The sequence below is a fragment of the Microbacterium sp. ABR10 genome (genome assembly GCF_057812175.1).
The window spans coordinates 2,041,884-2,099,554 of record NZ_CM173821.1; the positions used below are offsets into that span (position 1 = coordinate 2,041,884).

Sequence of the window (57,671 nt, forward strand, 5' to 3'; positions counted from 1 at the left end):
TCGTGATTGAACAGGATGCCGTTGACGGCGAACATGTCGTACGCCTCACGGTAGTTCTTTGTGATCCAGTAGCTGTACAGCTTCGCTGCCGCGTACGGGGAACGCGGGTAGAACGGGGTCTCTTCGTTCTGCGGGGGCGGCGTCGCGCCATAAAGCTCCGATGTGGACGCCTGGTAGAACTTTGTCTGGATGCCGGCGAGGCGCACCGCCTCCAACAGGCGAATGGTCCCCGTGCCCGTCGTGTCGGCGGTGTGCTCCGGTTCGTCGAAGGAGACGCGCACGTGGGACTGGGCGGCGAGGTTGTACACCTCGTCGGGGTCGATCTGGCTCAGCAAGGTGACCATGCGCGCACCGTCGGACAGGTCACCGTAGTGCAGGAACAGCTTGGCTTCCGGGTCGTGCGGGTCGACGTACAGGTGGTCGATGCGACTGGTGTTGAAGGTCGACGCACGACGGATCAGACCATGCACCTCATAGCCCTTCGACAGCAGGAGTTCCGCCAGGTAGGAACCGTCCTGGCCGGTGATGCCGGTGATGAATGCACGCTTCGTCAAAGTACTAGTGCCGATCTCTTGGGGGTCAGATCAATGAACGCGCTCAGCGCCTACAGGGGCGGTCAGATTGTCGAGAAGACTACAGAACCGGTCGATCGCATTTGTTTCCTCGAGAACCGTCTCTTTGTAACGTTTTCCGCTCGCACCGAATCGACGGCATTCGTCACGGTCGGATGCGAGGAGCTTCGCTCCGTCGAGAATCGCCTCCGGGCTTCCCGCCGCAACGACCAGGCCCGCGCCTGCCGCGGTCACTTCTTGAGCGGTGATGCCCGTCGCGTCGGTCGCGGCGAGCACGGGCCGGCCCGAGGCGAAATACGACGTAAGTTTGCTGGGGACGGCCATTTCTGCCACGCCGGGGAGCTCATTGACGAGCAGGATGTCGGCCGACTGCAAGGTCTCGGCGAATGCCTTGTCGTCCAACGGCGGCAGGATCTGCGTCGTCGTGGGGTGCTCTTCGATACGCTGCTGGAGCTCATCGCGTTGGGCGCCATTGCCCACCAACACGAAACGTACCCGCTCGCCCCTTTCGTGAGCCAATCGGCCCGCATCGACGACGTGCTGTAGCCCCTGCTTGACCCCCATGTTGCCGGTGTGAACGACGACGACATCGTCATCGGACCACCCGTGCGCCCGGCGCACATCGGCCACGTCGACGGGCGGCATCGGCGGGAGATGAGTCCAGTTGCGGACGACGGCGATGCGCTCGCGCGGGATCCCGAAGTCGTGATGGACGCGGTCCGCGAAGCGGTCGTGGATCACGACGACGGTCGACGCCGAGCGCAGCAGCCAGGCTTCCAGGGCTCGAAGTGCGCGCGCGGCGAGCCCTCCGCCCTGCCCCGTCTCGACGACGCCTAGACCGTACAGGTCCTGCACCCACACCACGAAGGGCGTCTCGCGATGGGTCGCGAGTGCGCGCAGGCGGACGATAGCCGACGACAGAAGGGCCGGAGATGCCGCGACGATAGCCGACGGCTGACCCCATCGAACGAACGCCTGGCGCACTCCGAAGCTCACCTCCGCGAGCGCGCGGGGCACCAGTGTGGGCCGGCGGGGCACGAAATGCAGGACGCGGTCGACGATGACGCCGTCCATTCTTTCGCGCTTCGACCACTGCCCGTAACCCGGCGCGATCTTCCACTCCGGATAATGAGGGTGCGCGACGACGGCACGAACTTGGCGCCCGCGCCGCGCGAGCCCGGCAGCCATTGCACCGGTGTACGGGGAGATTCCCGTAGTCTCCGGAGGGTAGTTCAATCCGAAGACGAGAGTTTGCGAAGATTGGCCCACAATGGCCCATCATACGGCTAGACAAACGCATTGCACCGACCAAGAAAGGGGCGGCATGAACAGCAGCCCGGTGATCGATCTTTCGAAAGCCCCTGGGGAACGTGCTGCGTGGGACCAGCCCACCTGGAAGGTGTATCTTTGGGCGATCTGCGAGTTGCTTTTCGTCACTAATCCATGGCAGATCAGCTCAGCCGTCCGCATTTCCGTCCTGCGCGCTTTCGGTGCTCGCATTGGCCAGGGCGTCATTTTCCGGCCCCGCACCCGTGTCAAATTCCCGTGGAATCTGCACGTCGGCGATCGCTCCTGGATCGGCGAGGGGGTCTGGTTCCACAACCAGGACGACATCCACATCGGGCACGACGTCGTGGTCTCGCAGGAGACGTTCGTCACCGCCGGCAGCCACGCCCACCGGCGCGACATGGCCCTCATCACCCGGCCGGTGCACATCGAGGACGGCGCGTGGGTGACCTCGCGCTGCGTGATCCTCGGCGGGGCGCGGATCGGCCGCAACTGCGTGATCACCCCTCTCAGCGTCGTCGACGGCCGCCCCGTGCCGGCCGGTGAGATCTGGGGCGGCAATCCCCTGGCCTACGTGGCGGATCGCGTCCTCGAGGGTGGTCGACGCTCGTGAAGATCGCCCACGTCGTCACCTTCACCTCCGCCGACGGCGCGTTCGGCGGCCCGACCCGCGTCGCCCTGGGACAGGCGAAGGCCCTCGTCGAGCTCGGCCACGAGGTCACCGTGTTCGCCGGCACACCGGCCGGGGAAGAGACGGACACGCGTCAGGACGGCTATCGCCTGCGGACCTTCCCCGTGCGAAAGCTGGCCCCTTTCGGTGGCTTCGCGACACTCTGGCCCCGCGGTCTGCGGGCGGCGTTGAAGTCACAGGCCCACGAGTTCGACATCGCGCACATCCACCTGGCCCGCGATCTGGCGACGCTCCCCGCAGCCTTGCTGTTCGCGCATCTGGGGATCCCGTACGTCACGCAGTCCCACGGCATGATCGACCGGTCCGATAAAGTGCTCGCCACGGTCCTCGACCGGCTTGCCACGCGCCGAGCGCTCGCGGGGTCGCGCAGCTGGCTCCTCCTCACGGCCGCTGAAGAGAAGGACCTCGCCGCGATCTCCGAGCCGCAGAGATTGACCTCCATCCGCAACGGAATCGAATCGCGGGACGTGACATCGTTGGACGAGCGCACCGACACCGTGCTCTTCCTCGCCCGACTGCATAAGCGCAAGCGTCCCGTCGCCTTCGTGCAGATGGCACAGCTCCTCGCCACGCGGCTCCCCCACACCTCTTTCGTTCTCGTGGGACCCGACGAGGGTGAGGCCGAAACGGTGACCCGGGCTATCGCGGAGGCAGGACTGGGAGATCGTATCCGCTGGATCGGTGCGCTCCCGCCCACGCAGACCTTCGCCGCCATGTCGGACGCCCGTGTGTACGTCCTGCCGGCCGTCGACGAGGTCTTCCCCATGTCGATCCTCGAATCGTTCTCGGCGGGGACGCCCGTCGTCACAACGTCTTCGCTCGGCATCGCCGCGGACTGCGAACGCCACGGCGCCGCCTTGATCACCGACGGCAGCCCCGACGAACTCGCCGAGGCGACCTACCTTGCGCACCAGAACCGTGAGACAGCGGATGCGCTGCGCGGCGGCGGGCTGGCGTACATCCGTTCCGAGCTCGACGTGCAGGACGTCGCTCGTGAACTCGTCTCGGAGTATCGCGCCGCGGCGGGGATGGTCGCGTGACCACCGGGGCGGTCCGCAGACGTTTTGTTCTGCAGCGCACCGCGGTCGCCCGAATTGGCTCGGTCGGTGCGACGCAATCACGTGTTCTCCTGCTCTCTCCCTGGGGCGCCGCGGGTGGGTACAGCGGGCCACTGACGTTCATGAACCGCATGTGGTCCGAGATCTCAGCGCGGCATCCAGATATTCGCGTCACACTGGTTCACCGCGACAGAGGGGTGGACCGCACCCCCGATTGGGCGCATCATGCTATCCCCGCCATGCGATCGCATGAGTTCGGCCGAGTGGCACAAATACGGTGGATGCTGAGCGCGGCCTTCTGGGTCATTCGCTACCGCAGGTCGGTGGATGTCGTCCACCTGCAGGGCACCTACCTGACCAACCTCTTTCCCTCACTGTTCGCTCGGCGGGGCACCGTCGTGATGCTGCCCGTTCTGGAGGACGGCGACCTGGGCGGGCTACAGCACTCCTCTGCCAAGCGATGGATCGCGCGACGCGTCGCCACGCGAGCCCGTTCTGGGTTCGCCCTGTCGAGCGGCATCGCGCGAGAGCTCGCGCGGGCGGGCCTGGAGGAGCATCGGATCGCCCGACTCTCCAACCCCGTGGATCCTCGGATGATTGCCGATGGCCCGAGCTCACCCGACCCACGTGGCCCGGTGCGGCTGGGATTCGTGGGGAAGCTTGGCCCGTTGAAGAACCCTCACCTGCTCGTCGAGGCAGCCGCCGCCCTTCGCGACATGGGCCGAGCGAGCGAGGTTCACTTCTTCGGACCGTTCGCTTCGCTCGCAATGGAACACCGACTCCGTGGCCTCGCCGCGGACCTGCAGGTAGAAGATCAGGTTCATTTTCACGGGTTCCAGAACGAGATCCTGCCCGCGTTCGAGCGCTTCGATATCCTCGTGCTGCCATCCGAGCGGGAGGGCCTGCCTGGTTCGCTGATGGAGGCGTTCGCGATGGGCAAGCCCGTCATCGTCACCGACGTCGGGTCGATGGCTGAATACGTCCACAGAGCCGGTGCCGGTCGAGTCGTTCGGGCGCGGACCGACGACATCGTCGACGCGGTTCTGGACTTCGACCACGCTGGTGCGTGGACGACCGCTTCTCAGAGCGCACGCGCGTTCGCATCGGAACATCTCGACCCCAGGGTTGTCGCCGATCAGTACGTCCACCAGATTGAGAGAACGACCCGATGACCACCACGCCACCCACCCAGGACAACGCCTCGTTCCCGACACTCCATGCCCTGACCGCCCGTCTGAGGAAGTGGGAGGGATCGCGCGCCGTTGTCATCTCCACAGCAGACTCGGCGGGCCGGCCCCTCGGCAACAACGGCGACGATCTCATGCACGCGGTCTTCTACCGGATTCTCAACCAGCTGGGCATCGAAGTCGTCGATTCCGCCCCGGACGTCGTCATCGTCCCCCCGTCGGGGGCACTGCTGGAGGTCTATGCCTTCCCGAAATTCCTCGCAGAGCGGCTGAAGGGGTACGAGGACGTTCCTCTGGTCATCTTCCCGTCCTCCGTGTACTTCCCCCGCACGGATCCCAGCTTCATGTTCGAAGGGCGTGTGGCACCGACGCTGCTGTTCCTCCGGGAAGACGAATCCCGCGCGCATCTGGATGAGAATTGGGCAGCACCGCTCCTGAACCGGGGCGTGGAGGTCGTGCTCGACCACGATGTCGTCGCGTCCGGCCACACGTTCGTTCCAGCCATCCTCGGGTCGACCACCAAACGCCCGATATCGCGTCTCGTTGCCGCGCGCATCGACCGGGAGGCATCATCCATGCACGAGTCCGTCGGGCGCGAGGGCACGAGTTCTGCACATCCGGTGTTGCACGCGATCGCCGCGAAGATCCCGTACGGTCCCCTCTACACGGCGGCCTCGCGGTACGCGCGACGCTCGCGAAACCGAGCAGCGGCCGAACGTCTGGCCTCGCGTGCCGGCTCCACGCTCGAGGACGCAGCGTGCATCGATATTAGCGCGAGGCAGTTCTCGACCTTCGATGAGTACCGGAGCATGCTCCTTCGCGCCGAGTCTGTCATCACCGACCGTCTGCATGTGGCACTACCCGCGGCGATCATGGGCAAGAACGTCACGATGGTCGAAGCGGGCTACTTCAAGCTTGGCGGCGTCTACCGACGCTCGCTCACCGGGGTCGCCAACGTGCGCCTGGTGAGCACGGCGGGACACTGACTTGCTCGGAGGGATCCTCAAACTCTCTGTCGGCACGGCTGTCGCCCGCGCTCTCGCCGCCGTCGGTCAGCTCCTCTTGGCCGTCTGGCTGACACCGACCGACTTTGGGTACTGGGCCGCGGCCACGTCGGTGATCTCGGTTCTGACGGGACTCGCGAACTTTGGGGAGGTCAACGGCTACCTGAGCGGACAAGGCGGGACTTTCACGCAGGCGCGAAGAGCGACTTTGCGGGTGAATTCAGTGCTGGCGGGCAGCGGCGCGATCATTGCGGCGTTGTACTGGATCGACGGCAACACGATGGTCGCCGCTCTTGCCGCGGTTTCGGCCCTCAGCATTCCTCTCATTGGCGACGCCGAATTGATGTATTCAACCGGCGTCAAGTACAAGGTGTACGCCAACGTCGTCACCGCCCAGATCATCGCGGCCGGTGCGAAGATCCTTGTGGGTGTCGTCATCGCGGCCCTCTTCGCCTCTCCGCTGGCGTTCGCCGTGTCGACCGTCGTCTTCTATGTTCTGATGGATGTTCTCATCCTCCGTCGGCTGCCGGCGCTCACTGCGGCGGAGTCAGAGTCGGCCCGGAGCGTCGCTCGAAGCACCCGATTCATGTGGGGTGTGAACTCCCTTTTCGTCACTCTGCCGATCCAGGTGGGCTTCATCGTCGCCCAGTTCGGCGCGAGCGCGGAAGTGCTCGGACTCTACTTCCTGGCGTACCAGGTGAGCCTGGGCCTGAGCGGGCTCGTGTCGGTCCCACTGGCGCGCGTCGCGTTGAGCTCCCTCTCTCGCGAGGCGCCGGAGCGTCGTGTCCCCCTCAGCATGGAATTATGCCGGCTGTTCGTTTTCGCCGTGTCCGGTCTCGCCGCGCTGGTCTCACTCCTCACTCCTCTGATGGGCTCGGTTCTGGGCGAGGATTGGGCGGCCGCCGCTCCTGCCGTCGTCGTTCTTCTGGCGAGCCTGGCGGTGCGGATGATGAGTCCGATCCTGGACGGGCTTCAGCAGGCGAACAACCGTTGGTGGCAGGGGACAGCCTTCAACGCCGTCGACACCGTAGGCACCGCGGTCGCAGCCCTAGTCTCCTTCACGGGCGACCTGCTTCTCCTCGTTAGCGCTGTGGCGCTCTGGAAGGTGCTGTTCGGACTCGTCAGAGCCGCCTGGCTGCTGAGATCGGCGCGTCCTCTCTCTCTTCTGGGGACTCTGCTACCCGCGCTGGTCATGAGCCTGCTCATCGGCTGGGCGTCTTTCCTCCCCCAGCCCGGTTGGACCATCGTCCTCGTGTCCGCCTTGGCCGTCTCTTCGGCGGGAGCCCTGATCGCGGCGCGCGCACGTCGGAAACGCGCGTGAGGCACCGCAGTCCTCACGCGCGCGCGGCGCGCCAAACGGCCGACAGCGTCGTCTTCCGATGCGCGGGCGGTGGACAGTTGCGTGACGCAGCGGGCGAGTGCGCGACATCGGTCCGTGGGTACGCCGCACAGATCGGGCGTGCGAGGAAGGTCCCGTTCGCCGAATCAGCGCAGAAGGCTTCCGACGACGCTCAGCGTGAGGAAGGTGACGTTGTAGATGACGTGTGCAATCACGGCGCCCCAAATTCTTCCGGTGAGGAGTACGACCGCCGCGCACAGCGAGCCGACGAGAAAGAGTTGGACGGCCGAGGACACGGAAAGGAGCGCGAACGTCTCATGGAGCAGCACGAAGGCACCCGCCGAGCACAGGAGCGCGGCCGCTCCCGCGGCCACCGCGCCGATCTCGCGCCGCAGCAATCGGTAGATCGTCACGAGGACGACCGCACGGAAGAAGAACTCCTCCACCACGGGTGCGACGACGCCCGAAGCGACGACCTGCTCGAGCCACCATCCGATCGAGAACGGCCCGCCGACGGTCTGCACGATCGGGAACGGCTGCAGGTCGGCGCGCTCCAGCACGCCCTGCACCAATCGCAGGGCCAGACCGAGCCCGACGCCCCAGACGAGGTCCGTCGCGCGGAACCGCAACAGGCCCTTCGGACGGGCGCGCGAGAGAAACAGCGCCGCGGGCGCGGCCAGCCCGAGCCACAGCGGCAGGAGGGATGCCACCGACGCCCAGGGCGAACCCGTGGAGGGCAGCACCTTGGACAGAAGGACTCCGGTGACGGCGGCGATGAGCGCGAGAAGAAGGAGCTGACCGTCGCCCGTCCGGGCGCTTCGAGGCCGCGACCTCCAGTCGCTCAGGCCACGTGCCGAACCCCGCGCGTCGATCGCCCGCTCCGAGGGTGGGAGAACGCCCGGCTCGGCGCTCCACAAGGGACGAGGAATCGACCGAGTCGAACGACGACGCTGATCTGTCACCCCCTCACGGTATCGACCATTCACCGATCCGAGGGGGAAACGTGCTGAATGTCCTCACCGTGTGCACCGGCAACATCTGCCGATCGCCGCTTGCCGCTCTGACCCTCGGAGCTCGAACGGGCGACGTGGAGGTACGGTTCGCGAGCGCCGGCACGCGCGCCCGCGACGGTGCCCTCATGACGGAAGAGGCCATCGACCTCGCCGTGGAGCGCGGTGTCCCCGCAGCCGTCGCGCATGGTCACCGCGCCCGGTTCCTGACGCCGACCCACCTGCAGCACGTCGACTTGATCATCGCGATGACACGCGAGCACCGTCGCGCCGTAGTCGAGATGGATCCTTCACGCCTGCGGATGACGTTCACCGCCCGAGAGCTCGTCCGGGCGATCGAGGGCATCGACGATCACGAGCTCGCGGCGATCGCCGCGGCCGGCGACGACGATGCCACGGACCCGCAGCGGGCGAGGTTCGCCGCCATGATGGCGGGGCTCCGGGCTCGACGCGGGCTCGTCGCCTCTCCCGCCGCCCCGGAGGACGACGACGTCATCGACCCCTACGGTCGCTCGCTGGCGACGTATCGCGCGTCGGCCGTTCAGCTCGACCCCGGGCTCGAGGTCGTGGAGCGGCTCGTGCGCCTCGCCGTCGGGGAAGCTCCGGGGGACGTCGACCGGAGTCGTGTCGAAGGTCGCCCCTGCCCGGGGATGGACGCCGGCGCCGTCGATTCCCGCAGTGCGGCGACGCCCCCGACGAGACGGGATCTCCGCGGGAGATGAAGCGACGCGGAATGCGTCCATCCGTAACATTCGATATGTCACACTGGTGTTCATTGCGCAGGTGATTTCCTGGGCCGAAACGCGTCGTCGAAAGGCATGATGGAGCTCAGCGATTACATCCGGATCCTTCGCAAGAATTGGATCGCCATCGTCGCGCTGACGCTCATCGGGCTGAGCGCGACAACGGTATTCACCCTCACGCGGACTCCGATCTACGAGTCATCCAGCACGATCTTCGTCTCCACTCAAGCCGGCGGCACGGCAGCCGAACTGCAACAGGGGTCGAGCTTCACGCAGGCCCGCATCAACACCTACGTGGGACTCGTCCGCACGCCCATCGTGCTCGACCCCGTGATCGAGCAACTCGACGTCTCGACGACCCCGGCGGCGCTCGCGGGACGCGTCACCGCCACCGCGGCCCTCAACTCCACCCTGATCACCATCACGGTGGCAGACCCCGACGCAACGCGCGCGGCGTCCCTCGCCAACGCGATCGCGTCGAGCTTGTCGTCGGTCGTCCCCCAGCTCGAGCCCGAATCCAACGACGGCTCCAGCCCCGTCCGCCTGAGCCGGGTGAGCGAGGCGCAGCCGGCCCTCTCGCCGTCGAGTCCGAATACGCCGCTCAACCTGGCGATCGGTCTGATCGCGGGACTCGTCCTCGGCCTGGGGGTGGCGGCGCTTCGCACCAGTCTCGACAACAAGGTACGAACCCTGCGCGAAGCGGAGACCATCACCAAGGCACCCGCGATCGGCGCCATCGCCTACGACGTGAAAGCCCGGGAGCGCCCGCTCATCGTTCACGCCGATCCCCTCAGCCCGCGCGCCGAATCGTTCCGAGCGCTGCGCACGAACCTGCAGTTCCTCGACATGGGCGGTCGCTCGAGCTTCGTCGTCACGAGCTCGATCGCGAGCGAAGGAAAGTCGACGACCACGATCAACCTCGCCATTGCCCTCGCGGACGCCGGAAAGCGGGTCGCGCTGATCGACGCCGACCTGCGCAAGCCCACCGTGGCCGACTATCTGGGTATCGAGGGCGGCGTGGGTCTCACCGACGTGCTCATCGGCCGCGCAGCGGTCGACGACGTGATGCTCCCCTGGGGCGGCCGCAGCCTGTTCGTGCTCCCGGCCGGCAAGATCCCGCCGAACCCGAGCGAGCTGCTCGGCTCACACAAGATGGGGTCGTTCCTCTCGGCGCTCGAGGAGGACTTCGACGTCGTCCTCTGCGACGCTCCCCCTCTGCTGCCGGTGACGGATGCCGCCATCCTGGCGCGGTTGACCAGTGGAGCCATCATGGTCGTCTCGGCCGGTCGTGCCACGAAGCACCAGCTCGCCGGCTCCACGGAAGCACTCAACACGGTCGGTGCGAAGCTCGCGGGCTTCGTCATGTCGATGGTTCCCACCCGCGGGCCCGACTCGTACTACTCCGCCTACGGGTACGGCTACGGCGGGTACGGAAACGGCTACCGCTTGGACACCCCCGCCAAGAAGAAGTGGCCCCGACGGACAGCGGCCGCGGCCCCCGGCATCTCGGAACGACGCGACGAGGCGGAGCGCGCCCAGGACGAAGCGGGTGGGTTCTCGCGGCGAGCGACTCGCGAAGCGCAGCGAACCGAGTGACGTCAGCGACGTCGATGCGCCGCCCGGGCGCACGCATGCGAGGAACGGACGCGAAGGGCGCGGGCGGCGCGCGGGGTAGAACCTCGCGACCGCTGTCAGGGCGAGCGGGCCGCATCGCGGGCTGGGTGGTCGGGGGACTGCTCCTGCTCGCCGTGGCGATCGCCGCGTGGGTGGGCGTGCGCGGCGCCCTGGCGTACCAGCACCTCTCGGCGATCCGCTCCCTCGCGCCGACGGCCGCGGCATCCGTCGCCTCCGATCCGGCCCAGGCGACCCCAGCCCTCGAGCAGCTGGCCACGGAGGCGAGCGCGGCGCATGACCTGACATCCGACCCCGTCTGGGCGGTCGCGGAGATCACCCCGTGGATCGGCCCGCAGTTGGCGGCTTTCGCGACCATCGCGTCCGCGTCGGACCGGCTGTTCGCTGACAGCCTCCTGCCGCTCGCAATCGCCGCGCGGGACGTCTCGCTCGATGATCTCCGTCCGCACGACGGCCGACTCGACACCACGGCGCTGAGCACCCTGACCGTCCCCGCACGGTCGGCCGCCGACGCGGCGACCGGCGCCGCAGCGGACATCGACGCCATCGACCCGACGCCACTCGTCGGAGCGGTCGCGACCGCCGTCGACCAGGCTCGATCGACCTTCGACACGGCGTCCAGCGCTGTCGACGCCCTCCGGCGGGCGACCGAGCTGCTTCCCTCGATGCTGGGCCAGGACGGCCCCCGCACCTATTTGCTGCTCGTGCAGAACAACGCCGAGTGGCGCTCGCTCGGCGGCGTCTCCGGCACCGCGATCGAGCTCAGCGCTGATCGCGGCGCCCTCTCGCTGGTCGAGACGCATTCGGCGACATCGCTGTCGCGGGGGATCTCGGGGCCCGTGGTCGAGCTTCCGTCCGATATCCAGAAGATCTACGAGACACGACCCGCGCGGTACTTCCACAACCTCACGCAGATCCCGGACTTCCCGACGGACGGTCCGCTGGCTCGGGAGATGTACCGCCAGCAGACCGGGCGTGAGGTCGACGGGGTGATGGCCGTGGACCCGGTGGTGCTGTCGTATCTGCTCGAGGCCACCGGCCCGGTCGCGCTGCCCGACGGTGAATCGCTCACGGGCGACAATGCCGTTTCGCTCCTGCTGGACGACACGTACCGGCGCTACGCCGATCCGGCCGCGCAGGACGCGTTCTTCGCGGGCGCCACGGGGGCTGTCTTCGAGGCCCTCCGGGAGGGGCAGGGCTCCACGCCGGGGTTGATCGCCGCCCTCGCCCGAGGAGTCGAGGAACGCCGGGTGCTGGTGTGGGCGGCGGAAGCGACGGAGCAATCCGTGATCGAGGGGACGACGCTCGCCGGGCAGCTGCCGGCGAGTGACGGGCGAACCGCACGATTCGGCGTCTACCTCAACGACGGCACCGGATCGAAGATGAGCTATCACATCGCGCCGAAGGCCGACCTTCGCTGGGGATCCTGCCGGACCTCGGGGGACGCCTCCGCGCGCGAGGTGACGCTGACCCTCACCCTCTCGAATACGGCTCCGGCGGACGCATCGACCTCGCTGCCCGCCTACGTGACGGGCAACGGCGTGTACGGAACCGCGCCCGGTGTCGCCACCGTGGTCACCGACGTCTATCTCCCCGAGGGGTGGACCCCGGTCGCGACGACGACCTCGTCCGGCACCGAGTTCACGCGTTCGACCCTCGATGGGCGCGAGGTTCTCACCATCGGCGCAACCGTGGCGCCTCAGGCGACGGCTCAGATCGAGATCACCGCGTCGGCCGTCTCGACGGCGACCGAAGCCGAAGCCCTCCTGACTCCCACGGCGGATTCGACCCTGAGCCCCACCGTTCGCGCCGAGTGCACGGGCGCGGCGGGCGCCGTCCTGCAGTGACGCCGGTGGGCGTTCAGTGCCGTCCGCGGAAGCGATCCCGAAAATTAATGTCTCGGAAATGCTTTCAGCTTGCGTCCATGAAGCGCCTAAGCAATACTCAGGATGGTCTTTCAGTCAGTACATTCCCGCATCATTGTTGTCCTCCCCTTGCGTCGTTACGGGATAGCACGAACGCGGACCACCTATCCCTGGTTGCCCGAATTCGAAAGCAGACATTCATGAAACTCACCCTCGCAAAAGCCGGCGCTTCGCTCGCCCTCGCCGGCGCACTGCTCGTCGCGACCCCCGTGGTCGCCCAGGCTTACGTCCCCACCGCCCCCGGTTCGCAGACCATCACGGTCACGGAGGACGGCTCGTACGGCTTCGCCGGATACGAAGCCGGATCCCAGGTCACCTTCACCCTCGTGGGCGTGGGCGTGACCGGCGCCAACATCGCCACCGCGGGTCAGCAGGTGACCGCCGCCTCGGTCACCAAGGTCGCCGACGCGTCCGGCTCCGCCGCGGCCGACGTCACCCTTCCCGACCCGCAGGTGGGCTCCTACAGCCTCACCGCCTCCGGTCCTCTCGCGTCCGGCGGCGGCGCGTCCGGCGGCGGCGCATCGGTCGGTGGCGGCACGAGCGTCGGCGGCACGACGAACGCCGGCGGTAGCACCGGCGGAAGCGGCTCGTTGGCTGTGACGGGTATGGACGCGAACTCGCTCCTCGGCTTCTGGGTCGGCGGTGGCGCCCTCGTCCTCGCCGGCGCGACTGTCGCGGTCGCCGCGACGGCACGCCGCAACCGCCGCAGCAAGGCCTGACGCCTCACGCGTTCCTCGAGGGCGTCGCCGACGGAAGTCGGCGACGCCCTTCGGCGTTGTTCCGGGCGGCCCGTCCGTCAACCCTCCGTCCGTGGGCCGTTTCGCAGATTGACTCGTCACATGGACACGACCACCACCGCACCTCTCGACGACGACGGCCGCGACGCCGATACTCCGCCGACGCTGCCCTTCGTGCACATGTGGACCGGGCTCGACGGGAGGAGCCGACTCGACGAGTCGATCATGCGCGGCTTCGGACTGCAGAGCGTCGGAGGCGGGGCCGACCCGCAGTGGATGCGTCCTTTCCCGGGCGAGGTGGCCGCGGTGCTCTTCGCGGTGCTCCCCGTCGGCTGGGTCGGGGACTGGCATCCATCTCCTCATCCTCAGTGGGTCATTCCGCTGCGCGGGCGCTGGTTCCTCGCGACGCAAGATGGCGCGCGGGTCGAGATGGGTCCCGGAGACATCCATTTCGGACAGGACGTCGACACCGCGGAGATCGACGGCGACCGCGGGCATCTCTCGGGCACCGTGGGCGACGAACCCTGCTGGCAGATGCTCGTGCAGTTCACCTCTTCCCCCGGCGCCCCGACACCGCACCCGTTCGGCTGAACACGTCAACCCGCTCTCCGCTCCCATGCCGACCGGATTGACTGGGCGGATGCCCCTCCCCCTCGACGGTCAGATCCTGCAGCACCCGCGGTCCCCCGAGCAGGTCGAGATCGCCCGGCCCCGCGTCTGGGACGAGCGTCTCGCGGCCGTCCTGCCGCCGTCATCGCGCCTGTTGTCGCTCTACGCCGACGCCACATGGGCCGAAGGCCCCGTGTGGTGGCCGGAGGAGCGTTCCCTCGTCTTCAGCGATGTGATCGGCCGTCGCACGCTCGCCTGGCGCGAAGACGGCAGCATCGTCACGGTGCGCGACCGGTCGAATTTCGCCAACGGCAACACCATGGATGCCGAGGGCCGCCTCGTCCAGGCCGAGCACGGTCGCCGCGGAATCAGCCGTACAGACGCGACCGGCACCGTGCTGCTCGTCGACGCCTTCGAGGGCGAGCCGCTCAACTCGCCCAACGACCTCGTGGTGGCATCCGACGGGGCGATCTGGTTCACCGACCCCACCTACGGCATCTCCGACCCGCGCGAAGGGTATCCCGCCGACCCCGCCCTCCCGCACCAGAGCGTCTACCGCTGGCGCGAGGGCGAGAGCCTGCAGCGCATGATCGATCTCGACCAACCCAACGGTCTGGCCTTCAGCCGCGATGAGCGCACGCTCTACGTCGCCGAGTCCAACGCGGCGGGACTCCCCCGCGTCGTCGCCTGCAGCTGGGACGGCGTGACGCTCGGCACCCCGCGCACCTTCGCGACAGTGGATGCCGGAATCCCGGACGGCTTCGTCGTCGACAGCCGCGACTGGCTCTGGATCTCGAGCGAGGCGGGGGTCGTCATCGTTGACGAGACGGGACGACGCCTGGGCGTCATACCCACCCCGCACGTCGTGAGCAACTGCACCTTCGACACCGACGAGAAGCGCTTGTTCGTCACCGGCGACAGCGATTTGTGGATGGTGCAGCTGACGTGAGCCCCCGGGCTGGCAATATGACTCGACGTGGGTGAGATCCACAGGCCGAGTGTCTGAAGAGGCTCATTGACGATGACCTCTGATTGCGCAGCTTGACGCAATTGCGGTCGAAAGTATCGACATCCGACACGCGGGGGAAACGCGACCGTGGGAGGATTGACTACGTGGCAAGAATGAGACCGCTCAACGCCGGTGAAACGCTGCCCGCACCATTCCTCGCTACGGTAATTGCGCTTGTGCTGTGTGCGATCGTGCCGCTCGTCGTGGTCGGAACGACAAGTGCGTCGACTGACTCGTCGGTGTGGATGCCCGCATTGATCTCTACGGTGATCGCTGGGGCTCGATTCGTGTGGATTGTCGGGTCTCGCACACGCCACCCGTTCGAGATGACGGCGTGGATGTTCTTCTACGTCTTCGGCGGGCTGGCACCGCTCGTGCAGCGAATGACCAACGTCGACCCCTCCACGACTCCCAACGTGGATCACTCCTTCGACAGCACCGCCTTCGGGATCATCATTGCCACAGAATTAGCGCTCATCCTCGGCAGCACGATGGGGAAGCCCCATGCGGACCTCCTCGAACAGGTTCCGCGCCGTGTCGTCGATCCGCGTCGCACGGGAGCAGTCAGCGTCGTTCTGGTAGTGCTCGCTCTCAGCTACATCGCCGCAATTGGTTTCAGCACCTTGTTCACCAACCGCACTGATCGCGGCGCGGCGCTCTCCGGTGCTTTGTCAGATGAGGCTTCCCGCACAATCCTCTCGGCCCTGGTCACGTTGGGGCTCCTGGTCACCGTTGTCGCTCAGTTGCAGATACGTCGTGAACAGAAGGCGCGCCGAGACAAGAGGCCGTTTATCCTGCTCTCGATCTCGATGGTTCTCCTGCTCGTCATCGTCAACCCGATCGGCTCGCCACGATTCCTCTTCATGACGGTGGCGTTGTCGCTGATCGCGACGCTCGGGGCGTTCAGCAGGATGCGCGTCTACCGCGTGATCTCGGTGGCGGGGATCGCGGCGCTCGTCGTTTTACTACCCATCCTCGACTCGTTCCGTCGAAGCACCACCACGATCCGGTCGGCCGGGTCCCTCGACTCACTGACGGGTGGCGACTTTGACGCCTTCTCGCAGACGATCAACACCGCGTGGTGGGTTGAGATGAACGGGCTCGCCTACGGCAACCAGCTCTTGGGAGTCCTACTCTTTTGGGTGCCGCGGTCAGTCTGGCCGGGAAAGCCCGTGGATACCGGCATCCTCCTCGGTGAAGCGAAGGGGTATGGGTTCACGAATCTCTCGGCACCGCTCCCCGCCGAGCTCTACATCAACGCCGGATGGGTCGGTGTCATCCTCGGAGCGCTCATCCTTGGCTTCGGAATGCGCCGATGGGATGCCCGAAGCGAGCAGCGAATTCAGATCGACGGAGTCCCCACCGTGCTCGGCTGCGTTATCCCGTTCTACATGGTGATGCTGTTACGAGGTTCGCTCTTGCAAGCAGCAGCGAACCTCGCAGTCATCCTCTTCGCCTGGTTCTTCGTGACGCGGTCGACCGGGACCAAGAGCCCTCCGTCCCGACGAGCTGCAAACTGGCCGACAGTGACCTCACGGTAAAGCGCCGAGTCGAGGCACATTCACTTCACTCCAGTGGACGACCGGGGGCCCACAGACGGTAGACACCGCAGGGGCATCATCGCCTGCAGCTAGGACGGCACGACGCTCGGCACCCGCTCTGGCCTTTGGGACGGTGGATGCCGTCGTGAGCAACTGCACCTTCGACACCGACGAGAAGCGCTTGTTCGTCACCGGCGACAGCGACCTGTGGATGGTCCAGCTGGCATAGGGCGCTGGAGGGGGTCGACGTCGACCGCCGGAAGGATCCCCTGCGCCGACGGGACCGTTGTTCGACGCCGGCGCAGGGTTTTCTGAAGGAGAGCGGCCGTACCGCAAGATCCCCCGAGGAAATCCCCAAGCCGCTCATCCCCCCCTGTGCGTGACCCGTAACGTCGGTCGTGGGCCCGCTCCGTCACGGACATCGCGGGGCGTCGGGCCGGGTAGCGAGGAGAGCCACATGAAGAACGTGCTGATGCGCGTGCGAGACGCCGTGAACACGTCTGTGTTCGGTAGTCCCGTCGTCTGCTGCGAGACCTGTGGAGAGACCCTCCGACCCAGCCGCGCCGTATGGCGCGGGCAGAGGTCGTACTGCTCTGCCGCCCACGAGTACGCCGACCTCGACACCGAGGACCTGTCTTCACCCGTCTTCGCGGCGCGGCCGACAGAAGACGCGGGCACGCGTGCCATGGCGGACCTCGTCCGTTCCTGACGACTACACGAAAAGCCGCGGATGTCACCCTGGGCATTTCCGCCGGCACTATGCGTCACCCTTAGTCATCGAGTCTTCGCGGGGCCCCACGCCGCCGGCGGAACTCCCTGACCGGTGAGTGGTGAGCAACGTTGACTGACGTGGAAATGGCGACGATCCCCGCGGGCCGCGTGCTGCGGGGAGATCTGCGCGGGACTGAGCGTCGGGAGATCGTCGTCGAGGCGTTCGAGATCGGCGTCTACCCCGTCACCGAGGAGCAGGTGGCCGAACTACTCGGCATCCCTTCCCGACACCCCAGACGCCCCGCTGTCAACGTGAGTTGGCTGCGCGCCATCCGCCTCTGCAACGCGCTGAGCGAGTGGGAGGGGCTCGACCCGGTGTACTCCTTCGACGGCGAGGTCGTCGACGGGGATGCCGAGGCCGACGGCTTCCGCCTGCCCACCGACGACGAGTGGGAGTACGCGTGCCGCGCGGGGTCGGTCTCGGCGGCCTACGGGCCGGTGCGTGACGTGGCGTGGACTGCTGCCGACGGGGTGGGTCACCCGTCGGAGGTCGGCGCGCGCCTGCCCAACCTCCACGGCCTGTTCGACACGCTCGGCAACGTCTGGGAATGGTGCATGGACGCCTACGACCCCGAGGGCGACGGCGACGCCCGCGCGTTCCGGGGCGGCGGCTGGTCGGATGCCCCGGCGCTGGTGCGGGCGACGGCGCGTCGGGGAGGGCGGCCGCGGGAGGGGTTCGACGACGTCGGCGTGCGCGTGGCGCGAGGGCCGGCGCCGCGACGGTAGGGGGTCGCGCACGGCGCCCCGTCAGTCGTCGGTCGCGATGGCCTCGGTGAGTTCGTCCATGAAGCGCGTGACGGTGGCCAGCTGGGTGTCGTCGAAGCGGTCGGCGATCTCGCGCATGGCGCCGAGACGAACGCCGAAGTGCTGGAAGAACTCCCGTCGCGACTTGTCGGTGAGCACGACGACGCGCGCACGACCGTCGGAGGGGTGCGGGCGACGCTCGAGGTGGCCCGACGCCACCAGACGGTCGATGAGCTTGGTGGTGGAGGCTGTCGAGATACGCAGATGAGCGGCCACGTCGTGCGGACTGACCATCTGCCCGCGATGCTCGCGGATGGTCAGCATGCGCAGCGTCGCGAGGTCGCTGGCGTTCATGTCCATGTCGCCCTTCATGCCGCTGTGCATGCGATCGAGGGCGTCGCTCAGCATCTGGATGGCGCGCAGCGACTCGACGACACGGGGTCGGCTAGCAGAGGTCGACACGGGGCTGGTCACGGTGGACACCCCCTTTCCGCCTGGGTATAGTCAGGCTCACATCGCTAGCTAAACTAGCAAACAGGAGGCACGATGAGCGAGACCGAGTATGTCGTCCTCCTGGACGACTTCGGAGGCGAGATCGGCACGGCGCCCAAGGCGAGTGTGCACGATACCGACACCCCGTTGCACCTCGCGTTCTCGTGTCACGTCGTCAACGGCGACGGCCAGGTGCTGGTCACCCGGCGCGCGCTGCACAAGAAGACCTGGCCGGGCGTGTGGACCAACTCGTTCTGCGGACACCCCGCCCCGGGCGAACCCATGATCGCGGCCGTCCATCGCCGTGCCGGATTCGAGGTCGGGCTCCGTGTGCGCGATCTCGAACTCGCCCTCCCTCATTTCCGCTACCGCGCCGTCGACGCGAGCGGCATCGTCGAGCACGAGATCTGCCCCGTCTACGTTGCCCGCACCGATGAGGACCCGCAGCCCCACCCCGACGAGGTCGCCGAGTACCGCTGGGTGGACCCCCTCGACCTCGCCGCTTCGCTCGCCGCCACGCCCTGGGCGTTCAGCCCCTGGCTGGTCATGCAGGCCGAGCAGCTTGCGTTGTTCGACGCTCTACCCGCCGTGAGGAGAGCATCGTGATCGTCGCCGTCCCCTCTGCCCCCACTGCACGGCAAGAGATCGAAGACGCGATCGAAACAGCCCTCGAACGCCTGGAGTACCGCGTCGGGCCGCTGGGCGACGGCGCGCGTGCCCTGGCATCCGCCATCCGCCGCGCCACCACCGGGGGCAAGCGCTTCCGTCCCCTGCTGGTCGCCGCCGCCTACGACACCCTCGACGGTGACGCCGTCGCGCTCTCGGCACTCTGGCAGGTCGCCGCGGCCTTCGAACTCCTGCACACGGCCTTCGTCGTGCACGACGACGTGATCGACCACGACCTCGAGCGCCGCGGCATCCCGAACATCGGGGGCGAATTCCGCCAACGCGGCCTCGAGAGAGGCGCCGACGAAGCCGGTGCCGCGCTGCTCGGAAACGCCGCGGGAATCCTCGCCGGTGACATGCTTCTGCACGAGGCGGGGCGACTCGTCGCCCTGGCCGACGTGCCGGCGGCCATGCGCGCCGAACTCCTTCGTCTCGTGGAGGATGCCGTGATCGTCTCGGCCGCGGGCGAGCTCGCCGACGTCGAGAACGCCGTCTCCGCGGGCGACGTCGATGCGATGACCGTCCTGGCGGCCACGCGCGACAAGACCGCCGTCTACTCGTTCTCGGCTCCCCTGCAGGCCGGCGCCGTGATGGCCGGCGCAAGTGAAGCGGCGCTCCACGCCCTCGAACGCTTCGGCGAACGCCTGGGACTCGCCTACCAACTCATCGACGACCTCATCGGCGCCTTCGGCACCCCCGCCGTCTCCGGCAAGGACGAGGGCTGCGACCTGCGCGAAGCGAAGAAGACGCACCTGATCTCCCTCGCCCGCGAGACCGAGGACTGGCCCGAGGTGAGCCTCGCGCTCGCACAGGCCCACACCGGTCCCGTGGCCATCCGCGCCGCGCAGGCCGCGCTGTCGGCCTCAGGAGCGCGGAAGGCCCTCGAGCGCATGGTCTACGAGACGCTCGAAGAAGCCACGATGATCGTCGAAGGAGCAATGCTGCCCTCGGCGTGCAAGGCCATGCTGCTCGACCTCGTCGACACCGTGGCGGAGCGCGTTCCGTGAGCAACGCCCACACGGGACTCGAACTCTATTCGCAGACGGCCGACGACGCTGCGGCCGCGGTGATAAACCGGTACTCCACGTCGTTCGGCGTCGCCACACGTCTGCTGGGTGCCCGCCCGCGCCCGCACGTGCGCAACGTCTACGCACTGGTGCGCGTCGCCGACGAGATCGTGGACGGTCCCGCCCACGACGCCGGCCTCACCCCCGAGCGCGAGCGCGCGGTACTCGACGGACTCGAGACCGAGGTGATGGATGCCATCGCCTCCGGCTTCAGTGCCAACCTCGTCGTGCACGCGTTCGCCCGTACCGCCCGCGAGTGCGGCATCGGCGCAGACCTGATCGCCCCGTTCTTCGCCTCGATGCGCACCGACATCGACACCGCGACCCACGACGACCTCTCGCACGACGAGTACGTCTACGGCTCGGCGGAGGTCGTCGGGCTGATGTGCCTGCAGGTGTTCCTCAACGCCGGGATGTCGGCCCCCGCCCGTCCCGCGGCCGACCTCGTCGACGGCGCCCGGCGACTGGGGGCGGCGTTCCAAGACGTCAACTTCCTGCGCGATCTCGCCGATGACGCCGACCGCCTCGGCCGCGACTACCTCGACGGCGCGGCCGACGACGAGCGGCGCACCGCCGTGCTCGACCGGATCGACGCCGACCTCGCCGCCGCGGCATCCGTCATCCCGCACCTGCCGCCCGATTGCCGCGCCGCCGTCACCACCGCGCACGACCTGTTCGCCGAGCTGTCGCGCCGCCTTCGCTCCTCCCCCGCCGGCGCTCCCCGCGTCCGCGTCCCCGACGGTGTCAAAGCCACCCTCGCCGCCCGCGCCCTTCTCGGGCGTCCTCCGAAAGGTTCCCGCTCATGAGCGCCCAGCGCATCGTCGTCGTCGGAGGCGGAATCGCCGGACTCGGCACAGCAGCCCTCCTCGCCGACCGCGGACACGACGTCCAGCTCTTCGAGGCCCGCGACGCCCTGGGCGGTCGCGCAGGCTCGTGGGAGAGCGACGGATTCCGCTTCGATACCGGCCCCAGCTGGTACCTCATGCCCGAGGTGTTCGACCATTTCTTCCGGCTGCTCGGCACGAGCGCCGCGGAGCAGCTCGACCTGGTGCGCCTCGACCCGGCCTACCGCGTCTACGGCCCTCCCGGAAAGGGCGAGCCGATCGACATCGTCTCGGGACGAGAGGCCGTGCGCGCGCTGTTCGAGGAGCACGAGCCGGGCTCGGGCGACAACATCGACGCCTACCTCGACTCCGCGAAGGACGCGTACGAGCTCTCGACGTCGAAGTTCCTGTACGACCCGTACTCGTCGACGAAGGGACTGCGCGACCCGGCGCTCGTGAAGCGCCTGCCCACGCTCATCCCGCTGCTCACGCGGACGCTGTGGAACCGCGTGACCACCGACTTCAAGAACACCCGCCTGCAGCAGATCCTCGCCTACCCGGCGGTGTTCCTCGGTGGGTCCCCCTTCGAGGTGCCGAGCCTGTACCACCTCATGAGCCACCTCGACCTGGGTGACGGCGTGCTCTACCCCAAGGGCGGCATGACCGAGATCATCACCGCGATCGAGAAGCTCGCGCGCGAGCGCGGCGTACGCATCGAGACCTCGACCCCGGTGGATGCCATCATCACCGAATCCGGTGTCGCGCGCGGCGTGCGTCTGGCCGACGGACGCGTCATCTCGGCGGATGCCGTGGTCTCGGGCGCGGACCTGCACCACACCGAGAACGACCTGCTCGAGCAGAAGGACCGCCAGTACCCCGAGAAGTGGTGGAAGGACAAGGTTCCGAGCCCTGGTGCCCTTCTGCTGCTGCTCGGCGTCAAGGGCGAACTGCCCCAGCTCACCCACCACACCCTGCTGTTCACGGACGACTGGCACACCAACTTCGACGCGATCTTCGGGGAGAACAAGATGATCCCCGACCCCGCGTCGATCTACATCTGCCGTCCGAGCGCGAGCGACGACTCGGTGGCGCCCGAGGGCCACGAGAACCTCTTCGTCCTGGTCCCCGTTCCCGCCGACCCCGACAGCGGGCGCGGCGGCGTCTCGGGCGCCGGCGATGAGCGCATCGAGAAGGCCGCTGATCGAGTCATCGCCCAGATCGCCGAGTGGACCGGCATCCCGGATCTCGCCGAACGCATCGTCGTGCGCAAGACGATCGCACCCGAGGACTTCGCGAACGACCTGCACGCCTGGCACGGCAACTCGCTCGGACTGGCCCACACGCTGACCCAGAGCGCGATCTTCCGCCCAAAGAACCGCTCGCGCAAGGTGAAGAACCTGTTCTACGCGGGAACGTCTGTGCTCCCGGGCATCGGCCTGCCGATGTGCCTCATCTCGGCCGAGCTCGTCGTCAAGCGCCTGACGGGCGACACTTCCGCCGGCCCCCTCGCAGAGCCCGTCCGCGCGGCGGTCTGAGGTGCCCGGGATCTACCTGGGCGCGATCCTGTTCTCGCTGGCGGGCATGATCGCGATCGACGTGAAGTTCTCGCTGGCGCTGCGCGTGGCCCCGCTGCGGACGACGCTGACGGTGCTCATCGCGACGGCGTTCTTCCTCGTGTGGGATGCCGTGGGGATCGTGACGGGAGTGTTCGTGAAGGGCGAGAGTCCGCTCTTCGTGGGGGTCGAGCTCGCTCCCCACCTGCCGCTCGAAGAGGTCTTCTTCCTGCTGTTCCTGAGCTATCTGTCGGTCGTGATGTACGCGGTCTTCGAGCGTCGTGCGCGTGCGCGGGCTCGCGCCGGCATCCGGGGGCGCGCGTGACCTATCCGCTGATCGTCCTGCCCTTCGTGATCGCCACGGTGCTGGTGACCCTCGCGACGCGGGGGCGCCCGCGGTTCCGCGAGCGCATGGCATCCTCGGGTCTTCTCGCCCTGGTGCTGGTCGCGCTCACCCTGGTGTTCGACAACCTCATGATCGCGGTCGACCTCTTCACCTACCCCACCGAGCACCTCAGCGGCCTGCGCGTCGGCCTCGCACCGATCGAGGACTTCGCGTATCCGTTGTGCGCCGCCTTCCTCGTCCCGGCGGTGTTCACGCTGCTCGCCCCCCACACGTCGTCGAAGGATGCCGCATGACTCTGCCCGCGCTGACACCTGTTCGCATCGTGCGCGAGCTGTTCGTGTCATCTCGTCCGGTGAGCTGGATCAACACGGCCTTCCCGTTCGCCGCCGCGTACCTGCTCACGACCCGACAGATCGATGCACCGCTGATCGTCGGCATCATCTTCTTCCTCGTGCCGTACAACCTCGCGATGTACGGCGTGAACGATGTGTTCGACTACGAGTCCGACCTGCGCAACCCCCGTAAGGGCGGCACACACGGCGCGGTGCTCGCCAAGCGTATGCACCCGATCACGCTATGGGCCGCGGCCCTGTCGTGCCTGCCGTTCGTGGTGTACCTGGTCATCATCGGTTCGCCGCTGTCGTGGCTTGTGCTCGCGCTCAGCCTGTTCTTCGTCGTGTTCTATTCCGCTCCCCCGCTGCGGTTGAAGGAACGACCGTTCCTCGACTCGATGACCAGCAGCATCCACTTCTTCTCCCCCGCCGTGTACGGCTTCGTGCTCGCGGGGGCCGTCTGGACGCCGCAGCTGCTGTTCGTGTTCGTGGCCTTCGCGCTGTGGGGCATCGCGTCGCACGCCTTCGGAGCCGTGCAGGATGTCGAGGCCGACCGCGCCGCCGACATCTCGTCGATTGCGACCGCCCGAGGGGCGCGGTGGACCGTGCGCTTCGCCCTCACCGCCTACGCGCTGGCCGGCGTGGCGATGCTCTTCACCGCCTGGCCGGGGCCGTTGGCGGCCGTGCTGGTGATCCCGTACCTGGTGGTCTGCTGGCCCTACCGGAACGTGACGGATGCCGAGAGCGACCGCGCCACCGCAGGGTGGAACCGTTTCCTCTGGCTGAACCAGATCGCCGGATTCGGCACGACGATGCTGCTGATCTGGTGGTGGTTCCTCAGCGCATAGCGCGCTACCGCGCCTGGAGCGGGGCGGGCGTAGCGGGTGTCCCGGACGCCCGGACCGCCCGTCTGGCGCTCACACGGTGTTGAGTGTCCAAGACTCGCCGCACCCGCGGGCGGAATGCGGAGTGTCGTGGACACTCAACGGGTGCGTGGGTACGCCGTGAGGACGCGGACGGGACGACCGCGGGTGCGCCATCACATCTGTTGAGTGTCCAGGACTCGCCGTTGAGGACCGCGGCGACCGGCGTGTCCTGGACACTGGACGGGTCGTCCGCCGGGGTAGGGCGCGCCGGCCGTACGACGACGCCGGCGCCCCGCGGATGCGGAGCGCCGGCGTCGTGGTGAGGGTCGTCAGCCCGCGGGCGTGGCCTCGGGGGTCGGGGTCGGAGTGGTTGCGCCACCCTGTCCCTCCGCCTCGAGGGCGAGCAGACGCTGGACCGCTGCCGTCAGGCGGGCATCCTGCGTGGCGAACGCGGCCAGATCGCCGCTGGTCAGCGCCGCCTGTCGGGCGGTGAGCGCGTCGCCGGCCTCTTGCAGCGCCGCGGCGTAGTCGCCGGCCGGGACGGTGGTGCCACCGCCGGTACCGCCGGTGTCTCCGCCCTGGCCCTGGTCGACCGGGGTGACGGCCTCGTCGCCCGTGTTGGCGCCGGAGTCACCGCCGAACAGGGTGTCGAGGGCCTCGCTCAGCGTGTTCTCGAACGCGATCTCATTACCGAACGCCACCAGCACGCGCCGCAGCTGCGGCAGCTGCGTGTCACCGGACGACTGCACGAACACCGGCTGCACGTAGAGCAGACCACCGCCGACCGGGAGTGTCAGCAGGTTACCGTTCAGCACCTCCGACTGCCCCTGCTGCAGGATGTTGATCTGCGACGAGACGGCGGTATCGGAGTCGAAGGTGTTCTGCACCTGGCCGGGTCCGGGCACCGTGGTGGCCGCATCGATCACGAGCATTCTCAGACGTCCGTAGTCGTCGCGTTTGGACCCCGCCTGGTCTCCGGCGTTGGAATCCACCGCGAGATAACCCGTCAGCACGTTTCGTGCCTGTCCACCCTGGGATGCCGGGATGAAGCTCGTGAACATCGAGTACGACGGGTCGTCCTGGCTGGGCATCTTCATGGTCAGGTAGTACGGCGGCTGGAAGGTCGCCGGGTCCTGCGGGTCGTTCGGGGTGGTCCAGCGGTTGTCCTGACGGTAGAACGACACCGCGTCGTCGACGTGGTAGACGCCGAGCATGGAGCGCTGCACCTTCATCAGGTCGGTCGGGTAGCGCACGTGGCTCATGAGATCCGCCGACATGGCGCTCCAGGGCTGGAGTGAGGTCGGGTAGATGTTCTGCCACGCCTTCAGCAGCGGGTCCTCGTCGTCCCACGCGTACAGATCGACCGAGCCGTCGTACGCGTCGACCGTGGCCTTGACCGAGTTGCGGATGTAGTTGATGTCATCCAGTGCGTAGGTCGGAGCCGGGTTGTTCGAGTCGGCGATGGCGCGGGAGAGCGAGACGCCGGTCGAGTACGGGTAGTTCGCACTCGTGGTGTAGCCGTCGATGACCCACTTGATGCGACCGTCGACGACCGTCGGGTACGGGTCGCTGTCGAGCGTCAGATACGGCGCGGCCTTCTGGACGCGCGTCTTGGGGTCGCGGTCGTAGAGGATCTGGGATGCATCGTTGACGCTGTCCGAGAAGAGGATCTGCTCCGACTGGAACTTCAGGGCATAGATGAGGCGGTTGAAGACGTTGCCCACGCTCGGTCCGCCGTCGCCGTCGAACGTGGTGCGGGTCTCGGTGCCGCCGTCCGCGCCCAGCGGATAGTCGAGCTCGATCGGATCCGTGCCTTCGGGCGCACCGACGATCGAGTACGTCGGCGACTGCTCGCCGAAGTAGACGCGCGGCTGGTACTGCAGATCGGTGAGGAAGCCCGTGCCGGGGATGGCCTGCTCGAGGAACACCGGGTCGCCGTCGGCGGTGCGCTCGTTACCGGCGGCCGCCACCATGCCGTAGCCGTGCGTGTAGACGAGGGTGGTGTTCTGCCACGAGGCGGCGTCGCCGAGCTGGCCGATGTTGAGCTCGCGCAGCGACACCACGGTGTCCTGCGTCTCGCCGTTGATCGTGTAGCGGTCGACGTCGAGCGGGTTCGTAAACTGGTAGTACGCGCGGTACTGCTCGAGCTGGCGCACGGTCGGGCCGATGATCGCGGGGTCCATGATGCGCAGCTGCGCGGTGGACTCCGCGTCGTCGCGCAACTGACCGGCCTCGGCCTCGGTCGTGGCCTGGAAGTTCTCTTTCTCGACGTTGTCGATGCCGTAGGCGGCCTTCGTTCCGTCGAGGTTGCGCTGGTAGTACTGGCTCTCGAGGGTGAGCTCGTTGGGGCGCACCTGGAAGGTGGTGACCGCCCACGGGATGGCCGCGCCCACGACGACGGCCGAGACGACCAGGAGGGCCGTACCGATGAGGGGGTAGCGCCAGCGGCCGAGGAACGCGGTGACGAAAAACGCCAGGGCGACGATGACGGCGGCGATCGCGAGGATCGTCTGACCGGGGATGACCGCGTTCGCTCCCACGTAGCCGGGACCCGTGATGCGCTCCGACGGCTCCACCAGTGTGCGGAAACGGTCGAGCCACAGGCTCGCACCCTGCAGGAGCAGGTAGAGACCGGCGAGGATGGCGAGCTGGATACGGGCGGCCTTGGAGATGCGCAGCTCGCGCTGACCCACACGCACCGAACCGTAGAGGTACGACACGACGGCCGTCAGCAGAAGGCACACGAGCACCACGGCCGAGGCGAACCCGAGGGCCGCGGCGTAGAACGGCATCGCGAAGAGATAGAAGCCGGTGTCGAGGCCGAACTGCGGGTCGGTGACGGAGGTCGTCACGCCGTTGATCCACAGCCACGTGGTCTCCCACTGGGCGGACGCGGCGAAGCCGGCGAAGAAGCCGAAGAAGATGGGGATGCCCCACATGGCGAGGCGGCGGAGCGGCTCCACGACCTCCTGGTAGCGATCGAGCTGCGAGTTGAGGCGCGCGTACACCGGGCGCAGGCGGTATGCGAGTTGGATGACGCCCCACACCGGCACCGCCATGGCCAGGAAGCCGACGACGAACATCACGCTGCGACCGATCCACTGCGTGGTGAGCACGCCCGTGAAGCCCAGCTGTGCGAACCACAGCCAGTCGGAATACAGGTTGGCGAAGACGAAGAATGCCACGACGAGCGCGGCGATCACCGCCAGAGTGATGGAGACGATCCGTCGGGAGCGATTCGGGGGCGTGGCCTGGTTCGGCACTGAGGTCGTGGTCACCCCTTCATCCTAGGCGTGGCCTTCTCGGGGTAAGCCGTGAATGCTACGATCCCGAGCCACACGTGGGAAGGGCGTCGAGGTCGCCTCCCTCGCGCACCGTCTCCAGCACCGTCAGAGATTGCTCCAGAGTCGATGTCGAGAACACGCGCAGACCGTCGGGCACGTGACCCACGACCTCATTGCAGTTCGCCTCGGGAGCCAGGAACATCGTCGCGCCGGCATCCAGAGCCCCGTAGAGCTTCTGTCGGATGCCACCGATCGGTCCGACGTTGCCGTCGGCGTCGATCGTCCCGGTGCCGGCGTAGTGCACGCCACCGGTGAGGTCGCCCGGCGACATCTTGTCGATGATCCCGAGCGCGAACATCATCCCCGCACTGGGGCCGCCCACGTCGTTCAGCTGGATGGTGACGTCGACGGGGAGATCGAACGAGATGCCGAGAACGACGCCCAGGAGGTACTGCGTCTGCCCGTCCACCGTCGTCTCGCGGGGGGTGATCTGCGCGGAACCCGGGATGCCATCGCGCTCGAAGCCCACGGTGACCGGGCCGCCCGCGGCATCCTGGACCTTGGAACGGATCCCCTCGACGCTCGTGACGGCCGTGCCGTCGACCGAGTCGATCACGTCGTTCAGTTGCAGTCGACCCGCCGACGCTCCGTCGTCGTCGGTGCTCGCAACGGTGATCTCCGCCGGAACGTCGTACCCCAGCTCGCGGAGGGCGGCCGCGCTGGCTTCGTTCTGCGAGTCGGTCATGAGGGCGGCGTTCTCGGTGTTGCGCTGCTCGGTGCTCTGGCCCGCGGGGAAGATGCGATCGATGGGCACGACGGCGCGGGAGCGGTCGAACCACGCCCCGGCGAGCTCGAGCCACGAGGGGGTGCGCTCGCGATTTCCGCTCACCTGCACCGTCAGCAGATCGAGCTGCCCGGTGGAGGTGGTGTCGTCTTCGTCCGGGACCGAGATGAGCGGGACGTCCTGTCCGTCGGCGTTCTGCGAGGTGCCCAACGTGTCGAAGACGGGGCCGGGCTGCTGGATGACGTATGCCGAGGGCAGGAACGTCAGGGTGAGCAGAACGAGCGAGGCGATGGTGAGCGCCCACACACCGACGACGGAGCGACGACTCCACCGCTCGCGGGGCGCCGGCACGACGGCGACGTTCTCATCGAACAGGGTCACGGTGGGGGGGTCCTTTGCCGGGTCGTTCGCGTGCGGCGTAAGCGGCGCGAGGCCGGGCCGGCAGATGCGGGGAAGCGTGCGACTAGCGTAGGACTCGTTCCCCCAGACCTGGCTGAAAGGCGGCCGAAATGGCAGACGAGAACCGCGGGCCCGACGACCGGAGCCCCGAGGAGGAGTTCCAGGAGCTGATGCGCCGCCTGATGTCGGGCGACACCAGCGGGATCGACCCCGAGCAGCTCTCCCGCCTATCGGGCATGCAGATCGACCCCGCCATGCTGCAGCAGGTCATGAACCAGCTGCAGGGCGCTTTCGCGGGCACGCAGGAGGGCGTCGACTGGAGCCTGGCGGAGCGCCAGGCCCTGCACATCGCCAACCAGGACGGATTGGGCGTGACCACGGGTCAGCGCACCGACCTCGACCAGGCCTTCACGCTCGCGGGCCTCTGGCTGGGCGAGGCGACGACCATCGCCGACCTGCCGCTCCCGCCCCGCGCCGTCACCCGTGGCGCCTGGGTCGCCGCGACGCTCCCGGTCTGGCAGGAGCTCGCCGAGCCCGTCGCCACGAGCATCGCCGACGCCCTGACCGCGGCTCTCGGCCAGCAGGCACCCGACGACATGCAGGAGATGATCGCCGGAGCGGGGCGCCTCATGCGCACCGTGGGCGGGTCGCTCTTCGCGACGCAGCTCGGTCACGTCGTCGGCCGGCTCTCGACCGAGGTCGTCGGCGGCGGCGATGTCGGCATCCCGGTCATGCCCGACGGCGAGGCGGCCATCCTGCCGCAGAACTTCGCAGACTTCGGCCGTGATCTCGAGATCCCCGACGACCAGCTGGCGCTGTACCTCGCGACGCGCGAGTTGGCGCACGCCCGCCTGTTCCGTCACGCGCGCTGGCTGCGGCTGCACGTGATCTCCCAGGTGCGCGATTTCGCGCACGGGATCCGCGTCGACACCGACGCCCTCGAAGAACTCGCCTCGCGCTTCGATCCGTCGCAGCCGGAAGAGTTGCGCGGTGCGCTCGAGAGCGGAGCGCTGCTGCCCGAACGCTCCGAGGAGCAGACCGCTGCCCTCACGCGCCTCGAGAACCTGCTCGCCACGATCGAGGGATGGGTCGACGTCGTCACCGAAGACGCGACCTCCCGCCTTCCCTCGGCCGCGCGCATCGCCGAGGCCGTTCGCCGGCGTCGCGCGGTCGGCGGCCCCGCCGAGCAGGCGCTCGGCTCGCTCGTCGGTCTGGAACTGCGTCCGCGCCGCATGCGCGAAGCCGCGGTGATGTGGCGTCAGGTGACAGACGCGGTCGGCGTCGAGGGACGTGACGCGCTGTGGGACTACCCCGACCTCATGCCCACCGCCGACGACATCGACGACCCCGCCGCCCTCATCGCGCGCCTCACGGCTGCCTCCCGCGGCGAGGCGGCTCCCTCGGATGCGATGGACGACGCACTCGCGCAGCTGCTGGCCGAAGAGGCCGAGGGCGGCCGGACCGACGACGCCGGCGAGGATGCCGCAGACACGGGGACCGCTCCGACGTCGGACGACGATCGGCCCGACGACGACCCGGCGCCGGGCGACCAGCGGCCGGTGTAGGTCTCTCGCTCTCGAACGCGCCCGGCGAGGAGATCCATGGTCTCCCCGGGCGCGTTCGTACGTTCGCTCGGCTCGGTCCCTCCTCGCGGACGCATGGCCGGAGGTCAGGCGGTGGCCGCTGTCCCGGCGACGGCCGCTGTCCGGCGACGGCCGCTGTCCGGCGACGGCCGCTGTCCGGCGACGGCCGCACCGCGGTGGCGGTTCACGGCTCCTCCCCACGCGCCGGAACGTGACCGCGGGTGGGGACAGCGGCATCCGGGGTCGATGGGCGGGTCAGGATCGAGCCATGATCCGACTCGATCCCTCCGCTCTCCCCCTCTGGCGCGATGACGGCCGTGTGCAGTTCGGTGCGCCCGCGCTCGCTCACACCCCGTTCGCCGGTCGATGGGTCGACATCGTGGTCGCGGCTCTCGTGGCCGGCACGACGCGGGCGGAAGTGCGAGGTCTCGCGCGCGTGCACGGCGCGGCCGACGGCGACGGCGACGCGCTCCTCGACGCGGTGGCGCCCGCGATCGCCTCGTCCCGGCGAGGAACGCCGATCGCCGTGCAGGTCGCCGACGATCTGCCGGCGCGTGTCGTTCGAGCCGTCCTCGCTGCCCTCCCACTCCGTGCGAGCGTGATCCCCTGGGCCGGATCGGCCGGACACCGCGTTCCGACCGGCACGCACGTGGTGCTTCTGGCCGCCCACCGCGTCGACCCGCGACGTGCGGCCGCGCTGCTCAGCGCAGACGTCACGCACATTCCGCTCACGCTCGACGGCGGCAGCGCCGCCGTCGGTCCCGTGGTGGTCCCCGGGCGCACCGCGTGTCTCGCCTGCCTCGACGCGGCCCGGCGCCGTGACGACGCACAATGGCCCTCGATCGCCGCCCAGCTCCTGGGCCGCCCGCGCCCCGACGTCGACGTCGCCCTCGCCGCCGAGGCGGGACGCGCCGCCCGATTTCTGCTCAGCGGGCCGATCGCGTCGACGACGAGGTCGCTGCGCCTGCGCGCCGATTCGTTCCGGCGGGCATGGGAGTTGCATCGGCCGAGCGAAGAGTGCCAGTGCCGATCTCCCGAAGGAAGCGCGAGGGAGACCGTTCCATGCGCCCCCGACCTCGCGCCCAGCTCACCGACAGCGTCCGCGCCGCTCGCGTGACACCGACGTAGGCAAGGCGCCGCTCCTCGTCGACCGCCTCGAACGTCTTCGCGTACGAGATGGGCAGCAACCCCTCGCTCACCCCCACGAGGTACACGTGATCCCACTCGAGACCCTTCGCCGCGTGCAGCGTGGCGAGCGTCACCGTGCGCGTCGTCGGCTCGTGCTGGTCGCGCGCACGTGCCTGCAGATCATCGGTGAACGCGCGCAGGTCGGTGCCCTCCGGTGCGTCTTCGGCGAGACGCAGCAGTGCCGCCCGCGCCTCCCACGCCTCGCGCAGCGCGCCGCCGGCCGCCGGCGGGTCGTCGGTGAGTCCGACGCTGCGCAAGACGTCGCGCACCGTGGCGAGGAAACCCGTCTCCATCGGGGCGACCGATGCCGCCCGGAGCGCCATGAGCGCCTGGCGCACCTCCGGCAGGTCGAAGAACTTGCGCCCGCCCAGCACCGATGCCGCCACGCCGACCCCCGACAATGCGGTGAGCAGCGCCGCCGACTGCGCGTGTGCGCGGTAGAGCACCGCGATGTCGTGCGGGTCGACGCCGCGGATCAGGGAGTCGGCGATCGACCGCGCCACCGCGGTGGCCTCGTCCTCGTCGTCGTCGAAGGCGCGCACGGTGGGGGTCGGTGTGTCCAGAGCGCTCGCCGCGACCAGTTCGAGGGCGCCCGCTCGTCCGCGCATGAGCTCGTTGGCCACGGCGAGCACGGGGGCCGTGGAGCGGTAGTTCCGTTCGAGCCGCACGACGCGAGCGTCCTCGTGGGTGCGCTCGAAGTCCAGCAGGTACCTCGCATCGGCGCCCGTGAACGAGTAGACCGTCTGACTCGCGTCACCCACGACGCACAGGTCGCGCCGATCCCCCAGCCACAGCTCGAGCACGCGGTTCTGCAGCGGCGAGACGTCTTGGTACTCATCCACGGTGAAGTGCCGGTACTGCTCGCGCACCGCGGCGGCGACGTGCGGCTCGGCCTCGATCATCCCGGCGCACGTCAGCAGCACGTCTTCGAAGTCCATCTGGCGCCGCTCGTCCTTGAGCTTCTCGTACGCGCGCTGCAGGGCGACGACCTGGTCGACGCCCAGACGACCGACGCCCTCGGGTCGGTCCGCCGCGTACCGGTCGATGGAGCGCAGGGTGACCTTGCGCCATTCGATCGCGGCCGCGACGTCGCGCAGCGTCGCGGTGTCCGGCGAGAGGCCCACGCCGTCGGCCGCGTGCGCGAGCATGCGCACCTTGTTGTCGATGATCGAGGGGGCCTGGTCGCCGGCGAGCGTGGGCCAGAAGAAGTTGACCTGTGCGAGAGCAGCGGCGTGGAACGTCCGGGCCGATACCCCCGACACCCCGAGCGCACGCAGACGCCCCCGCATCTCACCCGCTGCCTTTGCGGTGAAGGTCACCGCCATCACTCGCTGGGGCGAGTACGCACCCGTGTCGACACCGTGCGCGATGCGCCGCGTGATGACGCGCGTCTTGCCGGTCCCCGCGCCGGCGAGCACGCAGACCGGCCCGCGCAGGGAACGCGCGGCTTCGAGCTGGTGCTCGTCGAGGTCATCGAGCGGGCCGGTCATGCGATCCCCCGGTACCAGTCGTCGATGAGACGTCGGGCGATGGATGCCGCGCCCGGCAGCGTCACGTCGGACTCCTCGCGCAGCGCCGCACCGATCTCGTCGCGGGTGAACCACCGCACCTCGACGATCTCTTCGCCGTCGGGGCGGGCATCGCCGTCGTCGACGACCCGGGCGCGGAATCCGAGCATGAGCGACCGCGGGTACGGCCACGCTTGCGAACCCCTGTACGCGATGTCGCGCAACCGGACACCGGCTTCTTCCTCCACCTCACGAGCGACGGCGTCTTCCAGGGATTCCCCCGCCTCGGCGAACCCGGCGAAGCACGAGTACCTCTGGCCGCCCCACGCGGCGTTGGCCCCGAGCAATATCCGGTCGTCGGATTCCGCTGACGTGAGAAGCACGATCACGGCCGGATCGGTGCGTGGAAAGTGCTCTCGCCCGCACGCCGGGCAGTGTCGCGACCACCCGGCATGGCGCACCTGCGTGAGCGTGCCGCACGCAGGGCAGAAGGGCGCGTCGCGCAACCAACCGGCCAGGGCAACGGCGGTGGTGAGCACCTCCGCCTCGCTGGCGGGCAGATCGCCCCCGGCGGCGCGCAACGGCGCCCAGGCGGCGTCCGCGACGAGGTCGTCGGGGGCGTCGTCGGCCAGGACGGCGAGCAGGATCGCTCCCCCGTCGCCGTCACGGCCCAGGAACGCCCACTCGTGAACGCCGGGCACGGTGGTCGCGGTCTTCTCGAGGGTGGCCCCCCGAAGTCGGCCGACCTCGGCCAGGGCGAGATGGCCCCCGATGACAGGCGCGGCGTCGCGACGCACGGCGAGCACGCGGGTGAGGGTGTCGTTCAGGAGGCGGGGCAGCAGATCGCGGTCGTCCCGCTCCGCGGCCGACCTGTCGATACGCACTTCCGGACCCGCAGCGGGATCTGCGGCGGACGGCGTGAACACGGAGCGCGTCATGAGGCACCTCTCTCACGAGTGGACGGGGCGGGCGGTTCCGGCGCGAGCTCCCCCGCTCAAGGGCGTGGCGTGGACGGCGGGGCGAGAGGCCCACCTACCCTGGGAGGCATGGCACGCTCGCCCCTCATTTTAGCTGCGTCGGCGACGACGGCTCTGCCCGGCACCGTGTTCACCAGCGCTCGGGCCCTCACCGAGAACGCGGGCGGACGGTTCGACTCGGCGCTCGCGCGCACCGACGACGGCCGCGAGGTCGTCGTGCGCATGCCTGCCGGCGAAGAGGGCGCCCACGACCTGGCCGCGGAGTCGCGAGCCCTGCACGCCCTGACCGCCGGCGTGCGGGCACTCTTGCCGTTCGCCGTGCCCGAGGTCCTCGGCGAGAGCGGGTCCGGTACGCAGCGCGTGCTCGTGGTCGATCGCATCGACGGCTACCGCATCGATCCCGCGCAGCTGCCGAAGGGGCCCGGTTACGCACCCGCGATCGGCGGGGCGCTCGCGGCCGTCCATGCCCTCCCGGCATCCATCGTGCGTACCGACGGTCTCCCGGTCCGCACGTCCGAGCAGGTCCGCGACGACATCCGACGCCTGCTCGACCGCGCCGACGCCACGGGGCGCGTCAGTGATGACCTCATGCTGCGCTGGCGGCGTGCCCTCGACGTCGACGAACTATGGCGTTTCGAGTCCGCGGTCGTCCTGGGCGGCGCGACCAGCGCGTCGGTCGTCCTCGCCGACGACGCCGACGGCATCCCGCACGTCGTGGGGGTTCTCGACTGGGCCGGCCTCAGCGTCGGCGACCCGGCGGTCGACCTGCGGTGGCTGGCATCCGCCCCTGCCGCCGCCGACGACGTGCACGAGGGCTACGCCGCGGCCGGCGACCGGTCACCCGATCCCCTGCTGCGTGAGCGCGCCCGCCTGTATGCCGAACTGGAGTTCGCCCGGTGGCTCGTCCACGGTCACGACGCCGGACAGGCCGACGTGGTCGACGACGCGGTCGCCCTGCTCGACGCCCTGGCCGACGGCGTCCGCGGCGATCACATCGTGCCCGACACGCGGAGCGACATCGACGACGCCATGGCGCTCGTCGAGAGCGTGCCTCCCGTGTCGGCGCCCGGTCGCGTCGACACGTCGATGCAGACCGACGCCTACGACCCCGAGGCCCTGTCGCTGTACCTCGCGGTCGAGCGGGATCGCGCCGCCGCCGCAGATGCGCTCGCCGCCGCGATGGACGACCGTGCGAATCCGGATGCCGCCACCGGCGCCCTCCACGTCGACCAGTTGCCCGCGCCCGACGGCGTCGACCACGACGCCACCGCTCCCGTCGACCTGGAAGGTTGGGGTGACGACGCACCGCGCGGCGCCGCTGCGGACGCCGCGGAAGGGTCGGACCACGGCGACGCCACGGCTCGCACGGCTGCGGCCTCGAAGCGGGAGCCGTCGCACGCGGGATCGACTCCCGAGACGGTCGTCGACGACGAAGAAGACGCCCTCCGCGCGAGCCGGGCCGCTCTCCGCCGCTGGGGGGTCTCGGGCGACCCCGCCTGAGCGTTCACCCGGGCGCGGCCGCCCCGCCACGCCCTGGCGCGCGACAGAGCCCGGGGCAACCCCGCCTGAGCCGGTAAGCACCCCGCGCGGGTGCTCTCAGCTCCGAAGCACCAGTTCGTCGCCGACGTAGAACAACGTCACGTCGATGAGGTCGATGTCGATGCCGTGCTTGGCGTGGTACGCCTCACGGTAGAGCTCGAGCTGCAGCATGCGCGCGCGTCGATCCGCGTCGGTGGTGGGCGGCCGACCCGTTTTCCAGTCCACGATCTCGTAGCGGTCGCCGCGGCGGTACACGGCATCCAGTTTGCAGATGACGACGTGCTCGCGACCGTCGAGTCGCGTGGTGACGAAGTCGATCTCCGTCTCGACCTCGAGGGGGCGGAGGTTCGCCCACTCCGACCGTTCGAAGCACTCGCGCAGCCGCTGCAGGTCCGCCGCGTCGGCGGCGGACGCCCCGATCTCGTCGTCATCCCACAGACCGTCGTCGTCCAGCCCGATCCCCGCGCCGACGTGGCCCGAGCGCTGCTCCACCCAGGCATGGAAGAGCGTGCCGAGACGCGTCTGACGGTACGGGCGTTCGGGCATCGGCCGCCGCAGGTCGTCGACGGCGCGGCCGTAGTCCGCGACGAAATCCTTGAACTTCGACGCCGGAATGCGCGTGGGGGCGGGGGCGTGCGACGGCCGCAGGCGGTCAGCGCGCTCCGCGAGCAGCAGCTCCAGGTCGTCGTCGGCGCGCGCGGGAGGATTCGCGCGCGCGGCGGTGGCGGTCGCCACGGCCGCCGTGATGGCGGTGCGGCGTGCGCCGAGAGGGTCCAGCGGCCAGTGCAGGAGCCGACGCTCTCCGTCGTACGGGTCGTCGCCGAGCTCGCCGACGGCGAGGTCGATGCCCAGGGCTTCCGCGGCTTCCTCGAGGAAGACGCTCGGTCGCCGCGGGCGCTTGGTGCCCGACCAACTCGACCCCGACAGCAGAAGATGGTCGCGGGCGCGGGTGAACGCCACGTACGCCAGTCGTCGATCCTCGTCCAGCTGACGCGCGCGATTGTCGGACACGAACGCCTCCATCGCTGCCTTCAGATCTTGCTGCGTCTCGGCGCCGCGCCAGCCGAAGACGGGTAGCCAGGCGGAGTCGCCGCGGAACTCGGAGGGCAGGATGCCGAAGCCCAACCAGCCTTTGGTGTCGCGCGCCAGCGACGGCAGCTCGTCGGTCACGAGCCGCACCACCGCCACGGCATCCCACTCGAGTCCTTTCGACCCGTGGATGGTCAGCAATTGGACGACGTCGGCCTCGGGGGGCTCGGTGCGCGGGGCGAACTCGTCGGCTTGCTCGGCGTGGTCGAGCCAGGCCAGGAGGCTCGCGACGGACCCCGACTCGTCGGCCGCGAGGAAGCCGCGGATCTCGTCGACGAACGCACGCAGCTGCGCCGACGCGATGCGCGCGGGTCCGCGCGACTCGTTCGCGGCGAGCTCGATGTCGAGTCGCAGCTCGGTCTCGATCAGCCTGATCAGCTCGGGGATCGGGGCGCCGGCACTACGGCGGAGCCCGGCGAACACGGCCCCCGCCTCGCGCAGACGCGCGCGCCCCTCGGGCGTGATGTCGGCCAACCAACCGTGACCGTCGGTCTGGCGCGTGACGAAGTCGAGGGCGTCGACGAGCGAAGCCCGGTCGGCGCCCGGCGTCGAACGCAGGCGGTTCACCACGTCGGCCGCCAGAGGTTGGAGCGCGACGTCGTGCGTGGCAAGGCGGCGCGCCACCTGGGCGAGCGCGCGGAGGTCGGCGAGGCCGACCGCCCATCGCGGTCCCGACAGCAGACGGATGAGGGCGGACCCCGCCTCGGGGTCGCTCATGACGCGAAGCACCGACACCACGTCGACCACCTCGGGTGTCGTGAGCAGACCCCCCAACCCGAGGATGCGATGAGGGATGCCGCGACGGCCCAGCGCGTCGCCGAAGCGCACCATGTGCTTCTTGCTGCGGAACAGCAGTGCCCCCGTGGTGAGGCGTCCCTCCGCGGCGCGCGCGGCGCGTACGCCCACGAACCATGACGCGACTCGGTCGGCCTCGGCATCGAGGTCGTTTTCGAACACCGTCTCGACGACACCGTCGGGCGCACCCGGCCGTGATCGCAGCTCTTCGACCGCCACAGCCGCGCGGGCGGCGAGCGGCGCGAGGACGGCGTTGGCGGCGTCGAGCACCCGCGCGCTGTTGCGCCAGCTGGTCAGCAGGGAGAAATGCTGGGATTCGCACGCGGGCGCGAAGGCGGCGGGGAATCCGCCCAGGTTGCCCGCACTCGCGCCACGCCAGGCGTAGATGGCCTGGTGCGGGTCGCCCACGGCCATGACCCCCGTCCCCCCGAACAGCGTCGCGAGCAGGTCGGTCTGAACGACCGAGGTGTCTTGGTATTCATCGAGCAGCACGACACGGTATCGCGCACGGAGCTCCTCGACGACGGCCGGATGCTCCTGGGCGATGCGGAGCGCACCGGCGACCTGATCGGCGAAGTCCATGACGCCGAGGCGCGCCTTCTCACGGTCGTACGCCGCGGCGAGGTCGGCGAGCAGCGAGAGCGCCGACACCTTCGTCGCGGCATCCGCTACCTCTTTGTAGACATCGACGCGGTTGGAGGTCGAGGGGCGTTCGACGACCCGGCCGAACTCGTCGGGGAAGGCCGCGAGCCGATCGAGGTCGACCAGGTTGTCGACGCCGTCGCGGGCGATCCGCAAAGCCGCGTCGATGAGCGTGCGCGGTGACTCCTGCCGCTCCTCCAGGCGGGGGTCGTCGGAGGTGAACACGACGCGTCGCATGAGCAGCCAAGCGGCGGATTCCGACAGCACCGCCGACTCGGCATCCCGCCCGATCCTCAGCCCATGCTCGCGCACGATCGAGTCGGCGAAGCTGTTGTAGGTCGACACCGTCGGGCGGTGCAGGAGCTGGTCGGCGTCGGACGCCGACACGGCGGAGACACCGACCTCGGAGGCGAGGGCGTCGAGCGCCTCTCGACGCGCCGCGTCGCCGCGGGCGCCCTCGACCTGCGCCAGGTCGCCGAAAACGGAGAGCCTGCCCGCGGCGTGCAGGGCCGGAAGGGCGGGCAACAGGCCACGCGACTCGAACTCCGACAGACGCTGCAGTCGCCTCTGGATGCGCTCGGCCAATTCACCCGCGGCTTTTCGCGTGAACGTGAGACCGAGCACCTCGTCTCGACGCACGTGAGCATTGGCGACGAGCCAGACGACGCGGCCGGCCATCGTCTCGGTCTTACCGCTGCCGGCACCCGCCACCACCAGCGCCGGGGCAAGCGGTGCCTCGATGACGGCCGTCTGCTCGGCGGTGGGCGGGAACAGACCTAATGCGGCCGCAATCGTCGCGGCCGAAAGACCACCGGTCATGAGGCGCTCACCGCCGAGACCGTGTGGATGCGGCACAGACCGTAGGAGAACTCGTCCCGGCAGTGCACCTCGTACGGTGCGGCGAAACTCGTGCCCCGCATGACGCCGACGGCGCGCTGGACGCGCGTGACGAACTCGTCACGCTGGGCATCGTCGAACGGCTGCTGCGTCGGCTCGGCGTAGTCCTTCTTCGTCGCACTCGGCCGCAGCACGAGGAGTTTCGCCCCACCCGACGGCAACCCCGCCACCTGCTCGATCGCCCCCGACGAGAAGGCCAGTTGATACGCCGCGAGCTGTGGATTGTCGGCGACCTTCTGGTCGGTCTGCGGTTCGTTCTTGCCGGTCTTGAGATCCACGATCACGACCTCGCCCGCCGGAGTGATCTCGACACGGTCGATGTCGCCGCTGAGCACGGCGCCGTGCTCGCCGGCGTCGGCGAGCGGGATCGGCACCTCGAAGTGCCGCTCCGCGCCCACCAGTCGCCCGCCGGCGTCGTCGAAGCGCCGCAGGTAGGCGGCGAGCCGCCGTACGAGATCACGCGCGCGCGTTCGTTCGGCCCGTTCTCTCCACACGGCATCGAACGCGAGTTCTCCCCAGCGCTCCTCGACGATCGCCCACAGGTCATCTTCGGACGACGACGACGCCGTTTCGAGCGCCGCATGGATGATCGTGCCGATGCCGGCGGTCGTCCCGCCGCGATCGCCGCCGAGGTCGGCGATCACCCAGTCGAGTTGGCACTCCTCGAGGGCGTGCAGACGCGACGGCGAGACGCGCACGTCTTCGCGATCGAGGTCGCGCAGCGGCGCGGTGGAGGTCGGCGACGCGACGCCGTACCACTCGTCGCTCGACGCCCCGGCCACGTCGGCCGCGGCCAGCAGCGCGAGTTGCCCGGCCGCATGGGCGCGATCGGCCGTGGGCACGCGGGGCGCGGTGAGCGAGCGTCGGTGGCGCGCGACGAGACCGCGCAGTGACAACGGGTGTTCGGGAATGGATGCCGCCGGCTCGGGCGCGGGGAGCATCTCGAACAGCACGCTGGGTCCGGTGTCGTCGTCGTCGACCGCCGTGACGATGAGCATGCGCTCGGCGCGGCTGAGGGCGCGCACGAACAGGCGCAGCTCGTCGTGCATGGCCGCTCGCCGTCGATCGAGCATGCCCGCGGCCGGGAGGTCGGGGTTCTGCACCGCGTCGGTGAGGCGCCAGGTCTCGAGCAGTCCCCCGCGCAGGCGCGTGTTGGGCCACACGCCCTCTTGCACGCCGGCGATGATCACCGTGTCGAACGCCGTGCCCGCCGCAGCGGCGGGGGTCAGGATGCGCACCGTGTCGACGACGGCGGGCTGCTCGATGCGGTCTTCCGCCACGTCGCTGTCGAGCACCGCGCGGAGGAAGATCGAGGCTTCGCCGTCGGGTTCGCGTTCGGTGTAGCGCTTCGCCGCCTGGAAGAGGGCCACGACCGCGTCGAGGTCGCGATCAGCCTGCTCGGCGATGGGTCCGTGCCCCCGTGAGGCCTCTCGCCAGGTGCGCGCCAGGGAGCTGCGTTCCCACGCCGTCCACAGCATCTCGTGTGCGGTCGCGCGCGATCGCGCCTGAGCCCCGAGGGCTGAGAGAGTCTCGCCGAGGCGGACGGCCCGCCGCGCCTCGCGGGTGTCGACCGCGGCGAGTTCGAGCGGATACCGCACGCCGGAGACGAGCAGGTCGGTCGCCGAGTGCACGCCGCCGTCTGCCACCTCGGCGTGCCGCAGTGCGGTGCGCAGCCGGCGCAGTTCGATCGGATCGAGGCCGCCGAACGTGCCGAGGAGCGCGTCGACGATGTCCTCGGGAGACCACTCGTCGGGGTCGGTCATGCCCAGCTCGACGAGGCGCACGAGGTCGCGAACGGGTCGCTGCACCCCGAGCGCCAGGCCGGGCCCGCTGGCCCGGGCCGGAACCTCGCGCGCGGCGAGCTCGGACTCGAGGGTGGCCACCTGACGCGAGTCGTGCGCGATCACCGCGCACGAGCCCCAGGGCACACCGCCGAGGACGTGCCGTTCCCGCAGCAACCGCGAGATCGCGTCGGCCTCCTCGGCGGGCGAGCGGAGGAGGTAGGTGCGCACCGACCCCTGCACCGGCGCGCCCTGCGGTGCCCGGCGGTGCGCGACGACGCCGGCGGCGCCGATGCGCGACGACACCTGACGCACGAGATCGACCTGTTCGGGCGTTCCGCGGTGCGGCGTCCCCAGGGCGACCGTCGTGCCGAGCTCACGGGCCAGCCGGGCGAAGTTCTCCGGGGTCGCGCCACGGAAGGCACCGGATGCCACATCGGGGTCGCCGAAGGCGACCACGCCGATGCCGAGCGCGCGACACGCTCCGAGCACGTCGATACCGCCGGGGGTGAGTTCCTGCGCGTCGTCGACGAGGATGCACCGCAGCGCCGCGAAGCGCCCCAGCAACTCGCGGTCCGCGCGGGCGTCGTCGAGCACGGCGACGGCCTCGCGGGCGAGGTCGGCGGCGTCGCGATGGGCCCCGCGCATCGACGCGCGGACGGCGCGGTACTCGTCGGAGAACGACGCCAGCGAGGCCCACACGGGCAGGTCGAGGTGGACGGCGAGGTCGGCCAGGTCGGTCGACGACACCCCGAGGTCGGTGCACTCGGCAAGGAACGCGCGAACATCGCCGCGGAAGCCCCGGGTCGCCCTGATCGCGGGGCCGAGCCAGTCGGGCCACCGCGAGACGCCGTCGATCTCGTCGAGAGCGTCGCCCTCGAGAAGGTCGCGGATGATCTGGTCTTCATCGCCGCCCGTGAGCAGCTGCGGTGGTTCGGCGCCACGGCGCACCTCGGCGCCGCGCACGAGCTGGAACGCGAACGACGCGACCGATCGCGCGAGCGCACCCGATGTCGCGCGCCCCACCGCGAGCGCGAGTGGATCGCGCAACGCCGTCGCGGCCGGCCGCGTGGGAGTGAGCACGAGCAGGTGGTCGGGATCGACCCCGGATGCCACGAGCTCGCGCACCCGGGCGAGCAGCGCCGTCGTCTTGCCCGAGCCCGGGGCGCCGACCACGGCTCCGCTGGCCTCCGCCGCCCACGACGCCACCGCCTGCTGGTCGACGTCGAGACCGCCCCCGAGCAGGGGGGATGCCTCGGGGGCAACGGCATCCGGAATCTGCATGCGTCCACGCTAAACCGCACCTCCGACATCGCTCCGCTGGTGGCCCGGGGCGCCGCGCTTTGCCAGCGAGGCCCTACCGCTCGGAGTCGTCCCGGGAGCGGGCGTTCGCCGTCCGCGAAGCGCCGCCCCCACCGGGTCGTCGCCCCGCACGCCTGCCCTAGAGTCGAAGGACGAGCAGGGCCGACCGCGGCCCCGCGAGGAAAGGACGCATCGTGGAGATCCGCATCGGCATCACCAACACCGGCCGCGAACTCAACTTCGAGACCAATGAGAGCTCCGACGCCGTCAAGACCGCCGTCGCTACGGCCCTCGACTCCTCGGCCAGCCACGTCGCCTTCACGGATGTGAAGGGCAACTCCTACCTCGTCCCCACCGCCAACCTGGCCTTCGTCGAGCTCGGCACCGAAGAGTCGCGCCGCGTCGGCTTCGTCGCCTGAGTCCACGACCGTGCAGATCCTGCTCGGCCTGATCATCGGCGCCGTGATCGGACTCGCCGCGCACTTCTCGCTACCGCACCGCCGACTGCGGGGGGCGCTTCTGGCGCCGCTCGCAGGTGCCGCGGCGGCCGGAGTCGTCTGGACGGCCGCCACGTGGATGGGGCTCGGGGTCGACTCGCCCATCCTGTGGCTCGTCGCCGTCATCGCACCGACCGCGACCGCCTTCGCTCTCGTCCCGCTCGTCACCCGGGCGCGTCTCGCTCGAGACCACGCGGACCGCGCGCGGCTCGGAGTCTGACGGGCGTCAGGCCGCGCGGTCGATGGCATCCGTCCCGCGCGAGGGTCCGCGTCAGGCGGCCAGCCCCATGGCATCCATCCGTCGTGCGTGCGCACCCATCAGTTCGCTGAAGACGGGCTCGACCTTCTCTTCATCGGCGCGATCGAGGTGCCCGTGCCGAAGGGCTGCGCGGGCGACGAGCAGCGTGTCGCCGACCAGGCGTCGACCCCAGAGGGCCAGGAGCCAACGCCACTCCTCATCGCTGTCGATGGTCGCCGCGATGATGTCGACGATCGCCTGCCGGTCATCGTCGGCCTGCAGGATGCGGGCGACGCGTCTCCCCGTGTCTCCGTAGCTCGACGACAGCGCGAGGTAGAAGTCGTCGAGCAGGCCCGCCGTGATGTGCACGGTCAGCATCGTCTCCTGCGGGCGCACGCCGTGGGTGTTGCGGCGGAAAGCGTCGAGCGACTCGCGGAACGGCAGCATGAGCTGCGTCGGATCGGCTCCCCGGTCGCGGATCAGCGCGACGAGTTCCTGGTGCTTGATGAGGGCCGCACCGGCCGCCCGCGAGAGCGATTCCTTCTCGGCGAGCTCGGGAGTGAGGGCGATCAGCTCGCTCAACGTCTCGAAGAACCCCAGCTGCAGGTAGGCCGCCTGTCCGAGGAAGGTCTCGACGTCGGGCGCGAGTTCGGCGAAGTCGACACGCATCGCCTCGCCGAGATCACCGCGCGAGCGCAGTTGGAGCGTGCGGCCCACGGGGCGCTGACGACGACGTAACCACGCGAACACGTAGACAGCCTAGGCGTCGGGGCCTCCGGAGACACGCCGGGTAGAGTGGTCGGGTCCCGACAACGGATCGGGACCCTGCGCCTGTGGACGAGTGAGGGCGTGGATTCGACTCCCAGGCGGTCTCTCGCCGCCGGAACAGGCACCTCATGACGACATTCGCCGAGCTCGGCGTCGACCAGGACATCGTCGACGCCCTCGCGACCAAGGGCATCATCGATGCCTTCCCCATCCAGGAGCAGACGATCCCCCTCGGTCTCCCCGGCCAGGACATCATCGGCCAGGCCAAGACGGGCACCGGGAAGACCTTCGGCTTCGGAATCCCCGTGGTGCAGCGCCTCGGACCGAACCCCGAGCCGGGCGTGAAGGCCCTCATCGTGGTTCCCACCCGCGAGCTCGCCGTCCAGGTCTACGAAGACATGGACATGCTCACCAGCAACCGCCCCACGAGCGTCGTCGCGATCTACGGCGGCAAGGCGTACGAGGGCCAGATCGACCAGCTCAAGGCCGGCGCGCAGATCGTCGTCGGCACGCCGGGTCGTCTGATCGACCTCGCCAATCAGCGCCTGCTCGACCTCTCGAGCGCGACCGAGGTCGTGCTGGACGAGGCTGACAAGATGCTCGACCTCGGCTTCCTCGCCGACATCGAGAAGATCTTCTCGAAGGTCCCGCCCGTGCGGCACACGCAGCTGTTCTCAGCGACAATGCCCGGCCCGATCGTGGCCCTCGCGCGCCGGTTCATGTCGAACCCGATCCACATGCGCGCCAACGACCCCGACGAGGGTTTGACCCAGGCCAACATCAAGCACCTCGTCTACCGCGCGCACTCGCTCGACAAAGACGAGGTCATCGCCCGCATCCTGCAGTCCGACGGTCGCGAGAAGGCCGTCATCTTCACCCGCACCAAGCGCGCCGCGCAGAAGCTCGTCGACGAGCTCGGCGACCGCGGCTTCAACGCCGCCGCCGTGCATGGCGACATGAGCCAGGAAGCACGCGAGCGTTCGATGGCCGCGTTCAAGGCCGGCAAGAGAGACGTCCTCATCGCCACCGACGTCGCCGCCCGCGGTATCGACGTCAACGACGTCACCCACGTCATCAACCACACCATCCCCGATGACGAGAAGACCTACCTGCACCGCGCCGGCCGCACCGGTCGCGCCGGCAAGACCGGTATCGCGGTGACGTTCGTCGACTGGGACGACCTGCACAAGTGGGCGCTCATCAACCGCGCCCTCGAGTTCGGCCAGCCCGAACCCACCGAGACGTACTCGTCGAGCCCGCACCTCTACACCGATCTCGACATCCCCGAGGGCACGAAGGGCCGCCTCGTGACGGCGCCGAAGGCGGTCGCACCGAGGCCCGAGAAGAAGGCCGACGGCCCCGCGGATGCCGAGGGCGAGAGCGGTCCGCGTCGTCGCCGTCGTCGAGGTGCAACGGGTGCCACGGCCGCCGGCGAGGCGGCTCCCCGCGACGAGGACGGCGCCGGCACGCACGACGGCGCCGGCAAGGAGCACCACGACGGCAATGCGGCCCCGCGTCGTCGCCGTCGCCGCCGCAGCGGTGGCAGCTCCGGCACCCCGACGGCCCCCGTCGCCTGACGCACCGCACCTCGATACGGCGCTGATCCCTCCGGGGGTCGGCGCCGTGTCCTTTCCCCCCGGCGGCGCGGCGGGCGTCCCGCGTTCCTGCGGCACCGGCCGCGCGCGCCTGCGGCACGCGCGCGCCCCGCGAGAAACGGCATCCGCCCGCGAAAACGCCTCGTCCGCGCGTTTCCCCCGCGGACCGCGTTCTCACGGATGCCAGACGGCAACCCCTGAGCCACGAACCGTGCTCCTCAACCGACGCCGGACGACAACCCCGAATCGCGCAACGCGTCACTCAACGGATGCCGGACAGGAGCCGCCCGCGCGGGGAGTTCACCGTCTACGGGTAGACCGGCGCCGTCCCGCGGCCGAGGGCGAAGATGCGCGCGACCATGTCATCGGCGGTGGTGTTCTCGCCCGGTACGTTGGGCTTGCCGAGGCCGTGATAATCGCTCGACCCGGTCACGATGAGATCGCGCTCCGCGGCGAGCCGTGCCAGCAACGCGGTCGGCTCGGGCAGGTTCTCGCGATGCGCCAGCTCGAAACCCGCGAGGCCCGCGTCGAGCATCGACTGCAGCACACCGTCGGGCAGCAGAGCCCGCCCGGCCGGGTGCGCGATGATCGGCACACCGCCCGCGCCGACGACGAGCTCCACCGCCGCGACGGGATCCGGGGCGTAGAGCGCCACGTAGTAGTCGCCCGCGGGATGCAGGATGCCGGCGAACGCCTCAGTTCGATCGACCACGATCCCACGAGCCACCAAGGCATCGGCGATGTGCGGGCGCCCGACGGTGGCCCCATCGCTGGTCTGCTCGACGATGTCGTCCCACGCGATGTCGTAGTCGCGCGAGATGCGCTCGGCCATGATCTGCGCACGATCCACGCGCGACGACCGGATGCGATCGGTCATCGCCCGTAGCGCGGGGTCGTCTGGATCCACGAGGTAGGCGAGCAGGTGGACGCTGCGCCAGCGGTGACGCGACGACAGCTCCATACCGGGCACGAACGTCATGCCGAGAGATGTCGCCGCCTCGGCCGCCTCCGCCCATCCCGACGTCGTGTCGTGGTCGGTGAGGGCGGCGGTGCGCAGGCCGTAACGGTGGGCCGCCGCCATGACCTCGGCGGGGGGTTCCGTGCCGTCGGAGTGCGACGAGTGCAGGTGCAGGTCGCTCGGTCCGGTGAATCGAGGGGCATGCGGCACCCATCGAGCGTAGCGCTCCGCTCCCCCGCCCGGACGGTGCCGCACCCGTCATCACCACGCAGGCGGCATCCGGCCGACGTCGGTCGATCTCCCAGACGTCTGACCTAAGGTCGGGTGCGTGCGTCGACTGCTCGGTTCCCTCGTCGCGCTCGTCGTGGCGGCGGGCGCCGCGGTGCTGACGTGGCCCTCCGCATTCGGTGTGGAACGTGTCTTCCCGATCGCGCAGGTGGTCTCGTTCCGCGCTCCCCTGGCTGCCGTGATGATCGCCGCGACACTGCTCATGCTGCTGTTCGCGCTCATCCGCCCGGTGCGGGCGCTGGCCCTCGTGCTCGCTCTGATCTTCGGCGTTTCCGGCGGCGTCAACGCGGCAGTGCTCGCGCAGCGCGGTCTCGGATCCGAAGACCTCCCCGCCAAAACGGAAACCAGCCTGCGCGTCATGACCTGGAACACCGCCGGGTCGGCCACCTCCGCCGAGTCCATCGCCCAGTTCGCGGTGGGGATGCAGGCCGACGTCGTGACCCTCCCCGAGACGACGATCGACACCGGCGCCCAGGTGGCGGAGATGATGCGCGACATGGGCCAACCCATGTGGGCGCACCACGCGGAGTACGGCGAATACGGGATCACCGGATGGGATGCCACCTCGACCACCGTCCTGATCCGCCCCGAGCTGGGCGATTACTCCGTCATCGAATCGTCGCTCGACGGCTCCAGCAACACCTCGACCGTGCCGAGCGCGGTCGCCATGCCGACGTCCGGCGACGGTCCGATCATCGTCGCAGCCCACGCCGTCGCTCCGCGGCGGGACTACATGACGCAGTGGCGCAGCGACCTGCAGTGGCTCGCCGACCAGTGCGCGAGCGACAACGTCATCCTCGCGGGCGACTTCAACGCGACCCTCGACCACATGACGGGGATGGGCGTCGAGGGGGGCACGCTCGGGCGTTGTCACGACACGGCATCCGAGAGCGGGAACGGCGGTGTGGGCACCTGGCCGACGGACGCCCCCGCGATGCTGGGCGCCCCCATCGACCACGTCATGGCGACCCCCGACTGGACCGTGTCGGGCTCCGTCGTCATGCGCTCGCTCGACGGTTCGGGCAGCGACCACCGCCCCATCGTCGTCCAGCTCGAGCGCACCTCCGGCTGAACCGAGACCCGTGGCATCCGTGCGCCCGTCGCGAACCGGTGCGAGACTGGAACGATGGATGCCCACTCCACCAGCGACACGACCGCGCCGACCGCCGACCCCCAGGCTGACGACACCAAGCCCCTCGACGCTCCGAGCAATCGCAAGGCGCCCTTCCCCCGCGGCTTCCTCGAGACCATCTCGACCGGCTGGGCGGAGCATCCCGACGTCCTTCCCGAGCCACGGGAGCAGTCCGCGTGGGCCGCACATCGACGCGCGCGCGTGTCGGAGGCGTTCCCCGGTCGGCGGGTCGTCGTACCCGCCGGGGGCCTCAAGCAGCGCAGCAACGACACCGACTATCCGTTCCGCGCCCATTCCGCCTTCGCCCACCTGACGGGGTGGGGCCGTGACGCCGAGCCCGACGCCGTGCTCGTCTTCGAACCGCGCGACGAGGGACACGAAGCCGTGCTCTACTTCCGCGAGCGTGCCGATCGCACCACCGCCGAGTTCTACTCCGACGCCACGGTCGGCGAGTTCTGGATCGGTCCCCGCCCCGCGCTCGACGGCGTCGCCGCCGACCTCGCCATCGCCACGGCGCACCTCTCCGACTTCCAACCCGGCGACGACGATCTCACCGTCGGCGACGACGACGAGGTCACCCGGTTCGTCTCGGAGCTGCGTCTGGTCAAAGACGAGTACGAATTGGCCGAGATGGCCCTGGCCGTCGAGGTGACCGGACGCGGCTTCGACGACATCGTCGCCGAACTGCCCCGCATCATCGAGCACCCCCGCGGAGAGCGTCTCGTCGAGGGCGTGTTCCACCAGCGTGCCCGGTCCGACGGCAACAGCGTCGGCTACGACACGATCGCCGCGTCGGGTCCGCACGCGTGCTACCTGCACTGGACGCGCAACGACGGTGCGGTCACGCCCGGCGACCTCATCCTCGTCGACGCCGGCGTCGAGGTCGACAGTCTGTATACGGCCGACATCACACGGACGCTGCCGGTGTCGGGCACGTTCACCGACGTCCAGCGCCGTGTCTACGAGGCGGTCCGCGAAGCCGCCGACGCGTCGTTCGCCGCGGCGAAGGTGGGGGTGCCGTTCCGCCGCCTGCACGAGGCCGCGATGGAGGTCATCGCCGCGCGCGTGGCTGAGTGGGGTCTGCTCCCCGTGACCGCCGAAGAGGCTCTGGACGCCGACAGCGGCGGCCAGCACCGCCGCTACATGGTGCACGGAACGAGCCACCATCTCGGCATCGACGTGCACGACTGCGCCCAGGCGCGTCGCGACATGTACTACGACGGTCTGCTCGCGCCGGGCATGGTGTTCACGATCGAGCCGGGGCTCTACTTCCAGATCGACGATCTCACCGTCCCCGAGGAGTACCGCGGCATCGGCGCCCGCATCGAAGACGACATCGTCATGACCGCCGACGGACCGGTCAATCTGTCGGCGGCGATCCCGCGCACCGCCGACGAGGTCGAGGAGTGGATCGCCCGGCTCTCGCGATGACGTTCACGCCACCGGCATCCTTCACCACGCGTCCGACCCTGCGGGGCACTTTCGGCATGTCGGCGTCTACGCACTGGACGGCCACGGCGACCGCCCAGGCGGTGCTCGAGCGCGGGGGAAACGCGTTCGACGCCGCCGTCGCCGGGGCGTTCGTGCTGCACGTCGTCGAGCCGCATCTGAACGGTCCGGGTGGCGATCTCGTCGCCCTGATCCGGCCGGCGGGAGAAGACCGCCCCCAGGTTCTGATGGGCCAGGGCCCGGCGCCCGCGGCCGCGAGCATCGACCACTTCCGCTCGCGCGGTCTCGACCTCGTGCCCGGAGCGGGCGGCCTGTCCGCCGCCGTTCCCGGCGCCGTCGATGCGTGGTTGCTACTCCTGCGCGATCACGGCACGTGGGAGCTCGTCGACGCGATCGCCTACGCCATCGGCTATGCCCGTGACGGACACCCGCTCGTCGCGGGGGCCGCGGCCACGATCGCGCGGGTCGCCGACCTGTTCCGCGCGCACTGGCCGACATCGGCGGAGCGGTGGATGCCGACCGGCTCGCCGCCGGCGCCCGACACGGTCCTGAAGAACCCGGTGTGGGCGGACGTCCTCGACGGTCTCGTCGCCGCCGGATCCGACGCGCCGGACCGCGAGGCACGCATCGACGCGGCGCGATCGCGGTGGATGACCGAGGTGCTGCCCGAGGCGGCGGCGTTCATCCGGCGTCCGCACCGGCACGCCGACGGCCGTGATCACCCCGGCGTCCTCGACGCCGACGACCTCGCCTCGTGGCGTGCGGGGTACGAGCCCGCCGTTACCGTGCGATTCCGCGGGTGGGACGTCTACAAGGCCGGCATGTGGTCGCAGGGCCCCGCCCTGCTGCAGACGCTGCGCCTCATCGACGATGCCGACGACACGCACCTCGACCCCGCGACGGTCGACGGTGCGCACCTTCTGCTCGAGGCCCAGAAGCTCGCGTACGCCGATCGCGACGCGTGGTTCGGCGATACGGACGGAGCCGTCGACATCGACGCCCTGCTCGACGACGACTACATCGCCGCGCGGCGAACGCTCATCGGTCCCGAGGCCTCGACCGACCTGCGCCCCGGATCGCCCGACGGACGACCACCGCGTCTCCCTCCGCTTCGTACCGACGCGGTCGGGGCCGACGGGTCGACGGGCGAGCCGACCGTCGACCGTTCGGGGCAGACGCGCGGAGACACCTGCCACATCGACGTGATCGACCGGTGGGGCAACGCCGTGTCGGCGACCCCGTCGGGCGGTTGGCTGCAGTCGTCGCCGACGGTGCCCTCACTGGGGTTCTGCCTGGGTACGCGGCTGCAGGCGACGTGGCTCACGCCGGGTCACCCGGCATCCCTCGAACCGGGCCGACGACCGCGCACCACGCTGACACCCACCGTGCTGACGCGGGGCACGGAAGTGATCGCGATGGGCTCACCCGGCGGCGACCAGCAGGACCAGTGGCAGCTGCCTGTCCTGCTGCGTCTGCTGGTCGGCGGGTACTCCGGCCAGCAGGCGATCGACGCGCCGACGCTCAACACGACCGCGCTCATCGACTCGTTCTGGCCGCGCACCTGGATGCCGGCGGGCGCGACGGTCGAGGATCGCCTCGGCGACGAGGTGATCACCGCCCTCGGAGCGCGTGGTCACCGGGTGCGCCGCACGGGCGACTGGTCGCTCGGGCGTGTGACCGCGGTCGGGCGCGATGTCGACGGTGTCTTGTGGGCCGCTGCCAACCCGCGGGGTGCGCAGGGATACGCCGCCGGACGCTGATCCCGCGTTCGTCTTCGGGCGAGCGCGATGGTGAATTCCATGCCGTTGTCCACAGGCGGGAAACGGGCGCGCGGTCGTCTTCATTAGCATCCGGGGATGTCGTTCTCCGTGCAGCCCGATGAGATCATCGGCATCGCCGATCGTGTCCGTCTCGCCCTCGACGACGCCCTCGATCGCTCGCGCGCACTGCGTGATGCTGTCGAGGCGCTGAGCGGCGCGCTCGGCGGCCTTCCGTCTGCGCGAGCGGCGTTCGACGAGGTCACGCACGCTCGGGTCGAGTTGTCGCGCGGCATCGTGTCGCGGGGTCGGTCAGCCCTTGCGACCCTCCGATCGGTCATCCTCGCGTACGTCGAGGCAGACGACGAGATGGCCTCGACGACGTCGCGCGCCGACGCCGACCCGGCGCCGTTCGATCCGGCGCGGTTCGGGCGGGCGCGTCCATGACCCCCTCGATCGACGACGTCCCCGTCTGCCCCGCCGATCCCGGCGAGCTGCGTCGACTCGCCATGTCCGTCGAGGCCGCGGGATCCGCCACGAAACCATCGGCCGATCGGATCCTGTTCACCTGGGGGCTGCTGTCGAGTGTGTACCGGGCACCCGAAGCGACCGCGCTGCAGCAGAGCCTGCGTCCACTCGATCCTGCCGCCGCCGAGATCCATACGGGCCTGCGCGGCGCGCGAGCAGCGCTCGAGACGCTCGCCGACGAACTCGAGGCGACGAACCGCCGACGCGACGCCCTGATCGAACGACTTCGCGAGCAGACGGCAACCTCGAGCCTCTCCCTCCCCGAGGCGAGCGACGACTTCGGTCGGCGTCTCGACGACATCGCGCACGCCGAACGACAAGTCGAGTTCCGCCGAGATTGCGCCGCCCTGATCGATGGATGGGATGCCGCAGCACGCGCATGCGCTGCGACACTGCGCGCGATCCCCGACGTCTCATGGACCCTCACCCGCGACCTCCCCGTCGACGAAGCCGCACTCACAGCCCCCTCGACCTCGATCCTCGACGACGCGGCGGTCCCGCTCCTTGAACGCCTCGCCCGCGGGGAGGCCACGGATGCCGCTCGGCTTCTGCGCGAGCACCCGGAGTGGGCCGACATCATCCGACGCGGGAGACCCGAAGCCGTGGCCGAATGGTGGTCGGGCCTGTCCCCCACCGTCGCCGCCGCGCTCATCGCGGGGGTCCCCGCCCTGATCGGCAACCTCGACGGCGTCGCCCTCGCCGATCGCGTCGCGGCCAACCGTGCCCGCGCCGCAGGCCACCTGACCGAGCTCCGCGCGAAACGCGACCGCGCGCTCGGTCGTCCCGGTTCAGGTGACGCGCCGCGACGCTTCGTGCCCTCCGCAGACCTCGACGCAATCGATCGGGAGGTGGCGTACTTCGAAGCTGTGATGGCAACACAGAAGCAGTTGTACGCGTGGGACCCCGACCACGGCTCGCTCATCGAGATGTCGGGGGATCCGTCTAGCGCAAAATCAGCGCTGTTCGTCGTGCCGGGTACCAATACGACGGCCGACTCCTTCTACGACGGAAACCACGTCACAGGCTTCGGTGAGTGGCAGGTGCGCGAAGGCTCGGGCTCGGTGGTGTCGTTCACCGTGATGACCGGTCCAATGCCGCAGCTCAGTCCGCTTCTGCTCGACGGACCGCAGCTCAACACCTTCGCCGCGAATAGGGCGCCCGAGTACGCAAACTTCATTCGAGGGGTCTCAGCCGCGCGCCCCGACCTATGGACCATGAGCTACGAGCACTCATATGCGGGGGCGGTCGGGAGTGCAGCCGAGCGCTACGGCGGGACAGTCGATTCCAGGTTCATGGCGGCCTCTGTCGGAGCTGTGGGTCCGTATGTCCCCTCCTCTGAAACCGCTTACTACGCCGCGCAGAGTCCGGACGACATCAACCGCTACTACGCCGGCCAACGCCTCGGGTACGTGGGTTTCGACATCGCCCCCGAAAGCTTCCTAGGAGTGCAGGTCGTCGATACCGGACTGCCAGGATTCGACCCGTGGAAGCTCGCCGGCGCTTCGCCCCTCGTGATGAAGGACAGTGTGGATCACCACAACGCTCTGATGAGCAACGACGAGAATGTGAACGGGGACGTGCTCCGTTTCGTCAAGAAGATCTTGAAGGAGGGAACGGCATGAAACGTACAGTCAGCGCCATCCTGGCACTGGCAGCCGTGCTCGGACTCGGAGGATGCGGCGTGAACGAACCGACCTATGACACCGTCCGGGAAGAAGTGGTTTCTTCCCTTGGTCGGGTCGTGGCAGTCATCCCCGACCCGAAGGAGGTGGCACCTCAGCCCGAGGGCGAGCCGTACTCGTGCGGCGACCCGTTGCTCTTGTCGAATCGCAAGGGAGCATTCTTCACAGGGCACTGGTTCGTTTATGTCCCGGAAGGTTTCGATATCGACGCATTCATCGAGACGCTGCCCGGCCTGCTGGGCGAGGACTGGGAGGTACGCGACACGCAGATCGAGGTTTCGTTCGCGAACGTAGACGTGCTTTACGAGCCCCTGGGCGTCACCGTCAGCGTCGAGAACGCGTTGGCGGGCGACCGCCCGGCCGTCGAACTCCTTGCGATCTCTCGCTGCGGCCTCCTCCCCGATGCCACCCGACCTCGCGAGTCATCGGGTGGCCGCGGGCGGTAGGAACACCCCTCACACCCCGCGAACGAACTCCCCCACCACCGGACCCAGCCCCGCGCCGATTTCGAGTGCGGGCCGCCGCGCGCCCTTCACCTCGAACGAGTGGTTGCCGCCGACGACCCAGTGCACCCGGGCATCCTGGCACGAGGCCACGACCTCATCGAACTGCGCCCTCGGATCGATGAACGGGTCGTTCTCCCCCTCGACGAACAGCTGCGGAACCGCGATGGCGGGCAGATGCTCACGCCGCGGCTTGTCGGGCCGGCCGGGCGGGTGCAGGGGGTAACCCAGATAGACCAGCGCTGCGGGGGCGATGACGTCCTCGGCGCACGCGACCGACGCCATCCGCCCGCCGTACGACTTGCCCACGGCAGCCCAACGACCGGGGGCCGCTGCGCCGAGCCACGCCTGCACGCCCGCCCACGTCGCGACGGCGTGAGCCGCGGGTCCGGGCATACGGCGTCCGGCCTCGACGTAGGGGAAGACGAAGCGCAACACTGACACACCGTCCGCCACCAGGGCGTCCGCCAACCCGGCGAGGAACGGATGTTCCATGCCCGCGCCCGCTCCGTGAGCCAGGGCGATCGTCGGCGCCGCCGGCGATTGCGCCCGTGCCCACAGCCCCGACACCTCGGAGGCGCCCGTCGACAGAGTGACGGGGATGCGGACGGACTGGGTGCTCACCGGGAGGGTGGCGTGGAGCCGCCGTCGGCGGCTGGGGTGTCGTCGTCCCCGCGAGGCGACGGCGTCACGCGCTCGCCGTACCGGGGCGGCTCCTCACCGGTCGGTGCGGGCGGCGAGGCGGGAGACGCCGTGGGGGCCGGCGGGCGCGGCGGAGCGGCCGGGGCATCGCCCCGGGGCGACACGCGTTCCCCATACTGCGGCGGCCCGACTTCGCCGACGGGAGCGGTGACCGGAGGACGAGGTGCGGCCGCGGGGGCCTCGGTCCCCGGCGTCACACGCTCGCCGTATCGCGGCGGCGCTGCGTCATCCGGAGCGGGTCGTGACACGACAGTGCGTTGCGCTCCCGTGGGTCCGACGATGCCCCGAGCCTTGTGCACACTGCCCGCAGCGACGCACACGTCGTAGTGGTCGGCGGCGACCTGCATGACCGACGCGAAATCACGACGACGGCGCACGATCGAGTAGGTGCCCAGGCTCAGCAGCATGCCGAGCGCCATTCCGACCAGCAGCACGCCGACGAAGGCGGAGATCTGCACGGTCGGGGTCCCGAGGACGAAGATGAATGCGAAGAGCAGACCGAGCATGAGGCCGTTCAGGGCGCCTGAGCGGGCGGCGGTGGCGTAGCCGAGCTTGCCGGTGATGCGCTCGATCGACCGCAGTCCCGATCCGACGATGGCGATGTCGCGCGCGGGAACCTCGCCGGCGATCAGCGACGAGACCGTCTTCTGCGCCTGCTCGTACGTCGGGAACGAAGCGATCTTCTCGCCGACGTCGTCGCGACCGGCACCCGGACGCTGCGCGAACATACTCATTTCACCATCCTGTCACGCGCGCCTGACCGTTCCCGAGGTGTTCACCGAGACCTGCGGACTACGCTGGACCGGTGAGCACGCAGAGGGTTTTCGTCGCCCGTTTGACGGGCTGCACGGTGTTCGACCCGGCGGGAGACCGTCTGGGCAAGGTGCGCGACGTCGTGGTGATCTACCGCGCGTCGGCGGCGCCGCGCGTCGTGGGGCTCGTCGTCGAGATCCCCGGCCGTCGACATGTGTTCGTGTCCATCGGGCGCGTCACCTCCATCCAGTCGGGTCAGGTCATCACGACCGGCCTCATCAACGTTCGCCGCTTCCAGCAGCGCGGTGGCGAGGTGCGTGTGATGGCCGAGATGCTCGGGCGCCGCGTGAGCCTCGTCGACGGCTCCGGCAGCGCGGTGATCGAAGACGTCGCGATCGAGCGCAACCGCCTCGGCGAATGGGACGTGGGCCAGCTGTTCCTGCGTCGCCCCCGCACGAGCGCCTCCCCGTTCGCCAAGGGGGCGACGACGTTCGCCGCCTGGGGTGAGGTGCGCGAGAACCAGACGCCCGGCGAAGCGCAGTCCGCCGAACAGCTCGTCGCGACCTACTCCGAACTCAAGCCCGCCGATCTCGCCAACACCCTCCTCGACCTGCCCGAGGAGCGTCTGATCGAGGTGGCGGAGGAGCTCAGCGACGACCGCCTCGCCGACGCCCTCGAAGAGATGCCCGAAGACGAGCAGGTGCACATCCTCGAACAGCTCGGCGACGAGCGTGCCGCCGACATCCTGGATGCCATGGAGCCCGACGACGCGGCCGACCTCCTCGGCCAGCTGCCCGAGTCCCGCTCCGAACAGCTGCTCGAGCTGATGGAGCCCGACGAGGCCGACGACGTGCGCGCCCTTCTGCAGTACGGGCCCGACACCGCCGGTGGTCTCATGACGCCCGAGCCCATCGTGCTGTCGGCGGATGCCACGGTGGCCGAGGCTCTCGCCCTCATCCGCCGTCACGAGCTGCACCCCGCACTCGCGGCATCCGTGTTCATCACCCTCCCGCCGTACGAGACGCCCACCGGGCGGCTCCTGGGAACGGTGCACTTCCAGCGGATGCTGCGCTACCCGCCGCACGAGCGACTCGGCGCGATCATCGACGACACCCTCGAGCCCGTTCCCGCCGACGCCACCGCGGCCGAGGTGGCGCGCCTGCTCGCCAGCTACAACCTCGTGTCGCTACCCGTGGTCGACCAGGCGCATCGCCTCGTCGGCTGCGTCAGCGTCGACGACGTGCTCGACTACCTGCTGCCCGACGACTGGCGCACGCACGACGGTGACGATCCCACACCCAAGACCACCACGAGGCAGCTCGCGACGCGGAGCATCCCCACCCAGGTCCCGCACACCCCGAGGAGGCGCTGATGGCACGCACGAACCGACGTCCCGCCCTCGACGCACCCCGTGGGCGCACAGGGGTTCTCGCCCCGCGCGCCCCGCAGCCGTCCCGCGACCGTTTCGGGCGCTTCACCGAGTGGGTCGCCCGCGCGATGGGCACGCCCACCTTCCTGCTCTCGCTCACGCTCTTCTGCGTCGTGTGGATGGCCTTCAACTCTTTCGCACCCGAAGAGCTGCGCTTCGACTCGGCGGCGATCGGCTTCACCGCCCTGACGCTCGTGCTCTCGCTGCAGGCGTCGTACGCAGCCCCTCTCATCCTGCTCGCCCAGAACCGACAGGACGACCGCGACCGCGTGCAGATCGAGCAGGACCGCCAACGCTCCGAACGCAACCTCGCCGACACCGAGTACCTCGCTCGTGAGATCGTCGCGCTGCGGATGGCCGTGCGCGACCTGACCGACGAGGTCATCACGAAAGACACCCTGCGCGCCGAGCTCAAAGCCGCCCTCGAGCGTCTCGACGAGCACGACGAGCACTCGCGGTCCGGCTCGTGACGGACGAGCTCGCGGAGCGCGTCCGCGCGGCCGTCGCGGCGGTCACCGACCCCGAGCTGCGCCGCCCGCTCGGCGAGCTCGACATGCTGCGCGGCGTCGACGTGCACGGGTCGACCGCCGACGTCGCGATCGCACTGACGATCGTCGGTTGCCCGGCCGCCGATCGCATCGAGCGCGATGTCCGGGATGCCGCAGCCTCGGTCGCGGGCATCGACGCCGTCGACGTGCGGATCGGTGTGATGTCGCCCGACGAGCGCAAGGCCCTGACCGACAAGCTCCGGGGCGGGCGGGCCAAACGGGAGATGCCCTTCGGCCCCGATTCGCTCACCCGCGTCATCGCGGTGACGAGCGGCAAGGGAGGTGTCGGCAAATCGACGATCACCGCCAACCTCGCCGTGGCTCTCGCAGCACGGGGCTTACGCGTCGGACTCGTGGATGCCGACGTTCACGGGTTCTCGATCCCGGGTCTGCTCGGCCTGGTCGACGACGACGGTCTGCCGCCGGCGCCGACGAAGCTCGACGACCTCATCCTCCCGCCCGTGGCCTACGGCGTGAAGGTCATCTCGATCGGGATGTTCCTGCGCCGCCCGGGAGAAGACGCCGCGGGCGCGGTCGCCTGGCGTGGTCCGATGCTGCACCGCACCGTGCAGCAGTTCCTCACCGACGTCTTCTTCGGCGATCTCGATGTGTTGCTGCTCGACATGCCCCCGGGCACGGGCGACGTGGCGATCTCGGTGGGGCAGCTGCTCCCCCACGCCGACGTGCTCGTCGTGACGACCCCGCAGGCGGCCGCCGCCGACGTCGCCGTCCGGTCGGGCCTCGTGGCGCGCCAGACGGGTCAGCGACCCATCGGCGTGATCGAGAACATGTCCGCGATGACCCTCCCCGACGGGACGCTGCTCGACCTGTTCGGCGCCGGGGGCGGCGAAGCCGTGGCCCGCGCCCTCTCGAGCGAGCACGACGACGTGCCCCTGCTGGCATCCGTCCCCCTGAGTTCCGCCCTGCGGACCGGTGGCGACGACGGGCGTCCGGTCGTCATCGCGAACCCCGACGACCCCGCGGCCCGCGCGATCGACGCCGCCGCCGCGGCCCTCGCGGTGCGCCCGCGTGGACTCGCCGGCAAGCCACTGCGTCTCGGCGTCTGACCCG

49 protein-coding genes (1 of these 49 only partly in view) are annotated in these 57,671 nt (G+C 69.6%); 35 read left to right on the forward strand and 14 right to left on the reverse strand.

Features of this window, described 5'->3' with window-relative positions; all coding sequences use genetic code 11:
• Together gmd and ACXKZF_RS09510 are read right to left on the reverse strand one after the other, a co-directional pair.
• Window positions 1-554, reverse strand: partial view of a GDP-mannose 4,6-dehydratase gene (gene gmd, locus ACXKZF_RS09505; RefSeq protein ID WP_055953800.1) — the 5' portion only. The gene continues 496 nt to the left of window position 1, outside the view; 554 of the gene's 1,050 nt are visible here — the first part of the coding sequence; it begins with the start codon at window positions 552-554; its stop codon lies beyond the left edge, outside the window.
• A gap of 30 nt (window positions 555-584) precedes the next feature.
• Window positions 585-1,841 carry a glycosyltransferase gene (locus tag ACXKZF_RS09510; protein ID WP_488984047.1) on the reverse strand — a complete coding sequence of 419 codons (1,257 nt, stop codon included), beginning with the start codon at window positions 1,839-1,841 and terminating at the stop codon, window positions 585-587.
• A gap of 55 nt (window positions 1,842-1,896) precedes the next feature.
• Between ACXKZF_RS09510 and ACXKZF_RS09515 the strand changes: the two genes are divergently transcribed.
• The 5 genes from ACXKZF_RS09515 to ACXKZF_RS09535 are packed head-to-tail and all read left to right on the forward strand — an operon-like array spanning window position 1,897 to window position 7,120.
• A complete protein-coding gene (locus ACXKZF_RS09515) occupies window positions 1,897-2,472 on the forward strand; it encodes an LbetaH domain-containing protein (RefSeq protein ID WP_488984048.1) in 576 nt (191 codons plus the stop codon).
• Entirely contained in the window at window positions 2,469-3,590 is a 1,122-nt protein-coding gene (locus ACXKZF_RS09520; protein WP_488984049.1) for a glycosyltransferase, read from the forward strand. The genes ACXKZF_RS09515 and ACXKZF_RS09520 overlap by 4 nt, the downstream gene beginning before the upstream one ends.
• Window positions 3,587-4,780, forward strand: a complete 1,194-nt coding sequence (locus tag ACXKZF_RS09525) for a glycosyltransferase family 4 protein (RefSeq protein WP_488984050.1) — start codon at window positions 3,587-3,589, stop codon at window positions 4,778-4,780. The genes ACXKZF_RS09520 and ACXKZF_RS09525 overlap by 4 nt, the downstream gene beginning before the upstream one ends.
• Window positions 4,777-5,781 carry a hypothetical protein gene (locus ACXKZF_RS09530; RefSeq protein ID WP_488984051.1) on the forward strand — a complete coding sequence of 335 codons (1,005 nt, stop codon included), beginning with the start codon at window positions 4,777-4,779 and terminating at the stop codon, window positions 5,779-5,781. The genes ACXKZF_RS09525 and ACXKZF_RS09530 overlap by 4 nt, the downstream gene beginning before the upstream one ends.
• A 1-nt stretch (window position 5,782) precedes the next feature.
• On the forward strand, window positions 5,783-7,120 hold the full coding sequence (locus ACXKZF_RS09535) for an oligosaccharide flippase family protein (protein ID WP_488984052.1): 1,338 nt from the start codon (window positions 5,783-5,785) through the stop codon (window positions 7,118-7,120).
• 164 nt (window positions 7,121-7,284) lie between these two features.
• On the opposite strand, the gene ACXKZF_RS09540 is transcribed toward ACXKZF_RS09535, so the two are convergent.
• Window positions 7,285-8,100: a CPBP family intramembrane glutamic endopeptidase gene (locus ACXKZF_RS09540; RefSeq protein WP_488984053.1), complete on the reverse strand. Its 816-nt coding sequence runs from the start codon at window positions 8,098-8,100 to the stop codon at window positions 7,285-7,287.
• 41 nt (window positions 8,101-8,141) lie between these two features.
• Between ACXKZF_RS09540 and ACXKZF_RS09545 the strand changes: the two genes are divergently transcribed.
• The 9 genes from ACXKZF_RS09545 to ACXKZF_RS09585 all read left to right on the forward strand — a co-directional run bounded on the left by ACXKZF_RS09545 (window position 8,142) and on the right by ACXKZF_RS09585 (window position 17,841).
• Window positions 8,142-8,870 (forward strand): arsenate reductase/protein-tyrosine-phosphatase family protein, encoded by a 729-nt coding sequence (locus ACXKZF_RS09545; RefSeq protein ID WP_488984054.1) that lies wholly within the window; start codon window positions 8,142-8,144, stop codon window positions 8,868-8,870.
• Between the two features lie 99 nt (window positions 8,871-8,969).
• Window positions 8,970-10,487 carry a tyrosine-protein kinase domain-containing protein gene (locus tag ACXKZF_RS09550; RefSeq protein ID WP_488985984.1) on the forward strand — a complete coding sequence of 506 codons (1,518 nt, stop codon included), beginning with the start codon at window positions 8,970-8,972 and terminating at the stop codon, window positions 10,485-10,487.
• A gap of 125 nt (window positions 10,488-10,612) precedes the next feature.
• Window positions 10,613-12,370, forward strand: coding sequence for a DUF4012 domain-containing protein (locus ACXKZF_RS09555; protein ID WP_488984055.1), 1,758 nt, complete (start codon window positions 10,613-10,615; stop codon window positions 12,368-12,370).
• A gap of 218 nt (window positions 12,371-12,588) precedes the next feature.
• Complete coding sequence (locus tag ACXKZF_RS09560; protein WP_488984056.1) at window positions 12,589-13,167, forward strand: hypothetical protein; 579 nt, start codon at window positions 12,589-12,591, stop codon at window positions 13,165-13,167.
• A gap of 120 nt (window positions 13,168-13,287) precedes the next feature.
• The gene (locus tag ACXKZF_RS09565) at window positions 13,288-13,776 is read left to right on the forward strand and encodes a cupin domain-containing protein (RefSeq protein WP_055953772.1); all 489 of its coding nucleotides are present in this window, start codon (window positions 13,288-13,290) and stop codon (window positions 13,774-13,776) included.
• Window positions 13,777-13,825: 49 nt separating this feature from the next.
• Window positions 13,826-14,743, forward strand: a complete 918-nt coding sequence (locus ACXKZF_RS09570; protein WP_488984057.1) for an SMP-30/gluconolactonase/LRE family protein — start codon at window positions 13,826-13,828, stop codon at window positions 14,741-14,743.
• A 173-nt stretch (window positions 14,744-14,916) separates the two neighbouring features.
• The gene (locus tag ACXKZF_RS09575; RefSeq protein ID WP_488984058.1) at window positions 14,917-16,344 is read left to right on the forward strand and encodes an O-antigen polymerase; all 1,428 of its coding nucleotides are present in this window, start codon (window positions 14,917-14,919) and stop codon (window positions 16,342-16,344) included.
• Window positions 16,345-16,801: 457 nt separating this feature from the next.
• The gene (locus ACXKZF_RS09580; protein WP_488984059.1) at window positions 16,802-17,053 is read left to right on the forward strand and encodes a hypothetical protein; all 252 of its coding nucleotides are present in this window, start codon (window positions 16,802-16,804) and stop codon (window positions 17,051-17,053) included.
• A 131-nt stretch (window positions 17,054-17,184) separates the two neighbouring features.
• Complete coding sequence (locus tag ACXKZF_RS09585; protein ID WP_488984060.1) at window positions 17,185-17,841, forward strand: formylglycine-generating enzyme family protein; 657 nt, start codon at window positions 17,185-17,187, stop codon at window positions 17,839-17,841.
• 21 nt (window positions 17,842-17,862) lie between these two features.
• Here the strand turns inward: ACXKZF_RS09585 and ACXKZF_RS09590 are convergent, their stop codons facing one another.
• A complete protein-coding gene (locus ACXKZF_RS09590; RefSeq protein ID WP_488984061.1) occupies window positions 17,863-18,342 on the reverse strand; it encodes a MarR family winged helix-turn-helix transcriptional regulator in 480 nt (159 codons plus the stop codon).
• 63 nt (window positions 18,343-18,405) lie between these two features.
• Between ACXKZF_RS09590 and idi the strand changes: the two genes are divergently transcribed.
• The 7 genes from idi to ACXKZF_RS09625 are packed head-to-tail and all read left to right on the forward strand — an operon-like array spanning window position 18,406 to window position 23,987.
• The gene (gene idi / locus ACXKZF_RS09595; RefSeq protein WP_055953760.1) at window positions 18,406-18,957 is read left to right on the forward strand and encodes an isopentenyl-diphosphate Delta-isomerase; all 552 of its coding nucleotides are present in this window, start codon (window positions 18,406-18,408) and stop codon (window positions 18,955-18,957) included.
• Window positions 18,954-20,024 carry a polyprenyl synthetase family protein gene (locus ACXKZF_RS09600; RefSeq protein WP_488984062.1) on the forward strand — a complete coding sequence of 357 codons (1,071 nt, stop codon included), beginning with the start codon at window positions 18,954-18,956 and terminating at the stop codon, window positions 20,022-20,024. Before idi ends, ACXKZF_RS09600 begins: the two co-directional genes overlap by 4 nt.
• Window positions 20,021-20,890, forward strand: a complete 870-nt coding sequence (locus ACXKZF_RS09605) for a phytoene/squalene synthase family protein (RefSeq protein ID WP_488984063.1) — start codon at window positions 20,021-20,023, stop codon at window positions 20,888-20,890. The genes ACXKZF_RS09600 and ACXKZF_RS09605 overlap by 4 nt, the downstream gene beginning before the upstream one ends.
• On the forward strand, window positions 20,887-22,443 hold the full coding sequence (gene crtI / locus ACXKZF_RS09610) for a phytoene desaturase family protein (protein ID WP_488984064.1): 1,557 nt from the start codon (window positions 20,887-20,889) through the stop codon (window positions 22,441-22,443). The genes ACXKZF_RS09605 and crtI overlap by 4 nt, the downstream gene beginning before the upstream one ends.
• A gap of 1 nt (window position 22,444) precedes the next feature.
• Complete coding sequence (locus ACXKZF_RS09615) at window positions 22,445-22,786, forward strand: lycopene cyclase domain-containing protein (protein WP_243223284.1); 342 nt, start codon at window positions 22,445-22,447, stop codon at window positions 22,784-22,786.
• Window positions 22,783-23,100, forward strand: a complete 318-nt coding sequence (locus ACXKZF_RS09620) for a lycopene cyclase domain-containing protein (protein ID WP_488984065.1) — start codon at window positions 22,783-22,785, stop codon at window positions 23,098-23,100. Before ACXKZF_RS09615 ends, ACXKZF_RS09620 begins: the two co-directional genes overlap by 4 nt.
• Complete coding sequence (locus tag ACXKZF_RS09625) at window positions 23,097-23,987, forward strand: prenyltransferase (protein ID WP_488984066.1); 891 nt, start codon at window positions 23,097-23,099, stop codon at window positions 23,985-23,987. The genes ACXKZF_RS09620 and ACXKZF_RS09625 overlap by 4 nt, the downstream gene beginning before the upstream one ends.
• Before the next feature lie 347 nt (window positions 23,988-24,334).
• On the opposite strand, the gene ACXKZF_RS09630 is transcribed toward ACXKZF_RS09625, so the two are convergent.
• Together ACXKZF_RS09630 and ACXKZF_RS09635 are read right to left on the reverse strand one after the other, a co-directional pair.
• Window positions 24,335-27,283 carry a UPF0182 family membrane protein gene (locus ACXKZF_RS09630; RefSeq protein ID WP_055953745.1) on the reverse strand — a complete coding sequence of 983 codons (2,949 nt, stop codon included), beginning with the start codon at window positions 27,281-27,283 and terminating at the stop codon, window positions 24,335-24,337.
• Between the two features lie 43 nt (window positions 27,284-27,326).
• Window positions 27,327-28,454 carry a YlbL family protein gene (locus ACXKZF_RS09635; protein WP_055953742.1) on the reverse strand — a complete coding sequence of 376 codons (1,128 nt, stop codon included), beginning with the start codon at window positions 28,452-28,454 and terminating at the stop codon, window positions 27,327-27,329.
• 128 nt (window positions 28,455-28,582) lie between these two features.
• On the opposite strand from ACXKZF_RS09635, the gene ACXKZF_RS09640 reads away from it, so the two are divergent.
• Window positions 28,583-30,037: a zinc-dependent metalloprotease gene (locus tag ACXKZF_RS09640; protein WP_055953739.1), complete on the forward strand. Its 1,455-nt coding sequence runs from the start codon at window positions 28,583-28,585 to the stop codon at window positions 30,035-30,037.
• Between the two features lie 944 nt (window positions 30,038-30,981).
• Here ACXKZF_RS09640 and ACXKZF_RS09645 read toward each other — a convergent pair.
• Complete coding sequence (locus ACXKZF_RS09645) at window positions 30,982-32,733, reverse strand: ATP-dependent helicase (protein ID WP_488984067.1); 1,752 nt, start codon at window positions 32,731-32,733, stop codon at window positions 30,982-30,984.
• The gene (nudC, locus tag ACXKZF_RS09650) at window positions 32,730-33,689 is read right to left on the reverse strand and encodes an NAD(+) diphosphatase (RefSeq protein ID WP_488984068.1); all 960 of its coding nucleotides are present in this window, start codon (window positions 33,687-33,689) and stop codon (window positions 32,730-32,732) included. Before nudC ends, ACXKZF_RS09645 begins: the two co-directional genes overlap by 4 nt.
• A 108-nt stretch (window positions 33,690-33,797) precedes the next feature.
• On the opposite strand from nudC, the gene ACXKZF_RS09655 reads away from it, so the two are divergent.
• Window positions 33,798-35,228, forward strand: coding sequence for a phosphotransferase (locus tag ACXKZF_RS09655; RefSeq protein WP_488984069.1), 1,431 nt, complete (start codon window positions 33,798-33,800; stop codon window positions 35,226-35,228).
• Window positions 35,229-35,324: 96 nt separating this feature from the next.
• Here ACXKZF_RS09655 and ACXKZF_RS09660 read toward each other — a convergent pair whose 3' ends face one another.
• On the reverse strand, window positions 35,325-38,612 hold the full coding sequence (locus tag ACXKZF_RS09660) for an ATP-dependent helicase (RefSeq protein WP_488985985.1): 3,288 nt from the start codon (window positions 38,610-38,612) through the stop codon (window positions 35,325-35,327).
• A complete protein-coding gene (locus tag ACXKZF_RS09665) occupies window positions 38,609-41,755 on the reverse strand; it encodes an ATP-dependent helicase (protein WP_055953720.1) in 3,147 nt (1,048 codons plus the stop codon). Before ACXKZF_RS09665 ends, ACXKZF_RS09660 begins: the two co-directional genes overlap by 4 nt.
• A 212-nt stretch (window positions 41,756-41,967) precedes the next feature.
• Here ACXKZF_RS09665 and ACXKZF_RS09670 point away from each other — a divergent pair, with 212 nt between their 5' ends.
• Entirely contained in the window at window positions 41,968-42,192 is a 225-nt protein-coding gene (locus ACXKZF_RS09670; RefSeq protein ID WP_055953718.1) for a DUF3107 domain-containing protein, read from the forward strand.
• Window positions 42,193-42,202: 10 nt separating this feature from the next.
• The gene (locus tag ACXKZF_RS09675) at window positions 42,203-42,490 is read left to right on the forward strand and encodes a hypothetical protein (RefSeq protein WP_488984070.1); all 288 of its coding nucleotides are present in this window, start codon (window positions 42,203-42,205) and stop codon (window positions 42,488-42,490) included.
• Between the two features lie 51 nt (window positions 42,491-42,541).
• Here the strand turns inward: ACXKZF_RS09675 and ACXKZF_RS09680 are convergent, their stop codons facing one another.
• Window positions 42,542-43,258 carry a ferritin-like fold-containing protein gene (locus ACXKZF_RS09680; protein WP_055953713.1) on the reverse strand — a complete coding sequence of 239 codons (717 nt, stop codon included), beginning with the start codon at window positions 43,256-43,258 and terminating at the stop codon, window positions 42,542-42,544.
• A 146-nt stretch (window positions 43,259-43,404) separates the two neighbouring features.
• On the opposite strand from ACXKZF_RS09680, the gene ACXKZF_RS09685 reads away from it, so the two are divergent.
• A complete protein-coding gene (locus ACXKZF_RS09685) occupies window positions 43,405-44,853 on the forward strand; it encodes a DEAD/DEAH box helicase (RefSeq protein WP_055953710.1) in 1,449 nt (482 codons plus the stop codon).
• A gap of 325 nt (window positions 44,854-45,178) precedes the next feature.
• Here ACXKZF_RS09685 and ACXKZF_RS09690 read toward each other — a convergent pair whose 3' ends face one another.
• A complete protein-coding gene (locus tag ACXKZF_RS09690) occupies window positions 45,179-46,039 on the reverse strand; it encodes a PHP domain-containing protein (RefSeq protein WP_055953707.1) in 861 nt (286 codons plus the stop codon).
• A 118-nt stretch (window positions 46,040-46,157) separates the two neighbouring features.
• Between ACXKZF_RS09690 and ACXKZF_RS09695 the strand changes: the two genes are divergently transcribed.
• The 6 genes from ACXKZF_RS09695 to ACXKZF_RS09720 all read left to right on the forward strand — a co-directional run bounded on the left by ACXKZF_RS09695 (window position 46,158) and on the right by ACXKZF_RS09720 (window position 53,111).
• Window positions 46,158-47,189, forward strand: a complete 1,032-nt coding sequence (locus tag ACXKZF_RS09695) for an endonuclease/exonuclease/phosphatase family protein (RefSeq protein ID WP_055953704.1) — start codon at window positions 46,158-46,160, stop codon at window positions 47,187-47,189.
• 54 nt (window positions 47,190-47,243) lie between these two features.
• Complete coding sequence (locus ACXKZF_RS09700) at window positions 47,244-48,680, forward strand: aminopeptidase P family protein (protein WP_488984071.1); 1,437 nt, start codon at window positions 47,244-47,246, stop codon at window positions 48,678-48,680.
• On the forward strand, window positions 48,677-50,458 hold the full coding sequence (locus tag ACXKZF_RS09705; protein ID WP_488984072.1) for a gamma-glutamyltransferase family protein: 1,782 nt from the start codon (window positions 48,677-48,679) through the stop codon (window positions 50,456-50,458). Before ACXKZF_RS09700 ends, ACXKZF_RS09705 begins: the two co-directional genes overlap by 4 nt.
• Window positions 50,459-50,554: 96 nt before the next feature.
• Entirely contained in the window at window positions 50,555-50,902 is a 348-nt protein-coding gene (locus tag ACXKZF_RS09710; protein WP_488984073.1) for a hypothetical protein, read from the forward strand.
• Window positions 50,899-52,605: a hypothetical protein gene (locus ACXKZF_RS09715; protein ID WP_488984074.1), complete on the forward strand. Its 1,707-nt coding sequence runs from the start codon at window positions 50,899-50,901 to the stop codon at window positions 52,603-52,605. The genes ACXKZF_RS09710 and ACXKZF_RS09715 overlap by 4 nt, the downstream gene beginning before the upstream one ends.
• Window positions 52,602-53,111 (forward strand): hypothetical protein, encoded by a 510-nt coding sequence (locus ACXKZF_RS09720; protein WP_488984075.1) that lies wholly within the window; start codon window positions 52,602-52,604, stop codon window positions 53,109-53,111. The genes ACXKZF_RS09715 and ACXKZF_RS09720 overlap by 4 nt, the downstream gene beginning before the upstream one ends.
• Before the next feature lie 9 nt (window positions 53,112-53,120).
• Here ACXKZF_RS09720 and ACXKZF_RS09725 read toward each other — a convergent pair whose 3' ends face one another.
• Complete coding sequence (locus ACXKZF_RS09725; RefSeq protein WP_488984076.1) at window positions 53,121-53,792, reverse strand: alpha/beta hydrolase family protein; 672 nt, start codon at window positions 53,790-53,792, stop codon at window positions 53,121-53,123.
• A complete protein-coding gene (locus tag ACXKZF_RS09730) occupies window positions 53,789-54,604 on the reverse strand; it encodes a YflT domain-containing protein (protein ID WP_488984077.1) in 816 nt (271 codons plus the stop codon). Before ACXKZF_RS09730 ends, ACXKZF_RS09725 begins: the two co-directional genes overlap by 4 nt.
• 71 nt (window positions 54,605-54,675) lie before the next feature.
• Here ACXKZF_RS09730 and ACXKZF_RS09735 point away from each other — a divergent pair, with 71 nt between their 5' ends.
• From ACXKZF_RS09735 to ACXKZF_RS09745, 3 genes are read left to right on the forward strand one after another with little or no spacing between them, the layout of a single operon-like run.
• A complete protein-coding gene (locus ACXKZF_RS09735) occupies window positions 54,676-55,995 on the forward strand; it encodes a magnesium transporter (protein ID WP_055953689.1) in 1,320 nt (439 codons plus the stop codon).
• Window positions 55,995-56,522, forward strand: coding sequence for a DUF1003 domain-containing protein (locus ACXKZF_RS09740; protein WP_055953686.1), 528 nt, complete (start codon window positions 55,995-55,997; stop codon window positions 56,520-56,522). The genes ACXKZF_RS09735 and ACXKZF_RS09740 overlap by 1 nt, the downstream gene beginning before the upstream one ends.
• Window positions 56,519-57,667 carry an Mrp/NBP35 family ATP-binding protein gene (locus tag ACXKZF_RS09745; RefSeq protein ID WP_488984078.1) on the forward strand — a complete coding sequence of 383 codons (1,149 nt, stop codon included), beginning with the start codon at window positions 56,519-56,521 and terminating at the stop codon, window positions 57,665-57,667. The genes ACXKZF_RS09740 and ACXKZF_RS09745 overlap by 4 nt, the downstream gene beginning before the upstream one ends.
• Window positions 57,668-57,671: the final 4 nt, after the last annotated feature.

What these genes read in the sequence shown, in the direction of transcription:
- ACXKZF_RS09515 (WP_488984048.1), top strand. Translation starts at nt 1,897, where the DNA reads ATGAACAGCAGCCCGGTGATCGATCTTTCGAAAGCCCCTGGGGAACGT.
- ACXKZF_RS09530 (WP_488984051.1), top strand. Translation starts at nt 4,777, where the DNA reads ATGACCACCACGCCACCCACCCAGGACAACGCCTCGTTCCCGACACTC.
- ACXKZF_RS09550 (WP_488985984.1), top strand. Translation starts at nt 8,970, where the DNA reads ATGGAGCTCAGCGATTACATCCGGATCCTTCGCAAGAATTGGATCGCC.
- ACXKZF_RS09560 (WP_488984056.1), top strand. Translation starts at nt 12,589, where the DNA reads ATGAAACTCACCCTCGCAAAAGCCGGCGCTTCGCTCGCCCTCGCCGGC.
- ACXKZF_RS09565 (WP_055953772.1), top strand. Translation starts at nt 13,288, where the DNA reads ATGGACACGACCACCACCGCACCTCTCGACGACGACGGCCGCGACGCC.
- ACXKZF_RS09570 (WP_488984057.1), top strand. Translation starts at nt 13,826, where the DNA reads ATGCCCCTCCCCCTCGACGGTCAGATCCTGCAGCACCCGCGGTCCCCC.
- ACXKZF_RS09575 (WP_488984058.1), top strand. Translation starts at nt 14,917, where the DNA reads ATGAGACCGCTCAACGCCGGTGAAACGCTGCCCGCACCATTCCTCGCT.
- ACXKZF_RS09580 (WP_488984059.1), top strand. Translation starts at nt 16,802, where the DNA reads ATGAAGAACGTGCTGATGCGCGTGCGAGACGCCGTGAACACGTCTGTG.
- idi (WP_055953760.1), top strand. Translation starts at nt 18,406, where the DNA reads ATGAGCGAGACCGAGTATGTCGTCCTCCTGGACGACTTCGGAGGCGAG.
- crtI (WP_488984064.1), top strand. Translation starts at nt 20,887, where the DNA reads ATGAGCGCCCAGCGCATCGTCGTCGTCGGAGGCGGAATCGCCGGACTC.
- ACXKZF_RS09625 (WP_488984066.1), top strand. Translation starts at nt 23,097, where the DNA reads ATGACTCTGCCCGCGCTGACACCTGTTCGCATCGTGCGCGAGCTGTTC.
- ACXKZF_RS09640 (WP_055953739.1), top strand. Translation starts at nt 28,583, where the DNA reads ATGGCAGACGAGAACCGCGGGCCCGACGACCGGAGCCCCGAGGAGGAG.
- ACXKZF_RS09645 (WP_488984067.1), bottom strand. Translation starts at nt 32,733, where the DNA reads ATGACCGGCCCGCTCGATGACCTCGACGAGCACCAGCTCGAAGCCGCG.
- nudC (WP_488984068.1), bottom strand. Translation starts at nt 33,689, where the DNA reads ATGACGCGCTCCGTGTTCACGCCGTCCGCCGCAGATCCCGCTGCGGGT.
- ACXKZF_RS09655 (WP_488984069.1), top strand. Translation starts at nt 33,798, where the DNA reads ATGGCACGCTCGCCCCTCATTTTAGCTGCGTCGGCGACGACGGCTCTG.
- ACXKZF_RS09660 (WP_488985985.1), bottom strand. Translation starts at nt 38,612, where the DNA reads ATGACCGGTGGTCTTTCGGCCGCGACGATTGCGGCCGCATTAGGTCTG.
- ACXKZF_RS09665 (WP_055953720.1), bottom strand. Translation starts at nt 41,755, where the DNA reads ATGCAGATTCCGGATGCCGTTGCCCCCGAGGCATCCCCCCTGCTCGGG.
- ACXKZF_RS09685 (WP_055953710.1), top strand. Translation starts at nt 43,405, where the DNA reads ATGACGACATTCGCCGAGCTCGGCGTCGACCAGGACATCGTCGACGCC.
- ACXKZF_RS09700 (WP_488984071.1), top strand. Translation starts at nt 47,244, where the DNA reads ATGGATGCCCACTCCACCAGCGACACGACCGCGCCGACCGCCGACCCC.
- ACXKZF_RS09705 (WP_488984072.1), top strand. Translation starts at nt 48,677, where the DNA reads ATGACGTTCACGCCACCGGCATCCTTCACCACGCGTCCGACCCTGCGG.
- ACXKZF_RS09710 (WP_488984073.1), top strand. Translation starts at nt 50,555, where the DNA reads ATGTCGTTCTCCGTGCAGCCCGATGAGATCATCGGCATCGCCGATCGT.
- ACXKZF_RS09715 (WP_488984074.1), top strand. Translation starts at nt 50,899, where the DNA reads ATGACCCCCTCGATCGACGACGTCCCCGTCTGCCCCGCCGATCCCGGC.
- ACXKZF_RS09720 (WP_488984075.1), top strand. Translation starts at nt 52,602, where the DNA reads ATGAAACGTACAGTCAGCGCCATCCTGGCACTGGCAGCCGTGCTCGGA.
- ACXKZF_RS09730 (WP_488984077.1), bottom strand. Translation starts at nt 54,604, where the DNA reads ATGAGTATGTTCGCGCAGCGTCCGGGTGCCGGTCGCGACGACGTCGGC.
- ACXKZF_RS09740 (WP_055953686.1), top strand. Translation starts at nt 55,995, where the DNA reads ATGGCACGCACGAACCGACGTCCCGCCCTCGACGCACCCCGTGGGCGC.